The organism is Pontibacter harenae, from assembly GCF_020907245.1.
Lineage (GTDB): Bacteria > Bacteroidota > Bacteroidia > Cytophagales > Hymenobacteraceae > Pontibacter > Pontibacter harenae.
This window is the reverse complement of the sequence record NZ_JAJJWH010000026.1, coordinates 1-53,477: the sequence shown is the minus strand read 5'-3', so window position 1 is coordinate 53,477 and position 53,477 is coordinate 1. Positions and strand designations below refer to the sequence as shown.

Annotated in this window: 37 protein-coding genes, 3 tRNA genes and 2 pseudogenes; 25 read left to right on the top strand and 17 right to left on the bottom strand. The window is 45.3% G+C overall.

From position 1 onward, the window contains the following. Both LN893_RS13545 and LN893_RS13540 read left to right on the top strand, forming a co-directional pair. The coding region (locus tag LN893_RS13545; RefSeq protein ID WP_229970895.1) for a sensor histidine kinase at positions 1 to 1,695 on the top strand (1,695 nt) is incomplete at its 5' end. Then, positions 1,696 to 2,097, top strand: coding sequence for a response regulator (locus LN893_RS13540; RefSeq protein WP_229970893.1), 402 nt, complete (start codon positions 1,696 to 1,698; stop codon positions 2,095 to 2,097). Positions 2,098 to 2,163: 66 nt separating this feature from the next. On the opposite strand, the gene LN893_RS13535 is transcribed toward LN893_RS13540, so the two are convergent. After that, positions 2,164 to 4,401: an ATP-binding protein gene (locus LN893_RS13535; protein ID WP_229970892.1), complete on the bottom strand. Its 2,238-nt coding sequence runs from the start codon at positions 4,399 to 4,401 to the stop codon at positions 2,164 to 2,166. Positions 4,402 to 5,034: 633 nt separating this feature from the next. Here LN893_RS13535 and LN893_RS13530 point away from each other — a divergent pair. From LN893_RS13530 to LN893_RS13500, 7 genes are all read left to right on the top strand, one after another. Beyond that, complete coding sequence (locus tag LN893_RS13530) at positions 5,035 to 6,459, top strand: CehA/McbA family metallohydrolase (protein ID WP_229970891.1); 1,425 nt, start codon at positions 5,035 to 5,037, stop codon at positions 6,457 to 6,459. A gap of 65 nt (positions 6,460 to 6,524) precedes the next feature. Then, entirely contained in the window at positions 6,525 to 8,369 is a 1,845-nt protein-coding gene (locus LN893_RS13525; protein WP_229970890.1) for an alkaline phosphatase, read from the top strand. Between the two features lie 573 nt (positions 8,370 to 8,942). Further along, on the top strand, positions 8,943 to 12,023 hold the full coding sequence (locus LN893_RS13520) for a SusC/RagA family TonB-linked outer membrane protein (RefSeq protein ID WP_229970889.1): 3,081 nt from the start codon (positions 8,943 to 8,945) through the stop codon (positions 12,021 to 12,023). Between the two features lie 340 nt (positions 12,024 to 12,363). Next, complete coding sequence (locus LN893_RS13515; RefSeq protein ID WP_369427680.1) at positions 12,364 to 13,818, top strand: RagB/SusD family nutrient uptake outer membrane protein; 1,455 nt, start codon at positions 12,364 to 12,366, stop codon at positions 13,816 to 13,818. Positions 13,819 to 13,828: 10 nt separating this feature from the next. Beyond that, positions 13,829 to 14,947 carry a phosphatidylinositol-specific phospholipase C1-like protein gene (locus LN893_RS13510; protein WP_229970887.1) on the top strand — a complete coding sequence of 373 codons (1,119 nt, stop codon included), beginning with the start codon at positions 13,829 to 13,831 and terminating at the stop codon, positions 14,945 to 14,947. A 207-nt stretch (positions 14,948 to 15,154) separates the two neighbouring features. After that, positions 15,155 to 16,384 carry a CehA/McbA family metallohydrolase gene (locus LN893_RS13505; protein WP_229970886.1) on the top strand — a complete coding sequence of 410 codons (1,230 nt, stop codon included), beginning with the start codon at positions 15,155 to 15,157 and terminating at the stop codon, positions 16,382 to 16,384. 37 nt (positions 16,385 to 16,421) lie between these two features. Beyond that, positions 16,422 to 17,423 (top strand): metallophosphoesterase, encoded by a 1,002-nt coding sequence (locus LN893_RS13500; RefSeq protein WP_229970885.1) that lies wholly within the window; start codon positions 16,422 to 16,424, stop codon positions 17,421 to 17,423. 330 nt (positions 17,424 to 17,753) lie between these two features. Here LN893_RS13500 and LN893_RS13495 read toward each other — a convergent pair. Next, positions 17,754 to 18,646: pseudogene (locus tag LN893_RS13495) on the bottom strand (IS982 family transposase). A gap of 132 nt (positions 18,647 to 18,778) precedes the next feature. On the opposite strand from LN893_RS13495, the gene LN893_RS13485 reads away from it, so the two are divergent. The 3 genes from LN893_RS13485 to LN893_RS13475 all read left to right on the top strand — a co-directional run bounded on the left by LN893_RS13485 (position 18,779) and on the right by LN893_RS13475 (position 21,730). After that, on the top strand, positions 18,779 to 19,276 hold the full coding sequence (locus LN893_RS13485) for a DinB family protein (RefSeq protein ID WP_229970884.1): 498 nt from the start codon (positions 18,779 to 18,781) through the stop codon (positions 19,274 to 19,276). Between the two features lie 471 nt (positions 19,277 to 19,747). After that, positions 19,748 to 20,125, top strand: coding sequence for a hypothetical protein (locus LN893_RS13480; protein ID WP_229970883.1), 378 nt, complete (start codon positions 19,748 to 19,750; stop codon positions 20,123 to 20,125). A gap of 207 nt (positions 20,126 to 20,332) precedes the next feature. Next, entirely contained in the window at positions 20,333 to 21,730 is a 1,398-nt protein-coding gene (locus tag LN893_RS13475; RefSeq protein WP_229970882.1) for a sigma-54-dependent transcriptional regulator, read from the top strand. 7 nt (positions 21,731 to 21,737) lie between these two features. Here LN893_RS13475 and LN893_RS13470 read toward each other — a convergent pair whose 3' ends face one another. Continuing rightward, the gene (locus LN893_RS13470; RefSeq protein WP_229970881.1) at positions 21,738 to 24,350 is read right to left on the bottom strand and encodes an ATP-binding protein; all 2,613 of its coding nucleotides are present in this window, start codon (positions 24,348 to 24,350) and stop codon (positions 21,738 to 21,740) included. A 1,055-nt stretch (positions 24,351 to 25,405) separates the two neighbouring features. Between LN893_RS13470 and LN893_RS13465 the strand changes: the two genes are divergently transcribed. Continuing rightward, positions 25,406 to 26,989: a flavin monoamine oxidase family protein gene (locus LN893_RS13465; protein WP_229970879.1), complete on the top strand. Its 1,584-nt coding sequence runs from the start codon at positions 25,406 to 25,408 to the stop codon at positions 26,987 to 26,989. A 145-nt stretch (positions 26,990 to 27,134) separates the two neighbouring features. After that, a complete protein-coding gene (locus LN893_RS13460; protein WP_229970877.1) occupies positions 27,135 to 28,292 on the top strand; it encodes a pyridoxal phosphate-dependent aminotransferase in 1,158 nt (385 codons plus the stop codon). 450 nt (positions 28,293 to 28,742) lie between these two features. On the opposite strand, the gene LN893_RS13455 is transcribed toward LN893_RS13460, so the two are convergent. Further along, entirely contained in the window at positions 28,743 to 29,750 is a 1,008-nt protein-coding gene (locus tag LN893_RS13455) for a Hint domain-containing protein (protein ID WP_229970875.1), read from the bottom strand. A 506-nt stretch (positions 29,751 to 30,256) separates the two neighbouring features. Here LN893_RS13455 and LN893_RS13450 point away from each other — a divergent pair. The 3 genes from LN893_RS13450 to LN893_RS13440 are packed head-to-tail and all read left to right on the top strand — an operon-like array spanning position 30,257 to position 35,412. Then, the gene (locus tag LN893_RS13450) at positions 30,257 to 33,415 is read left to right on the top strand and encodes a SusC/RagA family TonB-linked outer membrane protein (protein ID WP_229970873.1); all 3,159 of its coding nucleotides are present in this window, start codon (positions 30,257 to 30,259) and stop codon (positions 33,413 to 33,415) included. 38 nt (positions 33,416 to 33,453) lie between these two features. Beyond that, positions 33,454 to 34,926 carry a SusD/RagB family nutrient-binding outer membrane lipoprotein gene (locus tag LN893_RS13445; RefSeq protein WP_229970871.1) on the top strand — a complete coding sequence of 491 codons (1,473 nt, stop codon included), beginning with the start codon at positions 33,454 to 33,456 and terminating at the stop codon, positions 34,924 to 34,926. 45 nt (positions 34,927 to 34,971) lie between these two features. Beyond that, entirely contained in the window at positions 34,972 to 35,412 is a 441-nt protein-coding gene (locus LN893_RS13440; protein WP_229970869.1) for a hypothetical protein, read from the top strand. 315 nt (positions 35,413 to 35,727) lie between these two features. Here LN893_RS13440 and LN893_RS13435 read toward each other — a convergent pair. The 4 genes and pseudogenes from LN893_RS13435 to hscB form a co-directional block, all read right to left on the bottom strand. Then, a pseudogene (locus LN893_RS13435) lies at positions 35,728 to 35,898 on the bottom strand (IS5-like element ISDds9 family transposase); the annotation flags it as partial. 342 nt (positions 35,899 to 36,240) lie between these two features. Further along, positions 36,241 to 36,813 carry a GNAT family N-acetyltransferase gene (locus LN893_RS13430; protein WP_229970866.1) on the bottom strand — a complete coding sequence of 191 codons (573 nt, stop codon included), beginning with the start codon at positions 36,811 to 36,813 and terminating at the stop codon, positions 36,241 to 36,243. A 499-nt stretch (positions 36,814 to 37,312) separates the two neighbouring features. Continuing rightward, positions 37,313 to 37,396 (bottom strand) — tRNA-Leu (locus tag LN893_RS13425). Between the two features lie 23 nt (positions 37,397 to 37,419). Next, complete coding sequence (gene hscB, locus LN893_RS13420) at positions 37,420 to 37,953, bottom strand: Fe-S protein assembly co-chaperone HscB (RefSeq protein ID WP_229970864.1); 534 nt, start codon at positions 37,951 to 37,953, stop codon at positions 37,420 to 37,422. 231 nt (positions 37,954 to 38,184) lie between these two features. On the opposite strand from hscB, the gene LN893_RS13415 reads away from it, so the two are divergent. After that, on the top strand, positions 38,185 to 38,829 hold the full coding sequence (locus LN893_RS13415) for a LuxR C-terminal-related transcriptional regulator (RefSeq protein WP_229970863.1): 645 nt from the start codon (positions 38,185 to 38,187) through the stop codon (positions 38,827 to 38,829). Positions 38,830 to 38,930: 101 nt separating this feature from the next. Here LN893_RS13415 and LN893_RS13410 read toward each other — a convergent pair whose 3' ends face one another. The 5 genes from LN893_RS13410 to LN893_RS13390 all read right to left on the bottom strand — a co-directional run bounded on the left by LN893_RS13410 (position 38,931) and on the right by LN893_RS13390 (position 43,993). After that, positions 38,931 to 39,449, bottom strand: coding sequence for an ankyrin repeat domain-containing protein (locus tag LN893_RS13410; protein WP_229970861.1), 519 nt, complete (start codon positions 39,447 to 39,449; stop codon positions 38,931 to 38,933). Positions 39,450 to 39,476: 27 nt separating this feature from the next. Beyond that, positions 39,477 to 40,709, bottom strand: coding sequence for a glutamyl-tRNA reductase (gene hemA / locus LN893_RS13405; protein WP_229970859.1), 1,233 nt, complete (start codon positions 40,707 to 40,709; stop codon positions 39,477 to 39,479). 172 nt (positions 40,710 to 40,881) lie between these two features. Beyond that, positions 40,882 to 42,408 carry a catalase gene (locus LN893_RS13400; RefSeq protein ID WP_229970857.1) on the bottom strand — a complete coding sequence of 509 codons (1,527 nt, stop codon included), beginning with the start codon at positions 42,406 to 42,408 and terminating at the stop codon, positions 40,882 to 40,884. A 248-nt stretch (positions 42,409 to 42,656) separates the two neighbouring features. Then, a complete protein-coding gene (locus tag LN893_RS13395; protein WP_229970855.1) occupies positions 42,657 to 42,947 on the bottom strand; it encodes a putative quinol monooxygenase in 291 nt (96 codons plus the stop codon). A gap of 269 nt (positions 42,948 to 43,216) precedes the next feature. After that, positions 43,217 to 43,993: an SAM hydrolase/SAM-dependent halogenase family protein gene (locus LN893_RS13390; protein ID WP_229970853.1), complete on the bottom strand. Its 777-nt coding sequence runs from the start codon at positions 43,991 to 43,993 to the stop codon at positions 43,217 to 43,219. Positions 43,994 to 44,088: 95 nt separating this feature from the next. On the opposite strand from LN893_RS13390, the gene LN893_RS13385 reads away from it, so the two are divergent. The 4 genes from LN893_RS13385 (at position 44,089) to thiL (ending at position 49,029) form a co-directional block, all read left to right on the top strand. Then, a complete protein-coding gene (locus LN893_RS13385) occupies positions 44,089 to 45,156 on the top strand; it encodes a PhoH family protein (protein WP_229970851.1) in 1,068 nt (355 codons plus the stop codon). Between the two features lie 166 nt (positions 45,157 to 45,322). Next, the gene (locus tag LN893_RS13380) at positions 45,323 to 45,751 is read left to right on the top strand and encodes a GNAT family N-acetyltransferase (protein WP_229970849.1); all 429 of its coding nucleotides are present in this window, start codon (positions 45,323 to 45,325) and stop codon (positions 45,749 to 45,751) included. Next, positions 45,751 to 47,868, top strand: coding sequence for a ComEC/Rec2 family competence protein (locus tag LN893_RS13375; protein ID WP_229970847.1), 2,118 nt, complete (start codon positions 45,751 to 45,753; stop codon positions 47,866 to 47,868). Before LN893_RS13380 ends, LN893_RS13375 begins: the two co-directional genes overlap by 1 nt. Before the next feature lie 135 nt (positions 47,869 to 48,003). After that, positions 48,004 to 49,029 (top strand): thiamine-phosphate kinase, encoded by a 1,026-nt coding sequence (gene thiL, locus LN893_RS13370; protein WP_229970845.1) that lies wholly within the window; start codon positions 48,004 to 48,006, stop codon positions 49,027 to 49,029. A 137-nt stretch (positions 49,030 to 49,166) separates the two neighbouring features. Here the strand turns inward: thiL and LN893_RS13365 are convergent, their stop codons facing one another. Both LN893_RS13365 and rlmD read right to left on the bottom strand, forming a co-directional pair. After that, positions 49,167 to 49,535 carry a hypothetical protein gene (locus tag LN893_RS13365; RefSeq protein WP_229970842.1) on the bottom strand — a complete coding sequence of 123 codons (369 nt, stop codon included), beginning with the start codon at positions 49,533 to 49,535 and terminating at the stop codon, positions 49,167 to 49,169. Between the two features lie 128 nt (positions 49,536 to 49,663). Next, positions 49,664 to 51,073, bottom strand: a complete 1,410-nt coding sequence (gene rlmD / locus LN893_RS13360; RefSeq protein WP_369427679.1) for a 23S rRNA (uracil(1939)-C(5))-methyltransferase RlmD — start codon at positions 51,071 to 51,073, stop codon at positions 49,664 to 49,666. Between the two features lie 160 nt (positions 51,074 to 51,233). Here rlmD and LN893_RS13355 point away from each other — a divergent pair, with 160 nt between their 5' ends. Further along, positions 51,234 to 52,043, top strand: a complete 810-nt coding sequence (locus LN893_RS13355; RefSeq protein ID WP_229970840.1) for an SDR family oxidoreductase — start codon at positions 51,234 to 51,236, stop codon at positions 52,041 to 52,043. 68 nt (positions 52,044 to 52,111) lie between these two features. Here LN893_RS13355 and LN893_RS13350 read toward each other — a convergent pair whose 3' ends face one another. Continuing rightward, entirely contained in the window at positions 52,112 to 52,849 is a 738-nt protein-coding gene (locus tag LN893_RS13350) for an SH3 domain-containing protein (protein WP_229970838.1), read from the bottom strand. Between the two features lie 69 nt (positions 52,850 to 52,918). Between LN893_RS13350 and LN893_RS13345 the strand changes: the two genes are divergently transcribed. Continuing rightward, positions 52,919 to 52,991: transfer RNA gene (locus LN893_RS13345), tRNA-Lys, on the top strand. Between the two features lie 154 nt (positions 52,992 to 53,145). Continuing rightward, a tRNA-Lys gene (locus tag LN893_RS13340) sits at positions 53,146 to 53,218 on the top strand. A gap of 34 nt (positions 53,219 to 53,252) precedes the next feature. Here LN893_RS13340 and LN893_RS13335 read toward each other — a convergent pair. Next, on the bottom strand, positions 53,253 to 53,477 hold a 225-nt coding region (locus tag LN893_RS13335), incomplete at its 5' end, for a hypothetical protein (RefSeq protein ID WP_229970835.1).

Genomic DNA, 53,477 nt, shown 5'->3' with positions numbered 1-53,477 from the left:
GGAGAGGTTGTGAGCTTTGCCGCTTCCTCGTTCCTGCCTCCCGATATGGTATACGTATGCGAAACCTCGCTGCGGGAAGCACTTCAGGGAAACAGGTTAAGGTTTGACCTGGAACTTATAACAGCAGGCAAAGAGCGGAGGGTGTTTGATGCCACCAAATATCCCATCATTGTAAATGGGGAGGTAATTAGTGTGCAGACTGTAGCAAAGGACATTACACCGATGGTGCGCTCTTACGAGACAGCCAGGCGCCAGGCTGAAAAGCTCAACACAGTATTCGAAAGTATCACCGATGCCTTCTTCACCATCGATAGAGGCTGGAACGTCACTTACATCAACAGGGAGGCCGAAAGGTTGGCAGGCTTTGACAAGAGACGCCACATAGGTGAAAACCTGTGGGATGTATTCCCTGAGCAGGTTGGCGGTGAGTTTTACAACCAGTATCTGCGGGCCTTCGAGACGGGAAAAGCGGTGCATTTCACCGCCTTCCTCAAGGAGGTGGGCAACTGGCTTCAGGTAAAGGCCTTTCCGTCGGCGGCGGGTATGTCAATTTATTTCGATGACATGACTGAGCAGGTGAGGACAAGGCAGGAACTGGAGAAACTCTCCCTTGTGGCAAGCAAAACAAACAGCAGCGTGCTTATAGCCGACAAGGACTGGCGGATTGAATGGGTTAATGAGGGCTTCACAAGACTGATGGGCTACAGTTTGCAGGAAGCAATCGGAAAGAGACCTTCTGAGCTGCTTCATAACCAGAAAACAGACACCGATGCAATCAACTCTCAGCAGGAAAAGCTCTTTTGTGGTGAGGGTATCTCTTTTGAGGTGCTGAATGAAAAGAAAAACGGGGAGGAGGTATGGGTTAATGTGGAGATAAACCCGATCTGTGATGATAACGGTGAGCTTGTGCGCTTTATTGAGGTGCAGACGGATATTACAGCCCTTAAAAACTCAAAGATAGAACTGTCCAAACTGACAGAAGACCTTTATAGGAAAAACAGCGATCTGCAGCAGTTTACTTATATCGTCTCTCATAACCTCAGGGCTCCTGTCTCCAATGCCCTTGGGCTGGCCCGCATGCTGCCAAGGCTCGAGAAGGGTACAAAGCTTTATGACAATTGCCTGACAAATTTTGAACGAAGCATACTCAATCTGGACACTGTTTTAAAGGACATGAACACGATCCTGAGTATCAGGGACGGCAAAGAAACTTTGGAGCAGGAGCCTTTGCAGGTTAGGCTTGTGCTGGAGCAGGTGCTGGAGTCCCTTCAGGAAACCATTAAGGGTTGTGGGGGCAAGGTGATTATGGATATAGATGAGGGGCTTTCCGTAAGGGGTAACAAAGCTTACCTTTATAGCGTGTTTCTTAACCTGCTCTCCAATGCCATCAAATACAGAAGCGAGGAACGCCCGCTGCAGGTGGAGATAAAGGGGAGAGGCAATACCGAAGGGCATGTTACCGTTTCCTTCTCCGACAACGGCACTGGCTTTGATATGAAGTTGGCAAAGGACAACATCTTTAAACTCTATAAAAGGTTTCATACCAGCAGGGAGGGCAGGGGAATCGGGCTGTACCTGACTAAGACCCACTTGGAGGCAATGGGAGGCCGCATAGAGGTGAACAGCGAGGCAGGGACAGGTACATGCTTTAAATTTTACATGCCTGCACATAAGTTTTACTTACCTAAGCAGTAGATGAAGATATTTATTGTTGATAATGACCATATAAGCAACTTCTTGGTAGAAAGCATGATGCTCTTAGAAGATGCTGCGTTAGACATTAGCATTTTCATGTCTGGGACAAGGGCTTTGGAAGCCTTACGACTAGGTGGCAATAGTAGCGTACCAGACCTGATTCTCCTTGATCTGGATATGCCTGTAATGGATGGTTGGGATTTTTTGGATGCAATGGCGACGCACACTCCTAAGCTTTACAAAAAATGCAGTATCTATATCCTGACTTCCTCTCTTGACTCAACATACATAAACCGAGTTGTTGACTACCCGATGGTGTCGGGAATAATACAGAAACCTGCCAAAGCGGAGGAAATGAGGCAGCTTGTGCAAAAGGTGAAAAGGCTAAGGGCTGCAAACTAATGTGTTTGCAGTCTGGTGGAAACCCATCAAAGGCCACGATAACTATAAATGCCTACTAAGCCGAGACTATGCGCCGTGTGGAAAGGTAACGGTAAAAGTAGTGCCTTTGCCTACTTCACTTTTAACAGAGATCTGTCCTCCTAGCGACTCCGTCTGAATTTTGGTTAGGTATAGCCCTAGGCCTTTTGCCTGTTCATGCTCATGAAAGGTTTTGTAAAGGCCAAAGACTTTATGCCCCACCTTTTCCAGATCCATTCCTAGCCCGTTGTCAGATACAGAAAGGCATACGCGGTCATTTTCCTGCCAGCTCCTAATCCTGATGACAGGCTTCCTGTCAGGTGAGTAATATTTAAGGGCGTTGGAGACAAGGTTATGCAGAATGCTCTCCAGGTATATTAAAGGTAGGGTGAGGGTGGGTACCTGTAACTCAGTTTCGAAATGAGCTTCTGTCTTTTCTACGGCTACTCCCATATTTTGTATTTCCTTCTGAATAATGCTCTCCAGCTCCACTTCCTCAGAGGGTAGTTGCGCCTGCAGGTCTATATTCAAGATCAGGTTCAAGTCTGAGATTGTCCGCGACATATTACCAGCAACCTCCGCTACTTGATCCATGGCAAAAGCAGCATTAGCTTCGCTAGGATTGAGTCTGTAAAGCTCATGCAGACCCTCTATGTTATTTAGCGGCGAGCGTAGGTTATGCGACATGATTAGTGCAAAGTCCTGTAGTTGGCTATTTTTAAAGCTAAGGAGCTTGGCAGTGGTTTCCAGTTGGGCGTTCAGGTCTTTCAGTTTGGCTGCCTGGTCCGTTAACCGTAGGGCGGTAAGGTCTTTTGCGAGCAGTTGTCCTATTTCAATCTCGTTAATGCTCCAAGGCAGAGAGTTTCCTTTTACCACTTGTTCCCAATTTTCGAAAGACTTCCGCGGGTGCAGTCGCATGCCTTCTTCCAATACAGACTTATCTGGGTTGCCCGCCCAGATGCGTTTTTTCTTTATCTCTGGTTTAAAGAAAAGCAGGTATTCCTGGTTGTAGCGCGAAATTTCCAGAGCCAGCAAACCGCTTGCAGTCTCTCTATAAGCCTCTGCCTCTGAGAATTGTTTGGAAAGCTGCTGTGTGCTATACACTTTTTCATCCATACGCTCCTCTAGCCATTTTGCCAGCTTACTAAGCTCTGAACTTGATGGTGTAGTACCAAAAGTAAACACCTGCTTGTTCAAGACTAGTGCTACTCCTGTGGCTTCGGTAAAGGTCAATGGGTCGAGGGTAGCTTGCGATAGGGCGGAAACCAGGTCTTCGTACTGCATCAGGTGCGATATGAAGGCCTGTTCGTTTCTTTTGAAAACGTTGTATTGCTTCATATCCCGCTTTTCCTGAAGAGCGGCGATGGAATCAGCGAGTGTTTGCGTTATTAACTGGCACAGTTGTCGCCTCCATACTTCAATAAAGACAGGTTTTTTATGCTGGCAGGCAAGTACGCCCCAGAGCTTGCCTCTTACCACAATAGAAAAAGACATGGAGGCAGCTACGCCCATGTTTCTCAGGTACTCCAGGTGTATCTCAGAGGGGTTTCGGAGTTCCGATCTCAGGATATTGGAGGGTGCACCTGTTGAAGGGTTGACATAGGGGATGATTTCAACGGCCTGCGCACCGACATTTGGAATTTGCCTAACCTTTTTTTCCAGAAGCAGGGCTCTGGCAGGTTCAGGAATGTCGGTAGCGGGAAAGTGATGGCCTAAGTAAGATGTCATTCCTTCTTTACGACATTCAGCTATCACTTCGGTATGCCAGTCGGTGTCAAAGCGCATGATGTATACTTGGTCGTAGTCCAGCATATCCATCACTGTTTCGGCCGCTGCTTCACCCAATTCCTCCACAGACTCGATTGTGTTCAGATGCTCATGCAGTCGGGAGAGTATAGTATTATGCTTTATCTTCTCTCTGTCTAGGTAGGAAGTATAGCGTTCGCACTCAAGTACAATTTTTCCTTCCGATAAATGGCTAAACCCGAAGAACTTGCTATCTGCTACAGAAATAATGATTGGCCCCGAATGGTCTGGTTGTAGCAGAAGCTCTGGATTAAATGCCTCCTCATGCGCTGATAAAAGCACCTGTAAAGGTTTGTCGATTAATTCTTCAGGGGAATGATCAGGAGAAAAATCACTGATGTTTTGGCTTACCTGTTCAATAAGAAGAGTCTCTTTATTCAGTATTAGCAGAAAACCGTGGGGCTGAATGCGGCCAATGATGTGGATAGGTTCTTTGTCACAGTTTGTAAGGTCTACTTGATAGTCTTTATAGTTTTGCATACTGTTGTTATTCATAAGCCCGCATTAACCTTTCAGCTGTTTACCGTGCGAGGAGGCTTATATTACCCTTCTTCAAGATGATTTCTGTAGCAGGTATCGCATCCCTTCTATGTTGGCAGTATATGCCTTGAACAAAGATAAGGTTTTGATTTATAGGATAAGTACCCACTCTGGAGGTATAAAGTACTAAAACCAGATGTAAATGTTATACTACACAAACTTGCAGATCATATCTTTTTAGATTCATGTATAGAGTAGATTTATAAGAGATTGAGGATCCACTATCTCTTAACCGTAATTTAAAGAGAGTTTAACCAGCGCTTAACATAGGAGAGGTAGCTTTGCCTCAAATTAACGAAATGAGGAATAAGTTCAGGAGCCACGGCAGACAGAGAAAACATACAGCGGCAGTGCTGTTGCCTATGATAGCTTCGGATGCAGGATTTTATCAGAGACGAAGTAGCTAAACACCAAAACCAGTGCTACGAGTAAGGGATGAGTAATAAGCTTCAGCTGTGTTGTGGCAAAATCCATTCCGATAAAATTTTGAACAGACAATTTCAAAGTTCCACCTCCGACCATACTGGTTGCTAATAAAAAAGCAGATAACTCCTTTCTATGTTCATAAAAAGAGTGAAGTTCATTCTAGTGCTCACACAACTTCTGTTGTGCAGTATAGTCTTGCATGCACAGGATAGTTTAAGGTTAAACTCATCGGGTTTTATACCCGCAGAAGGTCTTTTCAAGCTGGTATATGTGCCTTTTACTGTTCCTGAGGGCGTTACGGAGATTCAGGTAAAGGAAACTTACTCTGATAAGGGCAAGAACGTACTCAACTTAGGTATCTATGGCCCTGAAGGATATGAACTGGGAAACACAGCAGGTTTTAGGGGCTGGTCAGGTGGTGCCAAAACAGAATTTTTCATAAATGCAGTGGAAGCCTCTACTGGTTATGTGCCAGGTAGGATAAAAGCTGGTACTTGGAACATCCTCATTTATCCATCTACCATCACTGCCGAAGGAATTGACTGGCAACTGGATGTTACACTCATCAAAGGAGTTGAAAAAGAGTCTTTTAAAGCTTCCCCTGCTCCAGAGGTAGTCAATAATAAGCAAGGTTGGTACCGTGGAGATCTGCACATGCATACATTTCACTCCGATGGCAAGCGCACTCAACAGAAGCTACTTCAGGAAGCAAAAGCAAATGGGCTGGACTTTATTGTTTCTACTGAGCATAATACCAACAGTGCTAGTCTCGATTGGGGCCAATATAAAACTGATAAACTACTGGTAATAAACGGCGAAGAAGTTACCACCACGGCCTTTGGGCATTGGAACGCCATTGGCTTAAATCCTACGACATGGATTGAATGGCGGTATACGCTTGAAGATAACGTGATTGCTACCTATTTAAATCAGGTAAAGGCTGATGGCGGACTGGCTATTATCAACCATCCTTTCTACAACGAGGAGCGCATTAACAATTTTGGCTTTGATGTGGATTTGTTTGACGGTATAGAAGTATGGAATGGGCATGCCAAATGGAATCAACTGGACGATATGGCGGTGAAATGGTGGGACAATTTGCTGCGGCAGGGTAAAAAAAAGATAGCCATTGCAGCCAGCGATTCGCACACACCTGGGTTATCTGATAACCCAGTAGGCTCACCACAAACCGTAGTACAAGCCCAGGCTTTATCAAGAAAGCAAATTATGGCAGGCCTTCGGGCAGGTAAAGCATACTTGGCTCAAGGAAAAGACATTAACCTGTCGTTAACAGCTAAGTTGGGGCCTGCAACGGCAGGTATAGGCGATACCCTAGCTACTACTTCGCCAAGTGGGGAAGTGCAAGTTTTATTCGCTGTAAAAGGTGCTCCTGCTAATTGTGTTGCTACATTAATAGGGGAAGAGGGAGTGTTAGCAACAGAAAAGGCAAAAGGAGGTAGCCTGAATGCCAGTTGGCGTGTAGCAACTGGATCGACAAAATACATCCGTGTAGAAGTCCGAAACATGCAAGGAGATATGGTAGCCTTAACAAACCCAATCTGGCTCTTGTAAATGGCTTTCCAAAAGAAATTACACTATAGACTTTTCTACCCTTTCATATACATTAAACTGTTTTTATGTTTCTAAAGAAAGCCTTTCTCTCTCTTGTTCTGCTTTTTTCGCTACAGTATAACCTTGCAGCCCAAAGCCCTTATACAGTTGCAAACATACATGCGCATAACGACTACCAGCAGCCTATCCCGCTCTTATCGGCCTATTATCGACAAGTTGGCTCTATAGAAGCAGACATATTTCTGCGAAACGGTGAGTTATATGTGGCGCATGAGCAGGAGGAAATCCAACCTGATCGTACCCTGGAGAGCCTCTACCTAAAGCCGCTCCAGAAGCTGATACAAAAAAACAATGGCAACCCCTACAGCCAACCAGAGCGGAAACTGCAGCTGCTGCTTGATCTTAAAACAGATGGGAAAACAACCTTACCAGCACTAGTAAAAGTATTGGAAAAATTTCCTGAAATTAGCCATAACCAAGGCATACAGCTTGTAATCAGTGGTAATAAACCTGCACCATCTACCTGGGCACAGTATCCTGATTTTATACATTTTGATGGCAACCCAGCGCAGCATTATTCTCTGGATGAACTGAAGCGAGTTGCATTGTTCAGCGACAACTTTCGGAAGTACACGCAATGGAACGGGAAAGGCCTAATTGTGGAAAACGAGCGTAACAGCATTAGTGGCTTAATAGATAGTGTACATCACCTGAACAAAAAACTGCGCTTTTGGGCCACTCCTGATAATGTAAACACTTGGCAAACACTTGTTCATCTGGGGGTAGATTATGTTGGAACGGATGATGTAGCAGGGCTAAGCAACTATATCGAGGATCTGCCCAAAAACGAATATCAGCATAAGGCTCCTGTCACTGTTTACTCTCCAAAGTATAGAAACAACGACCAGCGCAGAAAAGTAAAAAATGTTATTCTCCTGATTGGAGACGGCATGGGACTGGCGCAAATTTATGCTGGCTACACAGCTGCTGCTGGCCAGCTTAACCTGTTTCAGTTTCTGAATATAGGTTTATCTAAAACGGCCTCTTCCGATGGTTATATTACGGACTCTGCTGCGGGCGCGACTGCTATGGCAACGGGGCAGAAGACAAATAACCGATACATAGGTGTAGATCCTGCTGGCAACAGCTTAACTTCTATTCCTGAGTTGATTGCTGCTAAAGGAATGAAAAGCGGTATAATTTCGGTAGGCGACGTTACAGATGCCACACCCGCCAGCTTTTATGCGCACCAAACAGAGCGCAGCCTCAGCGAAGCGATTGCTGCAGACTTCATCAAAAGCCCAGTGGATATACTGATTGGTGGTAACTACAACGCCTTTTCTAAGCGCAAGGATGGGCAGAACCTGATAAGCCAGCTGCAGGAGAAAGGCTACGTCACAACAAACCAATTTTCTGCTCTGGATGCCATCTCTGCTAGCAAATTTGTGGTTCTGGACGACAATGCGGTAACATCTATCCAGAATGGCAGAGGCGATTTCTTAGCTAAATCATTAAATAAATCTCTCGAAGTTCTGAGTAAAAATAAAGGGGGCTTTTTCCTTATGGCTGAGGGTGCCCAAATAGATCGTGGTGGGCACCAAAATAATATGTCTGTTACTGTTCAGGAAATGCTGGATTTTGATAAAGCAGTAGGAGAGGCGATGAAATTTGTTGATGAAGATGGAGAAACCCTACTTATAGTTACAGCAGATCATGAAACTGGCGGCCTGAGTTTACTGCATGGAGATATGCGTAAGGGAGCTGTAACTGGTAACTTCAGTACGGATGACCATACGGCCCTTCCTGTTCCAGTATTTGCATACGGCCCACACTCGTTGGACTTCCGGGGAGTTTATGAAAATACAGCGCTGTTTAAGATGATCATGCAGGTAATAAATAAGTATCACTAGATCGTTTTTTTTATTTATTTGTTTTTTTGTATTTATCCTGTAGTTGATCTGGCTGACTTTCCCTGTCGCTAATAAAGCATCTTCTATCATCATTATGAATGACAAAGTTTTTACACTTTGTCATTTTGTTTTTCCATGTTATCAATCCTTAATAATGCAGTAATAATCCCCCTGCTTACTTAACATTTCAATTACAGTACAGAAATAACCAAGTAATGTTGATCCGCTTACTTTGCATCAAATATAAAGAGTAAGAAATGAAAAGGTGTTTGGAATAAAACAATATTTCTATGGATGGAAAAGTCCAAAAATCCTTATAGTCATGCAAGACTAGAAAGTGCGAACTATGAATGTGTTCAGTCTGCTTTGAACACTTTATGGCATACTTATGTCAAGCTAAATTCTTTGATTAGAACATAGTCATTTCTAAAGCAAGTTCCTGTTGTTAAAGCCTATTTCTTAAGCTGATAATTATAGTAACTCTTGTAGAGTGTTTCGAATTGTACCCCAAATTTTCTCGCTTCTTGTAAAGAGAAAACAGCCATATCCAGTTTTAGGACTCAATAAAAAAGTATGAAAAAAAGATCTAGCACACCTTTAAAATTAAGACCTATTTTCCTTGCGACAGTTCTCTGTGGAACGACACTATCCTTTCCAGATAGCTTGTACGCTAATGATTATATTAGAAGCTGGGCAGCACTGTCTGTAGACCAGCAAGTGAGGCAGGGTGATGAAATTACAGTTTCAGGAACTGTTCGGGATGAAAATGGGCCTATGCCTGGCGTTACAGTAATGGTTAAAAATTCTTCAAACGGTACTGCAACGGACGCGAATGGTAACTATACCATCAGAGTTAACCGCAACGAGATACTGGTTTTCTCAATGCTTGGTTTCCAGACGAAAGAGGTTGCCGTAACAAATGCTAACATCGATGTTATGCTGGCAGTTGACTCTAAGCAGTTGGAAGAAGTTGTTGTGGTTGGCTACGGTACCCAAAAAAGGTCAGACGTTACGGGTGCCATAGCTACTGTTAACAGTGAGAATTTTAACAAGGGTGTGGTAACAAACCCAGGTGAACTTTTGCAGGGCAAACTTGCTGGTGTCTCCATTACGGCAAACAGCGGTGAACCTGGGGCCTCACAAGATATAATCATTAGGGGTATAGGTAGTTTACGTTCTGGGACACAGCCGCTTTATGTAGTAGATGGGTTTTTGTTAGACAATTCCTCCACAGGCGTTTCCACCAACCCCCTGAACTTTATTAACCCTAACGATATCGAAAGTATCGATGTGCTAAAAGATGCCAGTGCAACAGCAGTATATGGTTCCAGAGCAGCAAATGGGGTTGTGGTAATTACAACTAAAAAAGGAAAGGGAAAACCTCAGATTAATTTTTCAGCGTCCACTGCTGTGTCGTCTATGGCCAATACAATAGATGTTTTCGATGCCGACGCTTTTCGCAGACAAGTGGTAGACGTGGGTGGAACATTGGAAGACTTTGGCGCAAACACGAACTGGCAAGATGAACTGACCCAAACGGGGGTATCGAATACGCTCAATTTATCAATGAGCGGAGCCAGCAGTGAGAATTTTTCCTACTTCACATCGGTGGGCTATCAGGACCAGGAAGGAATCTTGAAGAATAGTAGGCTTAAACGCTATTCTGGAAAACTGAATATGAATCAAAGGGCATTCAATGGCAGGTTAAACATAGATTATAACCTCACGGCCTCCCGCACGGAAAATTTACGCCCGAGTATCACCTCGACCATAAGTGACATGCTTAATTTGAACCCGACGGTTCCTGCGTATACCGACGGTGAGCCTTCCTTGTTGAACACAAACGCCTTGAATCCGCTTGCCAGGTATGATTTGTTTAGCGACAATGCCATCAATAACCGTATTCTGGCAAACATTTCACCATCCTTAGAAATAGTTGACGGCCTTACTTATAAGCTGAACTTAGGAGTTGATTATTCCGCTACCACCAGGAACCAGCAGTACAAACCCTACCCGGCAGTTATCAATGAGTCTGATATTTCCAACGGGGTATTGGATGCTGCCATAAGTGGGAATACAAATAAACTTGTTGAAAATACGCTTACCTATAGATGGAATCGGGGTGTGCACAACGTTACTGTATTGGCAGGGCATTCTTTCCAGGAATTTTTTGATGAAACCAGAATAACTACTTACCGCGGCTTTGCAGATAATAATATTGACCCTATTTACCAAGACCATACCAGTACAACTGTATTCCCTACTGCGGTAAATTCGGAAGCCATCAAAAACGAGCTGCAGTCTTTCTTCGGCAGAGTGAACTACATATTTGCGAATAAATACATGTTTACCGGTACATTGCGTGCCGATGGATCCTCTAAGTTTGGCGAGAATAACAGGTATGGTTATTTCCCTTCTTTTGCATTAGGATGGAATATTAGCAACGAAGATTTTATGGCCAACTCGGTTTTTAACAACTTAAAGTTGCGTGCAAGCTGGGGACGAACTGGTAACCAAGAGATTCCTTCCAAAATTACAAAAGCCAGCTATTTAGAGCAGAGATTACAAACAGGTGCTGGAAGTATTAGCACATATCCTATCAATACCGATGCCACTTCATTACAAGGTTATCCATACGGGATTATATTTACACGATTGGCAAACCCAGATCTACAATGGGAGGTGTCCACCCAAGTAGATGTAGGAATGGATTTCGCATTCTTTGATTCCCGATTGACTGGTACATTGGATTATTTTAATAAAGAATCCTCCAATATACTTTTGGAAGTTGTTCCTGCCGATCCTGTTCAGCCTACCTCTACCTACTGGAACAATATACCGAATATGAAAATTCAGAATAATGGTATAGAGTTGGCCTTGAATTACTTTAGCGACGAACAACGCGACTTCTCCTATAATATCGGGGGCAACATTACCTATATTAAAAATAAGGTAAAAGATTCACCTTATGCGGTGTTGGCAACAGGGGCAGCCCAAGGTTCTGGCCAATCGGGCGCGACCATTAACGGCTATATTAACGATGAGCCGATAGGGGCATTCTACATGTTTCAGTTTGATGGAATTGATGCGGAAACTGGCCAGAACATATTCAGGGACACAAACGGTGATGGTGAGATATTAGACAATGACCGTACTGTAGTGGGCAGTGCGATTCCTAAAGTTATTTATGGGTACTACCTAAACTTTAAGTACAAGGCTTTTGATCTGGGTTTGAATTTTAATGGAGTAGCAGGAAATAAGGTTTACAATCACACCACCATGACCCTGTTCAGTAAAGCTCAATTGGCCAAGTCTAACAATGCAACTGATTTTGCCGTCCAGTACCCCAATGAGTCCTTGAGCAATGCCAACACTGTATCCACACGCTATTTGGAGAATGGCTCTTTCTTAAGATTGAACAACGCTACGCTGGCCTATAACCTGAATTTAAACGGGAGCAGACTGGAGGAGACCTTTCAGCGTGTCACGCTTACATTAACAGGCCAAAATCTGTTTGTCATAACAGATTATTCAGGATTTGACCCTGAGATCAACACAGGGGCTGCTTCAGGCGGAGTGCAAACGTTTGGCATTGATCGATTTACCTATCCAAGGGCAAGAACCTTCCTGCTCGGTGTTAATGTAACATTATAAAAAGAACAAAAGGCACTTTTAATATCACGGCGAAATTCTAAATAAAATGAGAAATAAGAAATTTTATAAAATCCTGCCACTAATTGTACTGTTATCTACATTTTTGGGTTGTACCGATTTGGAGGAAGAAATTTTTGATGAGTCTCTGACGGGAACCGGTCAGGCGGAAACTGTAAGTGGTTCCATAGCGCCGGTATATGGTCTTCTCCGGTATGGTGTATGGTTGCATACAAACAATTTTGGACTTCAGGAGGTTGCTTCCGATGAAGGCATTCTTCCCTATCGTGGGGGTACAGACTGGTATGATGGTGGCAAGTTTATTGCAGTTCACCAGCATCTGATGACACCTAGTAACAGCTTGGTAGGTTCTACTTGGACACAGATAACTTTAACTTTATCGAGAGCGGTGATTGCAGCGGAAAGATTAAAACTAGAAGCTGAAAAAGGCAACGCAAGTGCCCAAGATGGTTATTACGAAATGGTCGCCATGAAAGCATACCTCAATATGTTAGCGCTTGATAATTGGGGCCTTGTGTTCAAGAAAGAACTTTCTGGCGAAAGATCTGAGATTCTAAGGGGGCAAGAAGCAATCGAATATATTGAAAGCGAGCTTTTGTCGGTTGTGGATGTGATCAACAACGATAAGGGCCCGGGTAGGATAACGAGAGATGCTGTGAAGGCTTTGTTGGCACGTTTGTATCTGAATGCTGCCGTTTATCGCGATCCATATGGTACACCTAACTTCCAGAGACAGGATATGGATAAGGTAATACAGTATACTAACGATATTATTTCTGGACCATATTCATTATCTCCTGAATATTTTGATTTGTTTAGCGATGATAACCATACTAATCCTGAACTTATATTCGCACTTGACCAAAGAGGGGTGCTTGAAACCGACCACCAACGATGGGCATATTGGTCTATATCAGGTGATCAGATTCCAAGGCCGGAATTCCCAAACACACGTGGAACGGATGCGGTAGCAGTTACCCCTGATTTTTACCAGACCTGGGTAAATGCCTACGGCAATGTGGATCCTGCCGATGCCGATGCCCGTTTCTTTAAAGAAAACACAGTTATACCAGATGAACTTAAAGATCTTACTGGTGTAACTCCAATGAATGATTCGGAACACTACTATTGTGTGGAGCCAACAGAGTTTGAGATTGACAGGGGAATACTTCGTGGTGTTATATGGGGGCCTAGAAAAGATGGAGGAGGCAACATTCTAACTTGCGACGACGGTAAGGTAAGGATATATCCCGTCATCAATAGAAGAACGAGTGGCGCAAACCTATCCTATGTCGACCATACTCGCAATGTTGATTTTACTGGTCCGGGAAGTCTTCATAACACAGGATACCGTTTTTCAAAGTATCAGTTCAGCCATTCTGCTCCTAATTGCTGTAGCTATAGTAGCGTAGATATTGTTTTGATCCGTTTGGGAGAGATTTACCTGATGCGTGCCGAGGCTAAATTGAGAAGCGGTGACAATGCCGGCGCTTTGGCCGATATCAATAGCTTAAGAACTTCCAGGAATGCCCGACCTGATCAGACTCCTGCTGCCTTGAGTAGCATTGACCTTGATATTTTGTTCCGTGAATCGGGATTTGAACTGTACTGGGAAGGATTTAGAAGAAACTATCAAATACGCTTTGGCAAATATGAGGACAATTGGACGGAAAAGACGGATAGCGATGTACACAAAAGATTGTTCCCGATTCCTCAACAGGCAGTCGATGGAGCTTCTAGCGAAGACGGATTTTTAGTGCAGAACGCAGGTTACTAAGGCTACAACAATGAAAAGAATCGTTATCTTATTAGCCAGTGTCTTATTGTCCGGGGCTGTTGCGGCCCAGGGCACCAATGCCAGAAAAGGAGAGTTAGCGGGTAAAGTTGAGAAAGAAGCAGCGCAAATGCCTCTTAACCATATCCAGGTGATTGGGTCTCATAACAGCTATAAACAAGCTATTGATCCCGCACTGTTTCAGATGCTGAAGCAGACGAATGGTGACCTGGCTAATGGCATAGACTATAGCCATGTCAGCATCATAGAGCAGCTGAACATGGGCTTGGCTAACCTGGAGATTGATATCTATGCAGATGCTGAAGGGGGCAAGTATGCGCACCCAAAGGGGCTGGACTGGGTGAAGAACCAGGCAAAGGAGTACGACCCTGAAAAGCAGATGATGGAGCCTGGCTTTAAAATATTCCATATCCAGGAAATCGATTTCAGGAGCCATTACCTGACGCTGAAGAACTGCCTGCAGGATTTAAAGAAATGGTCAGATCAACATCCAGGTCATCAACCCGTCTTCATCACCATGAATGCGAAAGACCAGGCCATCGAGAAAGAAGGTTTCACCGTTCCAGAGAAATTTACTGCTGCTGTGTTAGACCAGCTTGACCGCGTGATACTGGATGAACTGGGGAAAGATAAACTGATAACGCCAGACCAGGTAAGAGGTAAGTATAGCACCCTGGAGAAAGCCGTGCTTCAGCAGAACTGGCCTTCTTTACAAGAGGCAAGAGGCAAGTTTATTTTTGTGCTGGATGAGCAGGAGGAAAAAAGGACTACTTACATTCAGGGCCATCCGTCACTGAAAGGACGTGTGTTATTTGCAAACGCCGAACCTGGAACCCCGGAAGCCGCCATTTTAATTCTGAATGATCCTGAAAAGGAGGCAACCAGGATACAGGAACTGGTAAAGAAGGGCTACATTATTCGTACCAGGGCAGACGCAAACACTGAACAAGCACGAAAAAATGACAGAAGCCAGTTTGAAGCTGCCTGTAAATCAGGAGCGCAAATTATTACAACTGACTATTATCAGAAAAGCACCCACTTTACATCTGATTACCAAGTGAGTTTCGATGGGAATTCTTATCTAAGAGCTAATCCATTATTCAAGAAGTAGTACTAAGAGCTTGTTAGGATTCTATTCTTTTAAAACCAAAGAACGGAACTCTAGCAGGCTTTTTAATTAACATACAATATCTTATAACTACTGGCTCAAAGCTTCATTACCTGCTTAGTACGAGCTGCATCATGTTTATCTTTTATTTAGACTTTAGTGCCTACTGTAATAGCACTGAGAAGCTTTGAACTCATTTTTAATTCAAATATGCTATTCAATAAAAAAGTAATACCTGTGGTTCTGGGCATGGCCTGTACAGTTTTGTTAGGAGGCATGACAGGCTGTGTTAGCAGTTCGGCACCAGAACAGTCAAGCTATAGCAATCCGTATGCAATAAAGGACGTTGGTGCACTGCCGCCCGTTGCCAGCCTTACTGATGGTGTGTGGTTGAAGGGAGATCTTCATGTGCATTCCAGGCATAGCAAGGAATCTACAAACAACCCTATCTCCAAAATCCTTTCTTTTTCAACGGCTGTCGGTATGGACTATCTCTGCATTACCGACCATGATAATCATGTAAACGGCGACGTTGCTAACAATACTTGGGCAGATCCTGAGTTTAAGTCTGACTCCATACTGTTGCTGTATGGTGCGGAATGGACGACTACGCGCGGCCACGGCAATCCATTTTCAGCCACACCTTACGATCATCAGCGGCTGTTCGACGTGCGCGATCAGCGTGATACGGTAGTCGGGAAAGTGAAGAAGGATTTGGGGGTACATCTATCTGCGAACCACCCGAGCGGGAAAGACCATTTCGGATATTCTTATGATATGCTCGAATCCATTGAAGTTTGGAATTCGGTGCTTTGGTCCAAAAATGCCAATGCGATTATGGTTTGGGATGATATGCTCTCATCGGGCCGTAAGTTGACTGGTAGAGGTGGCAGCGACGCGCACCATGGCGTGCCTGATACACCTGAACAGGCAACAGAGAACAGCAAGCAGGCAACAGCGAACTACGTCGGCACCCCTACCACGTGGGTATTTGCCACAGAGCGAAGTTCACAAGCGGTTGTAGATGCCCTCACGAACGGGCGCGTTTCTATTAGTGCTAACCCTTATGCACCGCGTGTAGAGTTTTATGCCGACCTCGACCAGGACGGCAAGCAAGACATAATGATGGGCGATAACGCCAAGCCTACGGGGAAGGCTGTCAAATTCCGCGTACAGCTAACAGGCAATACTGTTCTAGGAGCATCCTATACTGTTAATGTGGTGAAGAACGGTGGTAAATTCAGCACCTTTGAAGTAACTGGTAACCAGCCGACAGTAGAGTTTACTGATACACCAGAAACGCTTGGCCGGAGTTACTACCGTGTGGTGGTAGAAGGCCCACCGACAGCTTATCCGGAGGTGCCGGAATCCATGTTGCTAGGTGAGAATATGGTTGGACTCTCGAACCCAATCTTCTTTAATTTCGACCCAAATTTCTGATTTTGGTTGACTAAGTAGTGTGTATAAATAGATAAGGATGTTAGACATAATAATCAAAAGAGTTTTCTTCGCTGCTTTTCTATATTTCGCTTATTTCTTCCAGGTGCAGGCACAAACCAAAGATTATGAGGCTGAGTATGCCAAGGGGTACCGAGGAGGCTATATCAAGAAGCTGGAGTCTGTAGACGGTGCATTGGAATTTGCCGCTGTAGGAGACTTTGGTAGGGGCGGAGAGTACTTCCAGAAAGATATGGCCAAGCAGTTGGCAAAAGCCGTAACAGGTATCAATGCAAGCTTTATTATATCTACTGGAGATAACATTTATCCGCACGGAGTAGCGAGTGTACATGATCCGCTGTGGCAGTTGTCGTACGAGCATGTTTTTTACCAGTACCCGTTGCACCGCGATTGGTATGCTGTATTGGGCAACCACGATTACGCTGGTAATGCGCAGGCACAGATTGACTATACCCATATTAGCCAGCGCTGGAATATGCCTTCCCGCTATTATGCTTTTAAGCGAAACGTAGGAAAAGATGCAAAAGCACTGTTTGTTTACCTAGACACGAACACCTTTGACAAAGGTGCCTACCGAAGTACTTATGGAGAGGAGCTGGTGCAGCAGGACAGCTTAGCTCAAAAGCAGTGGCTGGAGCAGGTGCTGGCAGACGACGATCCCTCTGTAAAATGGAAAATAGTGGTGGGGCATCACCCTATGTACACCGCTGGCAACAGGGCTTTGCAGCCACCGCACTTCCGCCATTCCCTGGAGCCGATCTTCGAGAAGTATAAGGTGGATGCATACCTAAGTGGTCATGAGCATCACTTGCAGTATTATCATCCGAAAGACAAAGTTACCCACCATTTTGTTTCTGGCGCAGGATCAGAAGCGAACGAAAGCTTAAAGCCAAGGGCACCACATGACTTCTTTGCGCCCATACAGGGTTTCATGACCTTTGCTGTTTCTGAAAAAATGCTTCTGATGCAGGCCATTGATCGTAAAGGTAAAATCCTGAAGAAAGTAAGAATAGAGAAGTAATCACTGAAATCAGCAAAAAAGGTCTTGTAAGTACTTATTTTACAGGACCTTTTTATTGATGGTATACAGGGCAGACCTTATTAATGCTTTATACACTTGTCTAAGCTTTAAATGTCTGTTAATAGTCAGAAAAGGCAAGGAAGTTGTTTGTGCATTTTGATGAAAGCAAACAATTTTTAACTGTTATTCTGCCACCTTTGCTGCCATTACCAATTTGCAGTTGCTTTTCGACTACCCCTGCCCTACACATACTTCTGCGTAAGCGGCAACGCTATATCGCCTTCTGGGGGTTACCCAGCGGGTGGTTACTACAAACCTGAGTTCGATTAATCAGAAGATTGCTAATTGCTCTGCATTAACGGTTCTATACGAGATGGAAGGTTTCTTGGGGAGGAATGCGTAAGCAATCAGCCCCGCCACCAGGTTTGACATGAAATTGACAAAGGACCTGTGCCTGGAATGCTCCAGCTGGCAGACATTCTTCAGTTCATCGTTGACCGTTTCTATCACCGAGCGCTCACGCAGCATGATCTTGTCGGAGAGACTCATGAGGCTGTTTTTCATGTTGCTGCGGATTCCGGTGATCAGGTGAATGCCGTCGGTGAAAAGGATCTCGGTCAGCTTCTGGGAGATGTAGCCCTTATCGGCGAACAGCTTACCGAACACGGCTCTGAGGAAGCCCTCGCACTTGAGAGGCTCCCGATCATCCACGTTGGCCTGTGTGACGGCGAAGCTGAGCATCTCCCCCTTCTCGTTGATGACCACGTGGAGCTTAAAGCCGTAGAACCAGCCCATGGTGGACTTGCCCACCTGGGCAATGCCCTTGAACACCCTGTTTCGCTTGATGCGCTTGTTGTGGCACACTCTCACAGGGGTAGAGTCCACAAAGGAGATGCCTGTGCACTTGCCCAAACAGCAGGTCTTGAGGAAGATGCTTATGGGCAGGAGCACGCTTTGGCTCAGCTCCACGAAGCGGTTATAGGAGACGGTGCGGGGAACTCGCCCTGCATGTGGCGCTGCACATAGAACAGGTAAAAGTGCTTGAAACACCTGAAACCGCTCAGGTGAAAAAGCAGGCAAATGCAGATCACCTCGCTTTTACTCATAACCGGGGGGCGCTTGGAAGGCTTCCCCAGCAAAAAGGGCTGAGTGGTAGCGTCGAATTCCCAGCAAAACTCATCCACAAGGCAAAAAATTTCCGTAACTTTAGAGTAGTCAATCATAGAGAGGGCGGTTTAGATGTTTAAGCGTCAGATACTTAAATACAAACACTTCTCTTATGATTGACTTTCTTTTTTACCTAATTATTAATCGAACTCAGGTTATTACTTCGTCTAAATCAACAAAATGAATCAATGAAAATCATCGAAAAGCTTCTGAAGGAAATCGAGGAAGAAGGGCTGAAAACACAAAAAATGCTAGCCATCGTGCCAGACGGCAAATACGACTGGCAGCCTCACCCCAAGAGCATGCCCATTAGAGACCTCGCACTGCACATTGCCGACTTGCCCACCTGGATAACCTTAGCTGTCACAACTGATGAGCTCGACTTCGCCGCCAGCCCTTATAACCCTGGTAACGCAGATAACACAGAGGAACTCTTAACCCTGTTCGAGAGGAACCTGGCAAAGGCGAAAGCAGACATGGGGCAGGCAACAGAAGAGCAGCTGGAAGAGCCCTGGACGTTGCGTGACGGTGCCGCTGTGTACATGACTCTGTCTAAGTATGAAACTGTTCGCCATGCGCTGGCACAGACAATACATCACAGGGCACAGCTTGGCCTGTACCTGCGGTTGCTCAACATTCCTATCCCAGGAAGCTACGGACCAAGCGCCGACGAGCAGGGCCTGTAGGCAATAGCACAGGAGCTGACTTGAAAGCCACTGCTCCTGTGCTGCTTTCAGCATCAGCCTGCGGTACTGCAACCCTACGGTTTAAAGCTTGCCTCTTAACCTTTACGGTGGGCAGGTTTTAACGGTAAGCAAAATCAGTTACTTTCGAAATCTAGAGCAACGTGGGAGCCGACAGTTGCATAGCTAGAGCCGTAAGCTGCTTGCTTTATAAAGCTGATAAATCTTCACACTAAAAAGCAGGTTTCGTGTTTCTTCCTGCGTAGGCAAGGTGTAGCTTTATTCCACAAAGTGTGGAGTAAATTCCACACTACCACCTGTGGCGCTACATATTGGGGAAGAAGTTTAGTTTTTTATAAAGTGTTGATTACTAGTGTTATAGTTGCTGTATTGTAGTTTGGCACAGTTATTATTAAGGGTGAGTCAAAAGAAATTATTTTTTAGAACTTAATTCTTAAACCTAAAAAGACTCAAATGAAAAAGATAACTGTTTTAGCCGCCGCATTCGCATTTTTCGGATTAGTATCTGTAGACGCAAACGCACAAACACAATCAGAAACTCAAACTACACAGTCTACTCAGCAGCAGCAGGCTGGTGATGAGAAAAAAGAAAAAATTACGCAGCAAGAGCTTCCACAGCCAGTGCAGCAGGCTTTAACCAGCGAAAGCTTCAAAGACTGGACCGTGAGCGAAGTATACAAAGTTGGTCCTGATGCTGCCACAGCAGGTGCTAAGCCAACTTACGAAGTGTTCTTCACTAATGCTGAGCAGAAAAAAGCCAAAATCCGCTTGGATGAAGAAGGTAACGTTGTCGCAAGCAAAGACAAGGAAACAACTACAGTGAACGAATAAGTAGATTTTCCTACATAAAAACAAAGGCCCCTGCCATGGCAGGGGCCTTTGTTTTTATGTAGGATTTATATGTTATCCCTATAGGTCATCGTTCTTATCTTGCGGTGTATACTTTGCTTGGAGCTGTTGCTCTTGTGCGGTCACTGGAAATCAAGTTGCTGAAAGCTTTCCTTTTGCTCACAAACTGCGTATACTTCCTTCTGAATTATGCCACGGATACTTTTAATAGACGACGACCCTACTTTCTGCCTGATGCTGAGCACCTTTCTGCAGCGGCAACAGTTTTCAGTACAGACTGCCTATACTGCCAACGAGGGTATTGAGCTGCTGAAAAAAGAAACCTTTGACCTGGTGCTGACCGATTTTCGCCTACCTGATAAAGATGGGCTGGAGCTGCTCAGCCAAGTAAGGGTGCTTTCTGCCAACGTGCCCGTTATCCTGATGACGCACTATGCCGATATCCGCACAGCGGTGAGGGCCATTAAGATGGGCGCTTTCGAATATCTCACCAAACCCATCAACCCAGACGAAACGCTCCTGACGATAAAGCGAGCCCTTTCTGGTAAAGACGCTGAAGCTCCTGAAAATGCTGCGGAAAAGCCTACAAGAGGATTCACTTTTGTACAGGGGAGCAGTGAGCAATCTGCAAAAATAGATGAGTACATTGCCCTGATTGCTCCCACCAACATGTCGGTGATAATAGAAGGGGAGAGTGGCACAGGCAAGGAATATGTTGCCCGTAAGATACACCTAAACAGCAAACGCAAGGATAAGCCTTTTGTAGCCATAGACTGTGGTGCACTTTCGAAAGAGCTGGCGGCTAGCGAGCTTTTCGGCTACATGAAAGGTGCTTTTACAGGAGCTATGGCTAACAAGGAAGGCCAGTTTGAGGCAGCTAACGGAGGTACTCTTTTTTTAGATGAGATTGGAAACCTGCCCTATGAAGTACAGGTGCAGTTGCTTCGAGCTATACAGGAGCGCAAAGTGAAAAAGATCGGCAGCACCACCGATTTAGAAGTTGATGTGCGCCTGTTGGCTGCTACCAACGAAGACTTGGTGCAGGCTGTAAGCCGAGGCGAGTTTAGGGAAGATCTGTACCATCGCCTGAACGAATTCAAGATAAACATTTTGCCGCTCCGCAACCGCACCACCGATATACCTTTGTTTGCAGAGCATTTTATGCACCAGGCAAACCACGAATTGGAGCGGCATGTAACAGGCTTCGATACCACCGTAGCGATAGCCCTGGAGAACTATAGCTGGCCTGGCAACCTGCGTGAACTGAAGAACGTGGTGAAACGGGCAGTGCTAATGGCAAAGGGTAATAAAGTAACTTTGGATGAGCTTCCTCCTGAGATTGCATCTGCCGCATCTGCACCATTAAGTGTGGCTGCTAGTGCTGCTGTCAATATCGCTGAGCCTTCGGCTGTACTAGCTCTGCCTGTTACCACAGATTTGCGCAGCGCCACCGAGCAGAGCGAGAAAGAACTTATACTGACCATGTTGGAGCGGGTGAGGTATAATAAGTCTAAAGCAGCACGCCTACTGAACATTGACCGCAAAACCTTATACAACAAGATAAAGCTCTATAACATAGATGCCTAGCGAAGGTTTATACTTCCAGTGGTTCTTCGGTCTGTAAAGCTGTTGCTTCTGCCTCTAAGGCACGTAGCACAGGTATAGCATGCTGCTGTAGTTGTGTAACTATGGCTTGCAGTGTTGCGGTTTCAGGCTGTGGCTGGTGCAGCAGTTGCTCCAGCCTGCTTAGAGCAGGAGTTATAGTGGAGGCTTGCAGGTGCTTGAAAGCTGTCTGCATTTTATGGGCAAGCGCACCTACCTGTTGCCAATCTTCAGCCTCGGCGGCTGCGCTTAAAAGCTCCAGGTTCTGGCGGTTATTCTGAACTAATACCTCTAATATAGCTGCCAATGCCTCGTTGCTGGCACCCGAAAAGCTCCTGATTTCCTCTAAACTGTACCGCGGCTCTTCTGCGGTAGTTTCTGTGGCTATAGTTGGTGTTGTTTCTTCGGCTATTGTTGTGTTCATACCTAAAGCGCTAACCAGCTTTTGGTACAGCTCCTGCTCCGAGAAGGGCTTTAACAGGAAACCAGATATGCCCGTATTGGCAAAAAAGCGGCTGTCGTTGCTCAAAATATTGGCCGTAAGCGCCAGGATAGGTACTGTTGCATTTCTTTTACGTATAGCTCTGGCCACTGCCTTGCCACTCATACCTGGTAGTTGCACATCGGTAAGTACAGCATCAACGCTAATACTTTCTTCTATGGCAAGTGCTTCAGGGCCCGAGCTGGCTAAGTATACTTCTGCGCCCCAACGTTTCAAAACAATTTCGCAGAGAGAGCGGCTGTAGGCATCGTCCTCTATCACCAGCACACGCTTGTGTTTTAGGGCTGCTGTAGTGGCTGAGAGAACCGTAGCAGACACTTCTTCTGGTATTTCTTTCTGCTGCGCTTCTTTAAGCGGCAATACTATACTAAATGTAGTGCCCTGGCCTGGGGTACTGCTTAAGGTAAGCTTGCCATGCTGCATTTCAACAAGCTGCTTACTAATAGCGAGGCCCAGACCCGTGCCACCGTACTTCCTGATAATGGTATCGTCGGCCTGGTTAAACTCCCCAAATATATGCTCTGCCTGCTCCATAGGAATACCGATGCCTGTATCCGTTACCTCCAGCGCTACTACCCGCTGTTTGCGCCGTTGCGTCTTTAGCTTGCACGTAAAAGTTACCTGTCCTTCGTTAGTGAATTTGATGGCGTTGTCCACTAGGTTGAACAGTACCTGTTTCAGGCGCATTGGGTCGCCGAGGAGTGGTTTGGTGAGGCGTGCATCTACCTCACATTTAAAGCGTATACCTTTCGACTGAGCTTTGAGCGCAAAAGCCTGCTCCAGTTCTGTTATCAGGCTCGGCAGACTGAATGGCTCTGAATTGATTTGTAATTTTCCTGCCTCTATTTTAGAAAGGTCGAGCACATCGTTTACAATGTGTAGCAGATGCTTGCCTGCGCTGTTAATGGCTTGCAGGTGTTCCTGCTGCGTAGCCTCCAACGGCGTATGCTGTAATTGCTCCGAAAAGCCGAGGACCACGTTAAGCGGTGTGCGAATTTCGTGACTCATGTTAGCTACAAAGGCTTCTTTGGCGCGCGCCAGCCGTACGGCCTCTTTCCTGGCTTTCACGAGTTGGGCCTTGTAGGCGTTGCTCCTGGTTATGTCGCGCAGAATAAGCAGGATAAAAGACACAATGCCTATCAGCCCCAGCATACCTACTACTAATAGCACTTTAGAGGTTTCGTTTACTACCTGCCTCGCCTGCGCCGAATTAAGTTCAGCCTGCTCTTTTTCGCTTTGCTCCAGTCCGTATATCATAGCCCGTATCTGGTCCATAATGCGCTGGTCCTGCTTTAAGAGTGCCAGTTCTTTCTCCATCAGTATTTCGTCGTGGCGCTCTGCTTCGTTGTTTATGTTCCGAAGTATAAGCTTTACATCCGCCACCTCCGCCACAGGCTGTGGGGCGGCTATAATGGCACTTGTGTCAGTTGAAGTCTCCTGCTTTACACTAACAGGCACTGCTGCAACAGGAGCGGGCTTCTCTTGCTTTTCCTCCGCTTCGCTGCGCTTGGAGAATATTCTGCTAAAGAGTCCGCGCCTGTTCTGCGGCTTCTCTTCAGGCTCCTTCTCAACCATAGCAGGCGGTTCTATTCCCGATATAGTGGTAGTGGTTTGTTGTTTTATGATGGTGGTGGTTGGCTGCTTTTTGGCAGATGAAGCAATCTGGCGCAGTGCTTTATCAGAGTAATCAAGGTTGCTCCGCTGCTTTTTCAGTTCCAGGTAACGCTCTATACTATACTTCTTGGTTTGAAGCAGGCTGTAAATAGAGTCGATGTGGCCTACATCGGCAGAACTGTTGCCTACCATGCAGCGCACCGTATCAATTTGGATGTCGATGGCATCAAGCGAGGCCAGGTAATTGTTGAAGTACTCCTCTTCGGAGGTAAGGGTGTAGGCTCTGATGGAGCTTTCGGCAGTGGCAATATCTGCTAAGATGTGTTGTAGCTTCGCCAGCTTATTGTTCGGTTGGGACAGCACCTCCACGGAACTTAGTAACTGTGTAAAGCTGGTGTAAAAAAGGAAGGCTGCTACTGCCACTACCGATAAAGCCAGGCCAAAACCCGCTATTACCTTTGCCTTTGTTTTCTCTCTGAATAACCTCATCTGCTTTTGTTTTTCAGCGTCTTTCAGAAGTGATATTGGCTGAGGTGTTTAATTAGTTCTTAAAGTGTAACGCTTCGTATACTTAAACATTTCTGTTTAGGCTGCTTTTCTGTATTATATTTTTCAGTGTAAATTATGTTGGCGGTGGGCTTCCATAGGGGATAGTTTGTTTTAAAAACTGTCAACTTTTTCCAAGACGGGACCGTTTTCTTATAAGATTTACACTTGGATTGAAGTACCAGATGGCAATCAATCACTATGAAGTTGTGTCACCTATTAGCGAAACAAGCTACTGATTATCAATGGATTGTTTCGATAATAGGTGCCCAAATCTGAACTTGCTGAGGTTTTTAACAATTGTCTTAGCTTTTGAATCTCTGTTTATAGTCTTAGGAGATGTTTGTTTATAGGATTAACTAAAAGTAAACATTTTTTAACTGTTATTCTGCCACCATTACTTTGTTGCTATACCAATCCAATCCTGCGGTAAAAGGTATGAGTTTAACTTTCAAACAGGATAATTAAAGCTCTATTTCACGTTACACTTGTTATGCCCCCAGCCTGCCATGAGGCTTGCGAAGTTTCTTTACTTTCTATGTTGTGCCAGCGCTGGATTTATAAGCATAAGAGGGCAAGCCTCCTATATTCTTTGACAAGCCGTTTTTTTGAGGTGCTTGGCAGGCAGAGGCATCAAGCCCCGTCGACTAAACCTCAGTATAAATGAACTTAAAGAAATTGACGCCTCCACTCTTGTGGCACCTTAGTCCATGAGCAAGCAGTTTCATAAAAAACTGCGTGGTTGTATTACTCTATCCCATTTTCTTCTACCGCCTAGGCGGTGCATTTTATACCGGCAAACAGCAACAGTGGCATTTTCTACAGAAGCGTATAGACTCATTTTAGATCATTTGGACCTGCTTGGTTTAATAATTGCAAATTTTTATTTTGTTTATAGATTATTTTGCATAAATTTCAAATAACAAACGGTAAAAATGGTAAGTTGTCAATCACTTTCCATTTGTTGTATTCTCAGCGAACTAAAAACACACTAGTTTATGGCAGGTATATCACGTCGTGACTTTATATCTAAAGCTTCTTTGGTAGCCGGTTCAAGCTATCCAGCCATGATGGCTCTAGGCCTTTTGAAAGCTGCACCCGCAGAAGCGTTTAACTTGGAGGGCAAAGGCACTGGAAAGCATGTTATCATTCTGGGAGCAGGTCTGGCTGGCATGACAGCTGCCTATGAATTGAAAAAGCTAGGCTATAAATGCACGATACTGGAGGCCAGGGAACGTTCTGGTGGGCGTATCTGGACGGTTAGAAAAAATACCAGAGAAACCGAGCTGGAAGGTGTGGAGCAGCGGGCAAACTTTGATGAGGGGATGTACTTTAACGCTGGTGCCGCCCGCATACCGCATCACCATGAACTCTCTATGCATTATTGCCGGGAATTAGGTGTGCAACTGGAGACCTACAACAACATAAACGAATCAGCCTTCATCTACAACGAGGGACAGGGTTCTCTGGCCAACAAGCGCATCCGGATACGGGAGATACACAACGACATGCGGGGCTACACCAGTGAGTTGCTTGCGAAGGCGGTAGACCAGGATGCACTGGATAAACCCATGACGGTTGAAGACAAAGAGATATTGATTGAGTACCTGCGCTCAGAGGGGGAGCTGAACCCAGACAAGCTTTACAAGGGAACACCCCGGCGCGGTTACATTACTCCGCCTGGTGCAGGCGACACTCCTGGTAAACTGGCAGATCCCTACGAGCTGTCGGAAATCATGCGGTCTGGTTTGATCGGCCATTCCTTCTATAACATCGGCGACTACATATACGAGCAGCAAATGACGATGCTGCAGCCTGTAGGCGGAATGGATATGATATCCAAGGCCTTAGAGCGCAAGGTGGGAAAGGATATTGAGTATAAAGCCGAAGTGCGCGAAATAAGAAAGACACCTGAAGGGGCGCGTATTGTGTATTCAGACAGTGCTGGCAAGGTAAAAGAAATCAAAGGCGATTACTGTATCTGCACCATACCGCTGCCTGTGCTCTCCAACATCCAGTCAGATTTTTCCTCCCCTGTTCTGCGCGCTATCGATAGTGTCTCCTATTACGAGGCTGGAAAGATCGGCTTACAGTTTAAGCGGCGGTTCTGGGAGGAAGACGACCATGTGTTTGGTGGCATTTCCCGCACAAATATGGACATTCACCAGATCTTCTACCCCTCCAATGATTTCCTGTCCAAAAAGGGCACGCTGGTAGGCTACTATAACTTTGGAGACAAGGCCATAAAGGTAGGTAACCTGCCGCACGCTGAGCGCGAGAAGCTGGCGCTGGAACAGGGAAGTAAGATCCACCCGCAGTACATGAAAGAGTTTGAAGCTTCCTTCTCCCTTGCCTGGCATAAAATACGGTACAGCCAGGGGGCTTTTGCCACCTACACGTCAGAAAGCAGAGAGCGGTTTTACCCAGCGCTTCTACAGCCTGATGGGCCTGTTTATTTTGCCGGGGAACACACGACCTACCTGACGGCATGGATGGCCGGGGCATTTGAGTCGGCAAGGCGATCTGTGCGAGAGCTGCATGAGCGGGTAATGAGCACACAGCAGGCACAGGTAAAGGGCTAAGTCATCACAAACACGGTGTATCCTGATTCCAGATACATTATAAAATCATCATTTACTCCCCACTGCTTGCTAGACAGGCCAATCCACTGTCACTCACAATCACAGAAACCTCAATTAATTAAATGAACCTTAAACTTTTACGAACATGGCAACAGAAATCAACAGAAGGGATTGGCTTAGGTCCAGTGCTCTGATCGCAGCCGGCTTGTGTGCAGCCGGTTTACCTAATTTTGCTAAAGCATCGCCCTCTTCCTTGCTTGTTCCTCCAAGAGCGGACAGTAACAGGATTCTGGCGGACCTTCCGAAGATGCAGGCAAGGCTTACTTCTAACGAAAATCCCTTTGGCCCCTCCGAAAAAGCCAAAAAGGCGTTGATGGAGGCCATCAATTCGGGTAACCGTTATCCGAGGGACAGCGTGATGGCACTGCGTGCCGCTATCGCAAAAGAGGAGGGGGTATCAGAAGACCATATCCTTTTGGGGGCAGGCTCAAGTGAACTACTTTTGGCTGCCGCCCTTAAGTATTCCAAAAAGGGGGGCTCTATTCTGTCTGCCGACCCTACCTATGCGTCCCTGGTGCGTTCCGCGGTGAATGTTGGTGCCGGTTGGGTGAAGGTACCCCTTACAAAGGATTTCGCCCACGACCTGGATGCCATGGCGAAGAAAGTGAACGATGACATCAGCCTCGTCTATATTGTCAATCCTAACAACCCTACAGCCACCATCACACCATCGGATAAGCTCCGCTCTTTCTGCGAATCGGTGTCGAAGCGCAAGCCCATTTTCATTGATGAGGCTTACATCGATTACGTAGCAGACCCAAAGGGACAGTCTATGGTAGACCTTGTGCAAAAAGGCCACAACGTGATTATAGCACGCACCTTCTCCAAGGTTCACGGCTTCGCGGGTTTGCGGGTGGGTTATGTGGTAGCCCAGCCTGAGATGGTGAAAGAACTTGGTTACTATACCAACGGTGCGGGTAATGTGAGCGCCACTTCGGCCAGCGCTGCCCTGGCGAGCCTGCAGGACAAGGAGTTTACAAAGTATTGTGTCCAGAAGAACCAGGAGGCCAAAGATTTCACTTACAGTATACTTAAAAAGGAAGGTTACACCGCCCTGCCCTCGCACACTAACTTTGTCATGTTCCCGCTTAAGATGAATGGCAGGAAGTTTACGGAGGAGATGCTTAAACGGGGCGTGGGGCTACGAAGCTGGGAGTTCTACGATCAGCAGTGGTGCCGGGTGAGCATGGGGACTATGGACGACATGAAGCTTTTTGCCGATGCTTTCAAGCAGTTGTCATAGCCTTGGCCTGACACGTTTATTTGGGTAGCTTCCTCCCTTTTACCTGTTTTAAGACATTCTGGGAGCAAATAGAAAGCCTTTCCGTATAATACGGAAAGGCTTTCTATTTGCTAAAACCTAATGAGCAGGGAAATGCGGTGTATGATTTTGCTGATATACAATTGTTGTTTTTGAGTAGTTGCTTACTTTGTGGCAGCTTTATAACATAGGGTTTACGATTGAGGCTGTCCTATTCGTTTAGCTTTGCGCTATCTTGGTCTAGGTCATATGTGTCCTGGGTTGGGTAGTAGCTTTTACCAATAAATAGCGGAGGGTAAGTTTTTTTGTGTTGACGACTTCATTGGCCTTGGTTGAAAGGATACTAAACCTAAAACACAGGGCCCCCTGGATGTTATTCCACCCAGGGGGCCCTGTGTTTTAGGTTTAGTATCCTTTCAGAATAGGATTATTTTACTTGTCCAACACCACTGTGCCGTTCACAAGGTAGTTGCCAGCCTCAGTCTCCAGGTTATATACCTGATTTATAAGTTGTTGTTCTTGCAGTACTTTCGCCACTACTCTGTACTCCCTGAACCCACGCATAGAGCTGTCGAAGTGGTAGAGAATGTCTCCTGCCTCTATTTGGCGCATCTCTTTCTTGCCGTCTTTTGTGTAGATAGGGTGGTTGCCGGTTGATTCGATTTCTATAGGGGTTGCCGGTGTCCAGGAATCGGCAGACGCAAATATCTCCTCGGTTGGCAGCAGCACAAGCTTTGTGATCTGGATACCTTCTTCTTTGTAGTGCGCCTGTACACCTGTTACAGTAGTCTGGCGAGTACCTCGGGAATTTACATCAAAGGCTACCACCTTATCACCGGCTTTCACCTGCTCAATTGGTTTGGCCGTTCCGTCGGCTAAGGCTACAAGCGCTCCACCCGGAAAGCAGAAGTCATAGTCATCGTTTTCCTTTGCCACTGTGCTGCCTTTGCCTGCATTGGCGTGCTCATGGGAGTATTCTCTGGAAAGAACAAACGCCAGTGTCGATAGAAAGCCTTTTTCCTGCTCCCCGTTAAGCTTTAACTCATCTATATAATAGTCCCAAACCTTTTTGTCTGCACCCGCTCCAGGGATGCACACCTTGATGGTTTTGCCGCTCTTTGGCGCAGCATACATCGCCATGGTGCCGACCTCGTCTCTGTTCGCTCCTTTTAGCATCTTATAGACATAGATCTTTCTTTCGACCCCGTCGCTGTAGTTGAATACATAGGGCTTTGCCTCCCGGTCCAGTATATAAGTGCTCTCAAACTTGATGTAAGTGTCTTCCTCCGGACTCTCTATTTTAAAGGAGGTGTATTTCTTATAGTCTTCCACCGTAAGTGAGGCCGGTCCGTTCTGTCCGTAGCTGTTGAAAGCAGCTACGGTTATGAATCCTATGACTAAAAGACAAAGACGAGCTGCATAGTTCTGTTTAGATTTCATAAATATAAAATAATTTAGATTTTGGTTGTTTGGTATCATGTCGATTTCCTTTGTGTATCTGATAAGTCTTTATTTGAATTTATATCAAGTATAATCAAAAATTATATAAGATACTTAAAAAAGGGTATAAAAATTAAGGGGGGTATATTAGCAAGGTCTATTTTATTTTTATTTACAGGTATATTTTAAGGGGGGGTAAGGTTTAATGGTGTGTGGTAGTAAGTGGTTACTTACAGTGCGATCTTGTTTTTTGTTTTTATTAACACATTCTAAATCAAAAACTGTTTAAGTGCGGTATTATTAATAAATACATACTTATTTTAAAAATATTTTAAACACAAGCTTGCGTTTCTTGTTTTGATACATTAATATTGATAAAACACACACTACTACAGTCAACTGATATATTATTGTATAATATAAATACTGTTGGCTGGGCTCCACCGTTCCTGTGGGCATTTTGCCTCTGCTTTCCTTCTTATTTTCACTTTAAATTTTAATAAATCATGAACAAAACTTTACTAGCAGTAATGGTTATATGGCTACTGCATAGCAGCTATGCAGTAGCTCAAAGCCGGACGATTTCTGGAACGGTGATCTCTCAGGAAGATGACTTACCGCTTCCTGGGGTAAGTATTGTGCTTAAGGGAACCACCAAAGGAACTGTCACTGGTTTGGAAGGTAATTTCAGCCTTTCAGTTCCTGAAGAGGGGGGTATACTCGTCTTCTCTTTCATTGGTATGATGGCACAGGAGGTGCCTATAGGCAACCAAGCCAGCTATGATATTGTAATGTCGCCTGATTCAAAACAGCTTTCAGAAGTAGTGGTAACTGCTTTGGGTATCAAAAGGGAGAAGAAAGCCCTAGGATATACAGTGCAGGAACTAGGCGGGGAAAAACTAACCGAGGTAAAAACATCCAATGTGGTCAATAACCTGTCGGGCCGGGTGGCTGGGGTGCAGGTTAGCAGCAACGGAGGGCCTGGTAGCAGCTCCAACATCACTATCCGAGGCATGGGCTCCGTTAGCCGCAACAACCAACCGCTGGTGGTGGTAGACGGTGTCCCGCTTCAGCAGTCCAATGATAATCGGTACGGAGGCGGCATTTCGGAAATCAACCCAGACAACATCGCTTCCATGTCTATATTGAAAGGACCAAACGCCGCTGCCCTATACGGTTCGCGGGCTGCCAACGGTGTTATTCTGGTGACAACTAAAAACGGATCGGGCACCAAGGGAATAGGTGTTGAGTTAAGCTCCAGTGCCACTTTTGAAAGACCATTGGTGAAGCCAGGCTTTCAGGATATTTACGGCGGGGGCAACGGCTACCGCACCTGGTACAACAATGGTCGAAGCGGTTCTATAACAGATCCTTCAGAGGTTGAGCAGTATCGTGCTGCCTACGGTCCCAATGCTCCCCTAAGCGGTACGGCTGGTACGGATGAAAGCTGGGGTGCTCCTATGGATGGTCGCCTTGTGCGGCAGTGGTGGACTGGAACAGACGTGGCACCTTTGACACCGCAGCCGAATAACTGGGAGGAATATTGGGAAACTGGCCAGACTTTTTTCAATTCGATAGCACTTACTGGAGGCAATGATAAGGGTAGCTTCCGCTTGTCTATTGGTCACTTAGACCAGAAAGGTATTATGTATAACAACGATTTCAAGCGCAATAACTTTAACATCAACTCATCCTACAACCTTACACCGAAGCTGAAAGCAGTCGTAAGTGGCGAATATGTGGAGTCTGGATCAGGCAATCGCTCTTATCAATCGGGGCAGCAGTTTATCTGGTCGCACAGGCATGTGTCCTGGGGGCGTTTAAAGGACTGGCGTGATTACGAGGATGTGCATATCCAACGGCCAGGCGATAACCTGCCTCCCAACTGGCAGCACACTTTTTTCTCAAACCCTTTCTTTATACAGGATGCACTGACCAATGGCAACGACAAGGACAGGCTACGGGGAAATGCCTCTTTAACCTATGACTTTACTGATAGGCTGAGTCTCATGGTAAGAAGCGGAACCGACTTCTGGACCGACACCCGTATCAATGTGAACGCCTGGGAGCGGATGTCGAACGGTAATCCCTTATTTGGGGCCTACAGCGAAGAAGTGCTCCGAAACCAAGAAACAAACCATGATGCAATCTTGAGCTATAAGCAGGACTTTACACCTGATTTTTCTTTTAATGCACAGGCAGGAGGCGTTTACCGCAATAACTACTATAAGCGCAATTATGCTGCAGTAACGCGGTTGGTAATTGATGGCTTGTATACGCTGAACAATAACGCTGTTCCGAACAGTAACCAGAGTGCCATAGAAGAGCTAAATGTTCAAAGCCTTTTTGGAGCAGCTCAGTTTAGTTTCCGTGATGCTCTGTTCCTGGATGTGACTGGTCGCAACGATTGGTCCAGTACGCTTCCTGCAAGCAACAACTCCTTCTTCTATCCGTCTGTCTCGATGAGCGCAGTCGTAACAGATCTGCTAAACCTGCACAGCAACATCTTTTCTTTTGCCAAAGTAAGGGGCAGTTGGGCACAGGTTGGTAACGATGCGGATCCTTATCAACTCTATCAGCTCTATAATGCCAGTACTCCCTGGAACGGTTCTTTGCCTGCGTTCGGCGAGAGCACAGACATCAACAATGCAAACCTGAAGCCTGAGATTACAACAGGCACGGAATTAGGGCTAGACGTACGCTTCTTGAATGGAAGAATCGCTTTGGATGCCACCTACTACAGCCAAAGCACTGAAGACCAGATTCTGGGGGTAGAAATATCCAAGGCAAGCGGTTATAACCGTCGTTTCCTGAATGCAGGAGAAGTAACAAACAAAGGGGTAGAGGTGATGCTGAGTGGAACACCCGTTATGCTAGGCAACGGATTCCAGTGGGAGGTTTCTGTCAACTATGCACGCAATCGAAGCCATGTAGTAGAACTAGCCGAAGGCCTAACCACCTATACCCTCCATGCTACCCGTGGTATGTCGCTTGAGGCGCGAGTAGGGCAGCCTTACGGCACTTTCTATGGTACGGCCTTTCAAAGATCGCCCGAGGGTGAAATCGTTTACAAAAACGGCCTGCCGCAGGTGGCCACGGGGCAACAAGTATTGGGTAACATTCAGCCAGATTGGATAGGTGGCATGTCGAATACGCTTTCCTTCAAAGGTATTACCTTGAGTGCTTTGATTGATGTCAAAAAAGGCGGAGACATCTTTGATGAAGGAACTGGTACCGCCCGTTGGACAGGCCAGTATGCCGAAACAGCAGTAGGACGCGAGGAAGGCGTCATCGGAAAAGGTGTGAAAAACATAGGATCAGATGAGGACCCTATGTATGTGCCCAACGATGTTATTGCAGATGCGAAGCTTTTCTACAGCTATAACAATCCGCGGACATATCATGAGTCGGCTATCATCGATGCCTCTTATGTGAAGTTGCGGGAAGTTAGCTTAGGTTATGAGATACCGGCTTTCCTGACAAGCAAAATCAAAGCACAGTCTGCTAGAATATCATTTGTAGGCAGGAACCTGGCTATTCTCTTCAAAAACAACCCACACATCGATCCAGAAATAGACTCTCAAGGTGGCAATGCTCAGGGCTTTACCTATGGTCAGCTGCCAAACAGCAGAAGTATGGGGGTTAACCTGGATGTAAGGTTCTAATTAAATTCTCATTTATTTTTCTCAATAGGATTAACCATATGAAAATATATAAAGGCAAATTGATCAAAGCATTATACATCACAGCTGGGGTTTTGATGGCTAGCGCCTGCACGGAAGGCTTCGAGGAAATGAACGTTAGCCCGAACCAGCCGAATACGGTAAGCTCGGCGGTGCTCCTGCCCGCCGGGATAGAATCGAGTGTAGACCGTTACTGGGGACACCGCTCTCGCTTTGAGCGCATCAACTTGGATGGCGGAATGCTATGGGTGCAGTACCTGGCCCGTAACATCTATTCAGACGAGGGCGACAACTACAACATGAGCCCCGCCTACTATACAAATAACTGGAAAGGCTTTTACAACGATGCCCTGCTCAACTTTCAGCGGATCGTGGTTCAGTCTGGTCCGGAAGGGAGAAATCCGAATGTCAATTACGAAGGCGTTGGCCTGGTGATGCGCTCCTGGACTTTTTCTGTGCTAACGGATTTATACGGGGCTATCCCTTACAGCGAGGCCCTACAGGGTACCGCAGAAAGCCCTATTTACACTCCTGCATATGATTCGCAGGAAGCTGTGTATGCCGGTTTGCTGAACGACCTGAAACTGGCCAACGAAAAATTAGTGGTGGGTGGTCCGGCCATAAACGGTGATATTCTGTTTGGAGGCGACATTCTTAAATGGAAAAAATTTGCCAACTCCCTGCGGCTGAAGTTAGCCAACCGGCAGGCGGCCAAAAAGCCAACAGAGTCTCGTGCTGTGATGGCGGAGATATTGGGCGACCCAGCAACTTATCCCATTTTTGAAAGTAACAGCGACATAGTTGCGCTTCAGCACTCCAGTGTTAGGCCGAGTAATAACGAATGGCACGAGGTAATGATTCAGGGAGGTCGTACAGACTGGAACCTAAGCAAGACATTGGTTGACAGGCTGCAGGCCCTGAAGGATCCTCGGCTTGCTGTTTATGGGCAAGCAGTGGATGGCCAGTACATTGGCGTGCCCAACGGGTTGCCAGACGCCATCGCGACAACTTACCTCGCGAGTAGTGCGAAGTTAGGTACTTATTTTATGGAACCAACTACCCCCAGTGTCGTGATGACTTATTCAGAGTTGTTGTTTGTGCTGGCTGAAGCCGCACTGGATGGTGATGTTTCTGGTGATGCCCAAAGCTACTATGAGCAAGCCATTGCAGCCTCTTTTGCTCAATATAATTTAGAGATGCCTGACGACTACTTGGCTACAGCAGGTCTTGCAACAAAAGAGAACATCATGACCCAGAAATGGATTGCCATATTTGGTCAGGGCGTAGAGGCTTGGACCGAATACCGCCGTACAGGTTACCCAGTATTACCAGCTCCAGACTCAAGGGCTATCTTCATGAATGATGGTGTGCTGCCAACACGGTTGCAGTATCCTGGTTCAGAGTATTCTCTGAATGCTACGCAGCTTGAAGCAGGCATCGCATTGAACGGTGGCGCAGACGACAAAAAAACCGAGATGTGGTGGACTGAGTAAGGAGCAAAGCATCCAGAGTAGTTTAACATTTTAAATTCAAAAGAGATGAAAATTAAATATACTAGTAGAGTACTTCTCACGCTGTTTTCCCTGTGCTTTTTCCTGACAAGTTGTGAAAAAGAGGAAGATATGGTGATTGACCGGGTAGAGTCCCCTGTGTTGGTTCTTATAGAAGGAACATCTTTCCAGGCGAGTGAGTCAGTAAATATCACAACCACTGTTTATGAGCTCGATAAAAGCGGGATACTGGATCATACAGTGGGAGTTGACTCTATTCCTGTCTCCAATCTTGCTCTCAAAATCAAAGCCAACGGAATGGATATGGGCACTTTAACCACGGATGCCTCAGGAAAAGTAAACCTGACAAAAACCTGGGCCGAATTAGGCTTTTCAAGTCCCCAAAAAGGGAATGCTGCTCAGTTAGAGTGGTCTGGAAGCTATAAGGGGCAGGCCTTTACAAAACTGTCGCAGGTGCAGGTAAAGTAAGGCGTATAAAGGCGATAGAATTTTCTTCTTAAATAAAGAGTAAACAGCACTGGCACCCTTTATGGGTGCCAGTGCTGTTTTACGGAGTAACAGTACAGCAAGGGTAGCGTAAGCCTTCGCTCCCATGTTAGTTTCGGGTAATTTTCCATGGAGTACACAGTGACAGATGAAACGGACAAGACCTTGGCTTTGAGGCACTGCTGACAATAATCCCTTGCATAAGCTTTCTTCTTGCACGATTCATCGAATACACACTTATTCAAGTTAAAGTTAACGGTATATACAAACTGCCTGTTTTTCTCACGAAAAGCTATCTTAAAAATACCTAAGCAGGGTTTTCATGCAAGCCAGGAAATTTTCTGCTTTATATTCGTGCCTTACCATGGCTCTTCTGAAGTTGAAGAGCCAAGCAGAGAGTCTCTCTACTTTCCATCTTCTTTTGTATCGTCTGAGCTTTCATCCATCCTGCGTCTTTTTCATTTTTCTGTTCCTCGGTGTGGGGCGATCATCTCCACGCTCTTTTTTTAGCTTCTTATTCAGGGGATTGAAGGCTTACGTGGCCGTGCAGCGAAAACTGCTCATTCTCATCTAGGCACTTAGGTGGAAGGATGAAGCTTATGTCCCAAGTTTCGGGCAGAAAGAGGAAAAGTCTTCTGGTAATGAAGAGCCGAAGCCTCTCTTTCCGCTTAGCTCCGAAGGAGGCAGAAAAGAAGTAGCCCCAGCTATTGCCAGGGCTACACATGATAAACTTCCGTACATCGAATCGCCTGAAGCTCTCTTTTCGCTTATGTCTAGTTAATGAAATAACCCTATACTTTCACTTGATTTTTAAGACAGTGCCTCGATTGTGCTGAGTGTTCTTTTATCAGTTTCAACTATGGCATATTCAAAACTGTCTGACCAGCCTACCTTCAGAGGTAATACCTGCCTTTTTCTTCCCTCTCTTATCATGCCTACTTTTTCAAGTACTTTGATGGAGCCAATGTTGTCTACTGCACAGCCTGCTTCTATTCTATGTAGTTTCTGGTACTCAAATCCAAAGTCAAGTATCTTATTTAAAGCTTCTGTTCCTAGCCCTTTGCCCCAATAGTCAGAATGCAGTTTATACCAAACTTCACCTCTTCTGTACTTGTAGTTTCCTAGTTTCAATGCAATTAAGCCTATAAACTGACTTGTTATAATTTGTTCTATGGCAAAGGTATAGTTCTTTATCTTTTGCTGCTGGTTGTCAAAAATCCAAGGCCTAATAATTGATTCAGTTTCGTCTATGTTTTCAGGAATTCCTAAAGTGTTATACTTATCTGTTTCTGGTAATATATGAAGATTATGAATTGCTTCTAAATCAGATAAATCTATAAGCCTAAGCTTTAATCTTTCGGAATATAACTCTGTTTTATTCATAACTTGATATTAAGGACAACAGCCACGTGCATGTGGAGCCTGAAGCATTAGCGAAGGTTACTTATGCATTGCGCGCGCCCAGTATGGCGCGAGTATTATTTCCTATGAAATATACTCAGATTATCCAGATGGCGCAAGTCCGTTATCGGCATTTGGTAAAGCCAATAAGCAAGCTGTTGCTTCGCGAGGAGTGCAGTGAAGACGCCCGAGTATAGGAGTGCGAAGAGAGCGCACGTCGGGTAGGACTGAAAATACCTAAACTGACGAATATTCTTCTTGAAAACGAGAGTGCACGTAGTGCTGCAAAAGACGATGTACTGATTAGGAAGACTTTGATTTCTTCATGGTAATTCGCTTTTGGTTCTACACGATTATTGCCCGTTTTCTCTACTTTACACTGGTCTGGTTTTTCGGGGGAGGTCAAAAACTAAATTCCGTCCCCCAAATCAAAAAAAGCCTTGTAAATATCTGATTTACAAGGCTTTTTACTAACTTAATGTACCCAGAGCCGGAGTCGAACCGGCACGAGTGTAACCTCATTGGTGTTTGAGACCAACGCGTCTACCAATTCCGCCATCTGGGCATGTTGCTGTTCCTGAACGGCTATCAGGAACGTGCTGCAAACTTAGATAATGTTTCCTGAATTCGCAACAGATATTTTTTCTTCAAATAGTAGGTTTTTACCTGTTGTAGGGCTTCATCTTTGGTAACTCCGTGTAACTCAGGGTATCGCTGCAACACAGGCAAAATATCATTTTCTAATTCCGCTACTACACCTGCACTTTTAGCGCCAATTTCTTTCAGTTTATCCGCGTCAAAATCGAATTCCAGCTCCATTAGCTCCTCGTTTAGCTCCATCATCTCCATTAAAAATGCAGGAGGTAACTCGTTTTTTCCTCCTTCTTCCAAAAGTCCGTGCTCTTTTAAAATGTACTGCATGCGCAAGTCGGAGTCGGAGAGGGTACGGTAGGCGTTGGTGTTTAGGGTAGATAACTGCAAAATCTCCTGCTGTCTTTCCTGACCTTCGTTGGCGAAAAAGTCGGGGTGGTATTCACGGCTCAACTGATAGTACTTACTCTTGATTGCTTTTTCGTCTGCCAGAAAGCTTTCAGGTATATTATAAAGATCGAAGTAGTTCATTTTAATTTCTCTAGGCCCTGTTTAAGTGACTTATACATGCAAAGGTACAGTAAAAGCGGTTCTATTGTTTTATCGCTCTCGAAACTGTGGCAAAGACCAAGTCAAGCGCATGTATATTTAAGCAACAGTAATGCTTTATAACTTCCATATTTTAGTTATTTAGAAAAAATCTAAATAGATTTGCGTATACACATTTCGATAACTACACTTTACTAGCTACTGTAGCTTCTAATGAAAAACATAACTGTGCTTATAGCCGAGGCCAATCTCCTGATTAGAAGGGGGCTGTATGCCTTATTGGTGGCGCAGGAAGGTATAGAAGTAGTAGGGGAGGCTGAGTCTGCTTCTGAATTACTGTCGCTGGCTCAGGAACTACATCCTGATGTGATTACGATAGACTGTACTTCTCTGGAGAAATTCTGTGTGCAGGATGTGGTGGCACTAAAACAGACGACACCACAGAGCAATATTTTGGCTGTAACCACAGATGCTGAGAAACCAACGGTGCTGGAAGCCTTGAAAAGTGGTGTGAGTAGCTACCTTTTAAAAGAGTGTGGCGAGCAGGAGTTGGTAAATGCTGTAAGAGCTACTGCCAAGGGAGAGAAGTTTATGTGTAATAAGGTGTTGGAGGTAATTTTGGCTGATTCCGCTTCTCCTGAACCTGTTCCAGAAGTATTAAACCTCAGCCCGCGTGAAATTGAGATTGTTCAGTTAATTGCAGATGGCAAGTCTACGGTCGAGATTGCCGAAACACTTTTCCTGAGTCACCACACCATTAACTCGCACCGTAAAAACATTCTGCGCAAACTCCAGATCAAATCACCTGCCGAACTTATTGTGAAAGCATTGGATCTAGGGATTGTAAAACTGCACTAGTACTGCACTTTGCATAAAACATACTAACTGTAAAAGCTATAAAAGTAGAAGGGAGGCAAAACTATAGGTTTTGCCTCCCTTCTACTTTTAAAACAACATTGTTATTGTAGCAGTTTTATACCTTCCTGGTTCTGCTGCTGTTTAGCAAGGTCCAGGGCGGTAAGGCCTCTTTGGTCTTTTACAGTTTTATCGGCTCCATTCTGAAGCAGCACTTTTATCACCTCGTTTCTTCCAAACATAGAAGCCATCATCAAAGCCGTTCCGCCGTTTCCATTTTGTACGTCAGCGTTTGCTCCATTTTTTAGAAGCAGCTCGGCCAGCGCTGGGTTACCTTTGAAAGCAGTTCCCATCAGAGCAGTGTTACCTGTTTTGTCTTGGTGATTCACATCTGCACCAGCCTCTATCAGAAGCTTAGCTGCCTCAGCCTGGCCGTTGTATACAGCTATAATAAGCGGTGTAAAGCCTTTTTGGTCCTGCGCGTTAACTTCTGCTTTGTTTTGCAACATTTGCTTTATGGTGGCTACATCACCTGTTCTGGCGGCTGCAGTTAAGTCTGGTGCCTGCGCATAAAGGGCGGCTGGTATCAGAACAAAAAAAAGATTGAAGAATATAGATTTCATGGATGAAGAATAAATAGTATATATAATTTATGATAACTGGAATAATTGGTTCAGAGAGTGCAGAAGCACCTGGCGCGAATCTCCCTCTGCTGTTCTTAGAGCACCTGCAGGTCTGCGGATAAGCCTATTTAATGTTGCTTTTGCTAACTTAGTGGCAGCATCCGTTTCCTGTAGGTTTGTATGTTTTTGCAGCTCGTTTTCTAGCACCGTCGCAAATAATGCTTTCAATTCGCCAATGCTTTCGTAGATAGGCAGATCCTGTAACCAGTCGGCAAAAAGTGCTGTTTCCTCCTCTACAATCCGCTCCACATCTTTCATAGATTCCGTTCGTGCTTTTCTCACAGCCTCTGTTTTGCTGGTAATCTGGTCCATGTTAATAAGCGTGGTGTGAGGCATAAACTCGGCTTCGGGTGCTATGCTGAGGGGCACAGAAAGATCTATCAGCACACGCTTATATCCTTTTCCGTAGGGGCCTAACTGCGCGGCAGTCAGCTGTTCTCCCGCACTTACACAGGAAATAATAACATCGTACTGGTTCAGGTCTGATAGCCGCTCAGCAAAAGGTATAAAGCTCAACTGTAGCTTTTCTGCCAGCTGCATCGCTTTTTCATCTGTTCGGTTTGTTAGTGTTATGTTTTTAAAACCAAAGGATACAGCATATTTAGCCACATCGGTACCCATTTGTCCTGTACCGATAATCAGCATACGCTTTTGATCAAACTCTTTACGGGGGATAAAGTCAGTTACTCTTTCCAATGCGGCATAGCCTATAGAGGTAGCGCCAGAGCGGAAATCTGTTTCGTTGTGTACCCGCTTATGCGAACGGAACAGCGTCTGGAGTGCTTGGTGTAGTTGCGCTGAGCCAAGGTTTAAGTCTTTTGTAAGTTGGTAGCTTGCCTTAAACTGACCGATAATTTGCCTGTCGCCCATAACCTGCGACCTTAAGCCCAGGCCAACCTGCAGTAAGTAGCGAAGCGTGTCCTGGCTTTGGGTATAATGCTTAAACAGCGGAGTATAAGCCTCTTTAGCTGTAATGTTTTTAAACTGAAGCAGTTCGTCCTGAACAACCTTTGCAGGAGTGTTAGCAGATTCGTAGTAAACCTCTGTGCGGTTGCAGGTAGTTACCACCATCACGCCTTCTGCTAAGCCTTTGCTTTTTAAACTGTTCATAAACTCCGCAGCCTCCTCTTTGCTTAGCTGCAGCGCCTGCCGCCACTCTAAAGTTGCCATTTCATGCGAAAGAGAAATTGCCTGGAGCATATTTATTTTGATTTGCTTGTTGATGTACTTGAAGGATTTGATGACTGCGTTAACTAGTGCAGCAATGTTAAAAACCCACCTCTGCCCCTCCTAAGAGGGAGGAATTGCTAAAGAGTTAAATGTTCTCTCTTCGAAGGGGCAGGAGTAGGCTACATTATCAGGGAATAAATGTTTATTTGGCGGCTACTAAAGCTACTACCTCGTTTCTGTTCAGCTTCAGCGCTTTGATCAGGCGGTTGCCATAGTCAGCGTCGGCCTGATAGAAGTAGCTCACCATTTTGTTCACTACCTCTTTGTTCTTCACCTGTCCTAAGTCTCCAACCAGGTTGCTGATCAGGTGCTCTTTCTCAACTTTAGAAAGGGAACGGTATAAGTCGCCTGCCTGCTTAAAGTTGTTCTGCTTGCTGATCACTCGCTGCATTGTCTCCTCATCAATTTTGCGGGTAGAGTAGTTGTATTGGTTATCATCCACAAAAGTTGGCTGCGTAGCACTTGGCTGATAGTTCACATCAGACTTTGTTCCACGGCTACTTGCAACACCATTTTGGTTGAAGTTATTTACATCTACCAGTGGCGCATTAACAGGTATGCGCTGGAAGTTGCCACCCAAACGGTAGCGCTGGGTATCCATGTAAGAGAATACACGGCCCTGCAGCAATTTGTCTTCAGACGGCTCTATGCCTGGTACCAATGTGGCAGGAGCAAAGGCAGCCTGTTCTACTGTCTCAAAGAAATTGTCAGGTACTCTGTTCAGCGTCATTTTACCGATAGCCATACTTGGGGCAATTTCTTCAGGCCAGATTTTGGTAGGGTCCAGTGGATTAAAGTCGAACTTGTCCAGGTCTTCAGGCTTGATCATCTGTACAGAAAGTTCCCAAGAAGGGAAGTTACCTTTGTTGATGTTCTCGTAAAGGTCTGCTGTGGCGTGGGAATGATCTTTCGCCTGCATCTGCGCAGCTTCTTCAGCAGAGAAACTCTTCACACCTTGCTGCGATGTCCACTTATATTTTACATAAGTTACTTCGCCTTTTGCGTTTATCCACTTAAAAGCGTGTACCCCAAATCCGTCTATTTGTCTTAGGTTTGCTGGAGTGCCTAAATCCTGATACAGGTAAGTGAACATGTTTGTAGCCTCTGGCACGTTTGCAAAAAAGTCAAACACACGGTTCGCATCCTGCTTGTTGTAAATTGGCGATGGCTTGAAAGCATGTACCATATCAGGGAACTTGATGGCATCGCGGATAAAGAACACTGGCAGGTTATTGCCAACTAAGTCGTAGTTACCCTGGTCAGTGTAAAACTTCACGGCAAATCCACGTGGGTCGCGAAGCGTTTCTGGTGAGCCTTGCTCGTGTACTACCGTTGAGATGCGGGTAAACACAGGCGTTTTCTTTCCTATGCTGCTGAAAAGCGATGCCTTGGTATACTTAGAGAAGTCGCCGTAGCTTTCGAACTCACCGTGAGCCCCAACGCCGCGGGCATGCACCACACGTTCTGGAATACGCTCACGGTCGAATGTGGCCAGCTTTTCAATTAGGTGTACGTCCTCTAGCAGCACAGGACCATTTTCGCCTGCTGTTTTAGAACTTTGGTTGTTCCCTACGGGAGCTCCAGTGTTAGTGGTTAGCGGTTTTTGTTGTGCAAAGGCAAATTGCCCGCTCGCAACAATGGCTAATAGTAGAAGTGTTTTTCTTAACATATATTTATATATGATGATTTGACTTCTACAAAGTTGCAGGAGGGAGTGTTATCAATCAAATTGATTAATTATATGATGTTATAGATTTTATCTATAACATCATATAAGTGATTAAGGATGAAACAGGTGTGGGAGGGGGTAAGGGATAGGTAGTGGGGAAATATTTTATAAAGTTTTACTCAGGCTGCTTGAAAGGGGGAGCGGAAATTTGGTTCAGGACTAGAGAAATATAGGGAGCAATTAACTTTCTACATTTCTACCTTCTGCAACGACCATGCTTGTGGCTTATCAGCAAAAAGTGCTTTGGTGGCAGGCCACACTGAGCCAAAAAGTTCTGACTGGCGGTATTTGTTCAGGTGTTCTTCAGAGTCCCAGAGGCTGTAGGTGCTGTATACATTAGGCTGGTTTACATCCTGCAGCAGTTCTACATGGTTGCAACCCTCAAAAGCACGAATCTTATCTCTGGAGTTGCGGAATATCTCAAGAAAATCCGCAACCTTCTCTTCCTGAAAAGTCATCCTGACAATGCGTATGATCATAATTTAATTTGGTTGGAAGGATTTAGAAGATTAGAGACTTGATAATGAACTCTTTGGCCTCTACACTTCCCGTTGTTGTGTCTTTTGGCCAACAACTTTGGTAGCTTAAGTAAAGAAAACGCAGACTTGGTTGTTGGTGAGAACACACAACAACGACAGCAGTATTTCCGAAATCAGTAAGGAAACATCCATGCTACTAACGTAAATTTAGGAATATGTACATTCCCTCATTTCCGAATTTTCAAATCAGCACATCTCCAAATTCAAAATTAACTACCTGGATAAAAACGGATGTCAACTTGGGAGTCGAAGCCCAAGCCTAGGAGTTCGGCGGCATGGCCTTTGTTGATACCGATGCATAGCAAGCCTTGGCTATTGAAGATGCAGCAGCAGTCACCTGGATCGACTTGGTTATAGTTCGAGAAGATGCGCCCAACGGTTTCGCGGGCAAAATGAATGGTGAAGGTACGGCCATGCGCTATTGTTTCCACGCTATCGCGGGTAATGTCGGTGATTAGGTTGCCGTAGCGGTCTACGTGTATCACGTGTCCTGAAATGGAATGGTCGTTCAGGCGCAGTTGGCGGTTGAGCAACTGCCTGAAATCGTAGGTTTTTTCGCCGAGCACCTCTATGTCGCCTCCCTTTGCTAAGTATGCCGCAGCAGGTGCCAGTAAGTCTTTAGCAGGAAAAGGCATCAGCGGAAAATCAGTGTTCAGTTCTACCACTACCTCTGGCTTTCCTTCGGTTATAAGCGAGAGCAGCCCATTATCAGCCAAAACAAAATAATGCCCCTTATACTTTGCTGCATGGTATTTGCCTTGTTTATTACCGTGCGTATCAACAGCAATAATATGGACGGTGCCCTCAGGAAACTCCCGATAAACCGATCCGAACACAAACTCGGCATGTGCTATGTTGTAAGGGTCTATTGCATGAGAAATATCTACCACCTGTAGCTCAGGTGCTTGTGAAATAATTTTGGCTTTAACAGCAGCCACGTAGTGGTCGTTGTACCCAAAGTCAGATAGAAACGTAATTACAGCCATAGCACGAACTATAATTTGAAGATTTTTGTATTGATATTAGTCAAAAGTAGTTAATTTAAAGTAATATTACCAACAGACTATATAACCGAAAGCATTTGGTAGAGAAAGTAATAACATTAGAGAATATTTCTCTTATTGATTTTCTGGGGACAGAGAATCAAAACATAAAGCAACTGGCAGCTGCTTTTCCAAGCAGCAAGATTATATCTAGGGGAAATGAAATCAAAATTCAGGGCCAAACTCCTGAGATAACTAAAATACACGAGATTCTTTCTTCATTAATTGATCATTACCACAAGTTTGGAAAAATAACGCATAATAGCGTAAATAGATACCTTTCTTTAGATCAGATGGCAGAAGAGGAGGCTATCACCACTGCTCCTGATGTGATTGTGTACGGTAGCAAGGGAGGGGTGATCAAAGCCAAAACGCCTAACCAGAAGAAGCTGGTGGAGGCTGTGGAAAAGAATGACCTGGTGTTTGCACTAGGGCCCGCTGGTACAGGTAAAACCTTTATATCGGTTGCGTTAGCTGTGCGTGCGCTCAAAAATAAAGAAGTAAAGAAAATCATTATTTCCCGACCAGTGGTAGAGGCAGGTGAGAACCTTGGCTTTTTACCTGGAGATATGAAAGATAAGGTAGACCCTTATCTGCGCCCGATTTACGATGCGTTGGAAGATATGATTCCAGCTGAAAAGCTGAAGTATTACCAGGAGAATAAGATTATAGAGATAGCGCCTTTGGCGTATATGCGTGGTCGTACTCTGAGCAATGCTTTTGTACTCCTGGATGAGGCTCAAAACACAACGCCAGCGCAGATTAAGATGTTTTTGACGCGTATGGGACCTACATCCAAAGTGATGATCAACGGCGACCGTTCGCAGATAGACTTACCGCGCAACCAGCGCTCGGGCTTGATAGATGCACTTAACACGCTGCGCGACATTAAAGGCATTGGCTTTGTGGAAATGAAGGCTGAGGATGTGATGCGCCACCGTCTGGTGAAAGACATAGTGGATGCCTACACTAAAGCCGATGAAGAACGCCAGGCTGCCAAAGAAGCCGCAATTGCTTCTGGCGAAGAGCCAAGAAAAGAATATAATTCACGACGCAACAGCAGAGGTAGTTCATCTAGGCCAAGCGAGGCAGAAGCCGCTGAATAAAGGTTTTCGACACACGTATCACGTAGCAAGATACACGATTTGTTGTGGGTATGTTTGTAGAGATATTGAAAAAGCAGCACAGCAGTTGGAACTGTTGTGCTGCTTTTGTGTTAGGAGGAAATGCTGTGGCATAACAGGCAAAGTATACTTTTTATACTTTTGTGGCATGATAGAACTGAAGAGAATAAATAACGAGCAGGATCAGAAACTTGCTTTTGGCATACGGGAGCAGGTGTTTGTAGTGGAGCAAAATGTGCCACGCTATGCGGAGTACGACGAGCACGAGCCTGTGGCCAAACATTACCTGGCAACTTATGAAGGCGTACCCTGCGGAGCTGCTCGCTGGCGCACCACCGAAAAAGGTGTCAAACTAGAACGGTTTGCGGTACTGAAAGAGTATCGGAATAAGAACGTTGGAGCCAAGGTACTGGAGGCGGTGTTAGAGGATGTGCAGCAAGATTATCCACAGAAAAAGATTTACCTGCATGCCCAACTGCCTGCGGTAAACTTTTACAAGCGCCATGGTTTTGAGCCAGAAGGCGATATGTTTGTTGAGTGTGATATCAAACACTACAAGATGGTGTATAAAGGCTGATGCTACGGTGGGCTCCTTTCCCTATTGTACGCATTGTGCTTTGTTTTATTGTAGGTATAGTCATGTACTTGCACTGGGGCAGTATATTCAGGTATGTACCTGAATATACTGCCTTTTTTATTACGGCTTTCTTGGTCGCGGCTATACTTGCTAACAGATATAAAACTGCGGTAGCTGTTAATGTGGCTGGTATAGTTGGCTTACTTTCCTTCTTCTCTCTAGGAGCTTTTATAACCGAGTACAGAACAGAAAACCAGCAGCCACAGCATCTGAATAACTTAACTGATGCGCCCACGCATTATGTAGGTGTGGTAGCCGACTATGTGCTGCAAAAGTCGAGTTACCAGACCACGGTGCTGGAAGTGCAACAGGTAAAGCTACAGGGCAAATGGCAAAAAGCAGCAGGTCGCGTACAGTTGTCGGTGCCGCACGATTCGGAGCTGGAATATGAGTTGAGTTATGGCGATGTGCTCCTGGTAAAAGGGGCACCACAAGAGGTGGCTCCACCTGCCAATCCGAATCAGTTTAACTATAAGCAGTACCTGGCGAGCAAACATATTCACCACCGCCACTACCTGCAGTCATTTCAGTATCAAAAAATAGTTTCTGATCCTCCAAACACAATCCTGTACTATAGCATCCAACTTCGGCGGAAACTGGATGCACTGCTAAAAGCAAATGTGGCGGAACAGCGGGAGTATAGTATTGCTTCGGCACTCATCCTCGGAGTGAAGGACGAACTGGATAACAGCATCCGGAGTGCTTATGCCAGTACGGGTACAATGCATGTGCTGGCGGTGTCGGGGCTGCACGTAGGGCTAATTTACGGTGTGCTTATGTTCTTTCTTGGCAGGCTTGGGAAGGGGAAGAAGCAACGCGTTCTCTCGGCAATACTTGTGCTAAGTTTGCTGTGGCTTTATGCCTTTATAACAGGTTTGTCGCCTTCTGTGATGCGGGCTGTACTCATGCTAAGCTTGGTAACTGTTGGTACAGCTTTCAGTCGCCGTGCTAATATTTACAACACTATTGCTTTTGCAGCTTTAGTACTGCTTTTCTACGATCCCTACAGTTTGCTTGATGTTGGTTTTCAGCTTTCGTTTTTGGCTGTGCTGGGCATTGTGTACCTGCAGCCGCGGTTTTATAAACTGTTGAATGTGGATAACTGGCTGCTGGACAAAATTTGGGGTTTGTTTACTGTAGCTGTTGCGGCACAACTTGCTACATTGCCGCTGGGCTTACTATACTTTCACCAGTTCCCGACCTATTTCTGGTTTGCTAATTTGGTTGTGGTGCCGCTGGCTACTTTGGTGCTGTACAGTGGCGTAATAGCCATTGCTTTTAGTTGGGTGCCAGGTATAAGTTGGCTGTTGTTCAAAGTTCATTTTGGCTTTACCGGGGGGATGAACTGGATCAATCTGGCTATCCAGAAACTGCCGTTGGCGCTTATCAATGGCATCGACATAACAAGAGTGCAGGCGGTGCTACTATATACTTTTCTGCTTGCCCTTATCTTGTTTTTAGCGGTTAAAAAGCTTCGCTATTTAAGTATAGCTGTGGCTATTGTGTCAGTTTTGTCGGTGCAGCAGATTAGGGAAACAGTGCAGCAGCAACATCAGAGGACATTAACAGTTTACAGTTTACGCGGAAGTACTGCATTAGCCTTTATGGAAGGGCAAGAGGCAGTGCTGTTAACCGATAGTGTGCTGTGGCAGGATTCGGATAACTATAGCTTTAATGTGCAGCCGCACCTGTGGTACAAAGGTATTCAGCAACCGCAATGGCAAGTGCTGCACAATTCAATAACTAACTCAAAAATAAACCATGCCTTGCTGCCCGACAGCAATAGCCTGTATGTGTGGCAGCAGAAACGTTTGCTCGTGCTGCAAAAGCCTTTACAGATAGAAGCTCCCACGCCGTTGCACTTGGATTATGTGCTGCTGACAAGCAATGTAAAAGTAAAGCCTGAGGAGCTACAGCAGTTTAAGGCTAAGCTCTTGTTGCTGGATGCCTCCAATAGTCCCTGGTATCGGGAGCGGATGCATCAGCAGCTAGACAACCTGGGAATTGCTTACTATGATGTGGCTGAAAAAGGTGCTTTTGTAGAGGAGCTGCGTTAGTGCTTATACTTCTGAAACTGTTCTAAATTCAATTATGTCGCGGGTTTTAAGTCGCGATACGTGTGGTGCAAACTATATTTATTCGCAATTCGTGCTTAAGTCTCGTACTTTTGTAAGTATAACAACGAAACGACTATGAGCAATTTTACGCCACTTAGCGAAGTAGGTGAGTTTGGCCTGATCAAGCTTATCAACGAGAAAATAGAACTACGTCAAAAATCAACTATAAAAGGTATTGGTGACGATGCCGCAGTGATAGAGCCAAGTGAGAAGCAACTGGTAGTGTCGAGCGATATGCTGTTGGAAGGAGTGCATTTTGACCTCTCTTTCTGCCCTCTGAAGCACCTGGGCTACAAGGCTGTGGCCGTAAACGTATCTGACATTGCGGCTATGAATGCCACGCCTACACAAATTACGGTAAATATAGCCTTAAGCGCCCGCTTTACCGTGGAGGCTGTGGATGAACTATATGAAGGTATTAAGCTAGCTTGCGAGAACTATAAAGTTGATTTGGTTGGTGGTGATACAACGTCCTCCAGGTCAGGATTAGTGATTAGTGTAACAGCTATAGGTGAGGTTGCTAAAGGAGAAGCCGTACTTCGGAGCGGTGCCCAGGTAAACGATCTTATCTGCGTAACTGGCGATTTGGGAGGAGCTTACCTTGGTTTACAGATTCTGGAGAGGGAAAAGCAAGCTTACTTAGCGAATCCTGAAATGCAGCCAGAGCTGGAAGGGAAAGATTATATTGTTGGTCGCCAGCTTAGGCCAGAGGCACGCATGGATGTGATTCACGACATGAAAGAGTTAGGCATCAAACCAACTGCTATGATCGATGTTTCAGATGGCCTGGCTTCAGAACTTTTTCATATCTGTAAGCAATCTGGCGTAGGGGCAACGGTTTATAAAGATAACCTACCAACAGACCAGCAGATGCTGGAAACTGCACTAGAGTTTAATCTGGACCCGATTACCTGCATGATGAACGGTGGCGAAGATTATGAACTGTTGTTCACGGTGCCGCTGTCAGATCATGAGAAGGTAAAGAACCACCCTGAAATCAGCATTATAGGTAAGATAACAGAAGCCAGCGAAGGTATAAATCTAGCTAACAAGCACGGGCAGTCTTTTCCGTTACAGGCGCAAGGCTGGGCACATTTTTAGCCGTTAGATATCTGATACAAGATTTTAGACTTTTAATTAACAGAAAGAGGCTATCCTACAATTTGGACAGCCTCTTTCTGTTTAATCATTTAATTAACTTAGTTGGGTCTTAAAGTCTAGAATCTAATGTCTAACTTCTAGTCTTCTGGATAAGGTATAAAGACAAAATTCTGAAAGTCGCTGTCTACTACAAAGAGGCAGCAGAATTCGTCTGCATCTTTGTAGGCAGCGATGAAATCCTCTTTCTTATCTTCCATCACCAAGTTACGCTGCATAAAATCTTCAAGGTAAGAGGCGTTAACATGCCACTCCAGCGCCAGGTCTTCCTTAGCCAATAAAAGTGAGCCTACAGGCACATGGGTGCGTGTGAAAACAAATATCGGGTAATCAGATATCTTGCGCTTGCGCACCTGGTAAGATGCTTCTTTCAGTGTCTCAGCTACTACCACAAAATCCTTTGAGATGGTGCCGAGGTACTTGCCATTTAATTCAGGATCGTTTTCCATACTTTTTTAGGACGTTAGATGCTAGATAATAGATGTTAGACTTTTTAGTTTACGGTCTATCAATTTTGAAGAAGTCCCTGAAGCTCTTTAGGGCCAAAATCTAATATCTAAATACTAATGTCTAAAATCTATCTAGCTGTTAACAATACAATATTCTCTACGTGGTGCGTCTGCGGGAACATGTCTACAGGTTGCACGCGGGCTACATCATACTTTTCTGAAAGCAGTTCCAGGTCGCGGGCCTGTGTGGCTGGGTTACAGCTTACGTACACAATGCGATCGGGGTGTACCTGCAGCAGCTTTTCTACTACATCCTGGTGCATACCTGCACGAGGCGGGTCAGTAATCACCACATCTGGTTTGCCATGCCGCGCGATCAACTCATCCGAAAGAATGTCTTTCATATCACCCGCATAAAACGTGGTGTTGGTAATATCGTTGATCTGCGAGTTGATTTTGGCGTCTTCGATGGCACTTGGCACATACTCTATGCCAATCACCTCCTTGCACTGCTTGGCCACAAAATTAGCGATGGTACCTGCACCTGTGTAAAGGTCATACACCAGCTCGTTACCTGTTAGGTTAGCAAGCTCGCGGGTAAGGCGGTATAGCTCATAGGCCTGCTTCGCGTTGGTCTGGTAAAAAGACTTCGGCCCTACACGGAAGCGGATACCTTCCATCTCCTCGTGTATGTACGGTAGGCCTTTGTACGTAACTACCTCCAAGTCATGGAAAGTCTCGTTACCTTTTGGGTTCACCACATATTGCAGCGAAGAAATCTCAGGGAATCTTTCAGCCAGGAGGTCCAGTATACCTGTTATCGCTTCCTGGTCGTCGTATTTCACCTGCAGAATCACCATCAGTTCGCCTGTGTTGGCAGTACGAACAATCAGGTTGCGTAGCAGACCTTCCTGCTTCATCACATCGTAAAACGGCAGCCCGTGCTCTCGTGCATACTCCCTTACGGTTAAACGAATAGCATTGCTCGGGTCGGGCTGCAGATAGCAGTGCTCAATGTCCAGGATCTTATCAAAACGGCCAGGGATGTGGAAGCCAAGGGCATTACGCTCAAACTCCTCGCCAGATTGTATCTGCTCTTTCGTAAGCCAGCCGTTATTGGAAAAAGTAAACTCCAGCTTGTTGCGATAATACTTATCTTTCTCAGAACCAAGTATGGGGTCGAACTCAGGAAGCGGTATCTTGCCAATCCGCTCCAGGTTATCCTTCACCTGCTTCTGCTTATAATATAGTTGTGTGTCGTAGCCGATGTGTTGCCACTTGCAGCCGCCGCAAACCCCGAAGTGCTCGCAGAAAGGCTGTACCCGCAGCTCGGAGTAGGCATGAAAGTTCACGGCCTCTGCCTCCAGAAAGCTTTTCTTTTTACGGATAATACGCAGGTCAACCACATCGCCAGGAGCCACGCCCCCCACAAATATGACCATGTTGTTATGGCGCGCCAGGCATTTGCCTTCTGCCACCATCTCTTCTATCTTAACGTTTTCGAGAATCTCGAACTTCTTTTTATGCTTATTTCTCACGATGCTGCAAAATTAAGCAAAATTTGGGAGAAGAGTAGTTTCCGCTGAATTGTAGTACAGTATGTTAATGCTTTTGTTGCCGTAACGGATGTTATACCAGCATCTCATCTTAAACAATTAATACTTAGCTTTGCGCAGATAAAAGGCGTAGTATTTCATCATGAAAAATAAAGTAGTTCTTATTACAGGAGGCACATCAGGTATAGGCAAGGCATTGGCTTTTTCGTTTGGCAGGGCGGGAGCGAAGGTGGCTTTTTCAGGGCGTAAGCAAGAAGGGTTGCAGCAAACAGCAGCGGAACTAACAGCAGCAGGTATAGATAATTTGCCTGTGCAGGCTGATGTGAGTGTAGAAGAGCAGTGTCAGCAAATGGTGGAGCAAACGGTAGCTAAGTATGGCAAACTGGATGTGCTTATCAACAATGCTGGTATCTCTATGCGTGCGATGTTTGAGGATCTGGATTTGAATGTGCTCCGCAAACTGATGGATACAAACTTCTGGGGAACTGTGTATACCACAAAGTTTGCACTGCCTTACATCAAGGCTGTTAAGGGTTCTATAGTGGGTGTTTCGTCTATAGCTGGCTATCGTGGTTTGCCAGCCCGTACAGGTTATTCGGCCTCTAAATTTGCCATGCACGGGTTCCTGGAGACGCTCCGCACGGAGTTACTGCACTCGGGTGTGCATGTGTTGCTGGCTTGTCCTGGGTTTACGGCTTCTAACATTAGAAACACAGCACTGGCGGCCAACGGACAGCAGCAGGGCGAAACACCGCGTGAGGAAGGAAAAATGATGAGTGCTGAAGAAGTAGCCGATCGTATTCTGCAAGCTACCATAAAACGCAAACGCGACCTGGTGATGACAACTCAAGGCAAGATGGCGGTGTGGGTAAATAAACTTTTCCCAAGCCTGGCCGATAAGCTCGTGTACAACGTGATGGCAAAAGAGAAGGACTCGCCGCTGAAAAAATAGTTGTTCGTTAAGCGTTATTCGTTGCTCGCATATCACTTTTGCGATTAACGAATAACGATACACGACCATCACGGCAGCTCCAGCAGGTTCTGCTTTCTGATATACGCCCTTTTGCCTTTCCAGCGGATCTCGTACCAAATGTCTTGCTCACCTGTAATGGGCACTTTGTGGCCTTGCGAAACAGTAGCTAACCAGGAGGCCCCTGCGGAAGGAGCCGACATAATGGCTACATGATTGTTTTTAATGATGCCTGCATCGCCGAGGTTCAGGAAGTTGATGTAGTACAATATAAAAAGCAGGTAGACTACAAACCCAATCTTGAAAGCTTGGGAGAATCTGTGGCCGTTGCGCCATCTCACAAACATTGCTGTAACCGTAATAACGGCAATCAGCAGCATTACCTCCAAAATACGCATGTAATGCTTGTTGAATTGGGTTTTGAAAAACTGGATGTCATTGTACTCATAGCCGCTTAAGCGATGCACTACAGCCAATTCTTCCATCTTTTTCAACACAGAGCGGCTTGGTTCTTTTGTATAAAACAAGTGCAGGTAGTACATAGCTCCTGTATAATCCCGCAGGCCCTCCCGAATATAAGCCATTTTAAGCAGCATCTGGGGGGAATAAACCTGCTCTTTTTCCAGGATATTCTCGTATAGTTCGAATGCCTGCGTGTAATGCTGGTTTTGAAACAAAGAATCTGCTGAAAAAAGTGTTTTGTTATCTACTTGTGAATAAGCAGGTTTTGAGAAGAGTGCCAAAAAAATAAATAAAAGGGCAGATATTTTGAACCAAAGGTTTTGCATTTAAAAACTAAGCTGTTACTTTTGCATCGCAATTAAGGGAAACGCCCTTGAGAATGCAAGTTACTAAAAGATTCTGTAGCTCAGCTGGTAGAGCAATACACTTTTAATGTATGGGTCCTGGGTTCGAATCCCAGCGGGATCACAATGAGAGCTTAAGCCTTTTCAAAAAGAGAAGGCTTTTTCTTTCTCTTTCAGTAAAACAAGTGCTGGAAAATAAGCTGAATTTTATTTTGGAAATTTAAATTTTGCTCTTACTTTTGCACTCCCAAATAAGGGAATAATTGGTAACTAATAATGATTCTGTAGCTCAGCTGGTAGAGCAATACACTTTTAATGTATGGGTCCTGGGTTCGAATCCCAGCGGGATCACACCACTCAAAACGAGTAAAAACAAAGAGCCTGTTTACGCAACGTAGACAGGCTCTTTTGTTTTTAACCTTCCCTGTTTGCAACCTAAATCATATGTTTCTCTGCTAATAAAGTTGAATTCTTTCGGTGAAAGCCTTCCCTCATTGTATCTACATTGTTCAGCTGTAGCATTACTTCTTCTTACAATCTTCCCTTGCCTTTGGAACTGTAACCAAATGTAGTTGTGGTTCACAATGTATGATGTTTGCATTTTTGTTTG

Excerpts from the sequence above, each read along its gene's own strand:
- LN893_RS13500 (WP_229970885.1), top strand. The coding sequence starts at position 16,422 with ATGTTAGACATAATAATCAAAAGAGTTTTCTTCGCTGCTTTTCTATAT.
- LN893_RS13525 (WP_229970890.1), top strand. The coding sequence starts at position 6,525 with ATGTTTCTAAAGAAAGCCTTTCTCTCTCTTGTTCTGCTTTTTTCGCTA.
- LN893_RS13505 (WP_229970886.1), top strand. The coding sequence starts at position 15,155 with ATGCTATTCAATAAAAAAGTAATACCTGTGGTTCTGGGCATGGCCTGT.
- LN893_RS13470 (WP_229970881.1), bottom strand. The coding sequence starts at position 24,350 with ATGAGGTTATTCAGAGAGAAAACAAAGGCAAAGGTAATAGCGGGTTTT.
- LN893_RS13510 (WP_229970887.1), top strand. The coding sequence starts at position 13,829 with ATGAAAAGAATCGTTATCTTATTAGCCAGTGTCTTATTGTCCGGGGCT.
- LN893_RS13515 (WP_369427680.1), top strand. The coding sequence starts at position 12,364 with ATGACACCTAGTAACAGCTTGGTAGGTTCTACTTGGACACAGATAACT.
- LN893_RS13410 (WP_229970861.1), bottom strand. The coding sequence starts at position 39,449 with ATGAAATCTATATTCTTCAATCTTTTTTTTGTTCTGATACCAGCCGCC.
- LN893_RS13355 (WP_229970840.1), top strand. The coding sequence starts at position 51,234 with ATGAAAAATAAAGTAGTTCTTATTACAGGAGGCACATCAGGTATAGGC.
- LN893_RS13540 (WP_229970893.1), top strand. The coding sequence starts at position 1,696 with ATGAAGATATTTATTGTTGATAATGACCATATAAGCAACTTCTTGGTA.
- LN893_RS13400 (WP_229970857.1), bottom strand. The coding sequence starts at position 42,408 with ATGTTAAGAAAAACACTTCTACTATTAGCCATTGTTGCGAGCGGGCAA.
- hscB (WP_229970864.1), bottom strand. The coding sequence starts at position 37,953 with ATGAACTACTTCGATCTTTATAATATACCTGAAAGCTTTCTGGCAGAC.
- LN893_RS13445 (WP_229970871.1), top strand. The coding sequence starts at position 33,454 with ATGAAAATATATAAAGGCAAATTGATCAAAGCATTATACATCACAGCT.
- LN893_RS13380 (WP_229970849.1), top strand. The coding sequence starts at position 45,323 with ATGATAGAACTGAAGAGAATAAATAACGAGCAGGATCAGAAACTTGCT.
- hemA (WP_229970859.1), bottom strand. The coding sequence starts at position 40,709 with ATGCTCCAGGCAATTTCTCTTTCGCATGAAATGGCAACTTTAGAGTGG.
- LN893_RS13365 (WP_229970842.1), bottom strand. The coding sequence starts at position 49,535 with ATGGAAAACGATCCTGAATTAAATGGCAAGTACCTCGGCACCATCTCA.
- LN893_RS13350 (WP_229970838.1), bottom strand. The coding sequence starts at position 52,849 with ATGCAAAACCTTTGGTTCAAAATATCTGCCCTTTTATTTATTTTTTTG.
- LN893_RS13455 (WP_229970875.1), bottom strand. The coding sequence starts at position 29,750 with ATGAAATCTAAACAGAACTATGCAGCTCGTCTTTGTCTTTTAGTCATA.
- thiL (WP_229970845.1), top strand. The coding sequence starts at position 48,004 with ATGAGCAATTTTACGCCACTTAGCGAAGTAGGTGAGTTTGGCCTGATC.
- LN893_RS13390 (WP_229970853.1), bottom strand. The coding sequence starts at position 43,993 with ATGGCTGTAATTACGTTTCTATCTGACTTTGGGTACAACGACCACTAC.
- LN893_RS13415 (WP_229970863.1), top strand. The coding sequence starts at position 38,185 with ATGAAAAACATAACTGTGCTTATAGCCGAGGCCAATCTCCTGATTAGA.
- LN893_RS13450 (WP_229970873.1), top strand. The coding sequence starts at position 30,257 with ATGAACAAAACTTTACTAGCAGTAATGGTTATATGGCTACTGCATAGC.
- LN893_RS13430 (WP_229970866.1), bottom strand. The coding sequence starts at position 36,813 with ATGAATAAAACAGAGTTATATTCCGAAAGATTAAAGCTTAGGCTTATA.
- LN893_RS13440 (WP_229970869.1), top strand. The coding sequence starts at position 34,972 with ATGAAAATTAAATATACTAGTAGAGTACTTCTCACGCTGTTTTCCCTG.
- LN893_RS13520 (WP_229970889.1), top strand. The coding sequence starts at position 8,943 with ATGAAAAAAAGATCTAGCACACCTTTAAAATTAAGACCTATTTTCCTT.
- LN893_RS13375 (WP_229970847.1), top strand. The coding sequence starts at position 45,751 with ATGCTACGGTGGGCTCCTTTCCCTATTGTACGCATTGTGCTTTGTTTT.
- LN893_RS13480 (WP_229970883.1), top strand. The coding sequence starts at position 19,748 with ATGAAAAAGATAACTGTTTTAGCCGCCGCATTCGCATTTTTCGGATTA.
- LN893_RS13460 (WP_229970877.1), top strand. The coding sequence starts at position 27,135 with ATGGCAACAGAAATCAACAGAAGGGATTGGCTTAGGTCCAGTGCTCTG.
- LN893_RS13475 (WP_229970882.1), top strand. The coding sequence starts at position 20,333 with ATGCCACGGATACTTTTAATAGACGACGACCCTACTTTCTGCCTGATG.
- LN893_RS13465 (WP_229970879.1), top strand. The coding sequence starts at position 25,406 with ATGGCAGGTATATCACGTCGTGACTTTATATCTAAAGCTTCTTTGGTA.
- LN893_RS13535 (WP_229970892.1), bottom strand. The coding sequence starts at position 4,401 with ATGCAAAACTATAAAGACTATCAAGTAGACCTTACAAACTGTGACAAA.
- LN893_RS13485 (WP_229970884.1), top strand. The coding sequence starts at position 18,779 with ATGAAAATCATCGAAAAGCTTCTGAAGGAAATCGAGGAAGAAGGGCTG.
- LN893_RS13395 (WP_229970855.1), bottom strand. The coding sequence starts at position 42,947 with ATGATCATACGCATTGTCAGGATGACTTTTCAGGAAGAGAAGGTTGCG.